This window comes from Amycolatopsis rifamycinica (assembly GCF_000695625.1).
In the GTDB taxonomy this organism is placed as follows: Bacteria; Actinomycetota; Actinomycetes; order Mycobacteriales; family Pseudonocardiaceae; genus Amycolatopsis; species Amycolatopsis rifamycinica.
This window is the reverse complement of record NZ_JMQI01000044.1, coordinates 1-40,827: the sequence shown is the minus strand read 5'-3', so window position 1 is coordinate 40,827 and position 40,827 is coordinate 1. Positions and strand designations below refer to the sequence as shown.

Below are 40,827 nucleotides of genomic sequence, written 5' to 3'. Positions count from 1 at the left end.
GGCTCGCCGCCGTGGCCGGGGACCCGGCCGCGCTCGCGCGGAGCCTGCGGTCCTGGCTCTCCGGCGCGGACGCGGATGTGCTGACCGGCGAGGCGCCCGCCGACCCGCCACCGGCGGTGACCGCGCCGCCCGCCACCGCCCGGGAACTGGCGGCGGCGTTCGTGCGCGGCGACGCCGTGCGGTACGCCGAAGCCTTCCCCGCCGCGGCCCGGCGGATCGTGCCGCTGCCGACCTACCCCTACGAGCGGCAGCGCTATTGGCCGGGGGAGACGGCCAACGGGCACCGCGTCCGGCTCACCGGCGAGGAGTTCTTCCTCGCCGACCACCACGTCAACGGCCGGGCCGTGCTGCCGGCGGTGCTCTCGCTGGAGTTCGCCCGGCGTGCGGTGACGCCCGGCGCGTTCACCCCGGTCGGGCTGCGCGACCTCGTGTGGGCCGCGCCGTTCCCGGTCGGCGCCGAAGGGGCCGAGCTGTCGGTGGAGCGCGACGGGGACGTCTTCCGCGTGCTGCGCGACGGCACCGAAGCCCACGCGCACGGCCGGTACGCCGAACCCGGTCCCGCCGCGACCGTGCCGCTGGGCCGGGTGCGCGAGCGCTGTCGTGTCCGGTCGCTGACCGCCGGGCAGTGCCGGGAGGCCCTCGACGCGGTCGGCATCGGCCACGGCAGCCGCCTGCGCGCGCTCGACGGGCTGGCCGTCGGCGACGGTGAAGTGCTGGCGAAACTCGTCCTGCCCGCCGGAGCCGCGGCCGACGGCCTGGCCGTGCACCCGGCGCTGCTGGACAGCGCGGTGCAGGCGGTCGTCGGGTTGTTCGGCGACGAGACCGGCGCGCTCGCCGAGCACGCGGGCCGGCCCGCCCTGCCGTTCGCCGTCGACGCGGTCGACATCCTCGCGCCCACCACCGCGGCGATGTGGGCGCACGTGCGGCGCGCCACCGGCGAAGCGACCACAGTGGACAGCGGAACTCCACTGGACACAGTGGATATCGACGTGTGCGACGACGAAGGCCGCGTCGCGGTGCGCCTGCGCGGGCTGGCCTTCCGGCGCGTGGCGGCGGAGGCGGGCGTCCGCACCGCCCTGCTCGCCCCGGTCTGGGACGCGCTGCCCGACGACGTCGAGTGTGCCCCCGCGATCGGCACCCGGCTGGTCCTCGCCGGCGGCGGTGCGGCCGACCGGGACGCCTTCCTCGCCCGCTGCCCCGGGGCGACCGTCGTCGGCGCCGAGGACGTCGAGGACCTGCCCGCCGACGCCGACCACGTCGTCTGGCTCGCCCCGGAACGCGAGGGAGCCGACGGCGCGTACACCGTCTTCCGGTGGATCAAGGCCCTGCTGGCCGCCGGGGCGGACGAACGCGAGATCGGGTTCACCGCGGTCACCCGGCAGGCGTGCCGCGTGCCGGGCGACGCGTTCGCCGACGCGACGCACGCGGGCGTGCACGGCCTGCTCGGCTCGGTCGCCAAGGAGTACCCGCACTGGCAGGTGCGGGTGGTCGACGTCGCCGCGGGCGAGCCGGTGCCGTGGGCCGCGGTGCTGAACCCGCCGGCCGCGCTGCGCGGCGCGGTCGCCGCCCGCCGCCGCGGCGAGTGGTTCCGGCAGCGGCTGCTGGAGGTGGCCGACGCCCGGCCGCCCGCCGAGCCCGAGGCCCCCGGCGGCGTCGTCGTCGCCATCGGCGGGGCCGGCGGCATCGGCACCGTGTGGACCGAGCACCTGGTGCGCCGCCACGGCACCCAGGTGGTCTGGATCGGCCGCCGTCCGCTCGACGCCGCGATCGCGGCGAACCAGGAGTGGATCGCCGTCCACGGGCCGAAACCGGACTACGTGCGCGCCGACGCGACCGACCCGGCCGACCTGCGCCGGGCCTGCGCGGAGATCGTGCGGCGCCACGGGCCGGTGCACGGCGTGCTGCACACGGCGATCGTGCTCGGCGACCGGAGCGTGGCGCGGATGGACGAGGAGCGCTTCCGCGCCACCTACGCCGCCAAGGCGGACGTGGCGGTCAACCTCGCCGAGGCCTTCGCCGGCCAGCCGCTGGAGTTCGTCGCGTTCTTCTCGTCGATGCAGGCGTTCTTCACCGCGCCCGGGCAGGCCAACTACGCGGCGGGCTGCGCGTTCGCCGACGCCTACGCCGACGGGCTCGCCGAGCGGCTCGGCTGCCCGGTGAAGGTGATGAACTGGGGCTACTGGGGCGGCGTCGGCGTGGTGGCCGAGGACGGCTACCGGCAGCGGATGGCGCGACTGGGCCTGGGCTCCATCGAACCGGCCGAGGGCATGGCCGCGTTCGACCGGCTGCTGACCTCCCCGCACGACCGGCTGGCCCTGCTGAAGGCGGCCGACGCCCGCAGCATCGCCGGCTGCTACGAGGACAGCGTTCTCACGACCCTGCCCGGCACCGGAACCTCGCCCGTCGCGCAGCTGCGCGCGGCGCGGCCCGACCGCGGCGCCGAGATCGAGCGCGTGCGCGCCGCCGCCGACGGGCACGGCCGGTCCATGGAGGACGCGCTGGTCCGCATCACCTGGGCCCTGCTGCGCCACCTGGGCCTGTTCGCGCCGGGCCACGGCGGTACCGTCGCCGACTGGCTCGCCGCCGGGGGCATCGAGGCCCGCTACGAGCGGTGGCTCGGGCACACCCTGGCCGTGTTCGCCCGCAAGGGCCTGCTGCGGGAAACCGGCGACGGCCGCTACGAAGCCGCCGACGCCGGGCCGGTCGACCTCGACGCCGCCTGGCGCCGCTGGGACCTCGACCGGGCGCCGTGGCTGGACAGCGACGGCAAGCGCCCGCAGGCGGTGCTCGTGGACACGACCCTGCGCGCGCTCACCGACGTGCTCACCGGCCGCCGTCCGGCGACCGACGTCATGTTCCCGAAGTCGTCCTTGGAACTCGTCGAAGCCGTCTACCGCGACAACCCGGTCGCCGACTACTTCAACGACGTGCTCGCCGACACGCTCGTCGAGCACGTGCGCGCCCGGGTGGCCGAGGACCCGGCGGCCCGGCTGCGGATCCTGGAGATCGGCGCGGGTACCGGCGGCACCAGCGCGGTGCTGTTCCGCCGGCTGGCCCCGTGGCGCGAGCACATCGAAACCTATTGCTACACCGACCTTTCCAAAGCCTTCCTGCTGCACGCCCGCCGCGCATACGGCGAGTCCGCGCCCTACCTCGACCCCCGCCTCCTCGACATCGAGAAACCCTTGGCGGAGCAAGGCGTCGAGCTCGGGAGCTTCGACGTCGCCGTCGCCACGAACGTGCTGCACGCGACCCGCAACATCCGCGCCACGCTGACGAACACCAAGGCGGCCCTGCGCGCGAACGGCGTGCTGCTGCTCAACGAGCTCAGCGACAACGTCTTCTTCAGCCACCTCACCTTCGGCCTGCTCGACGGCTGGTGGCGCTACGACGACCCGGCGCCGCGGATCCCCGGCTCACCCGGCCTCACCCCGGGCAACTGGCTGCGCGTCCTCGAGGAGACCGGCTTCCGGACGGCGTTCGTCGCGGCCGAGGGCGCCGACGACCTCGGGCAGCAGGTGTTCGTCGCCGAAAGCGACGGCGTCGTCCGGCAGCCGGTCCCGGCCGGCGGCCCGGCCTTCGCGCCCGTCGCCGCCGAGGAACCGGCCGCACCCGCACCCGCGCCCGTGCCCGCTCCAGCTCCGGTGGGGGCGGGGACCGACCGTGAGACCGAGCTGCTGGAGCGGGCCCGCGACCACTTCCGCGGCCTGGTCGCGGAAGTCCTCCAGCTGCCGGTGTCGTCGGTGCGCGCCGACGTGACGTTCGACCGCTACGGCATCGACTCGATCCTGGTGGTGCAGCTGACCGAAGCGGTGCGCAAGGTGTTCGGCAACGTCGGCAGCACGCTGTTCTTCGAGGTCCGCACGGTCGACGGGCTCGCCCGCCACTTCGCCCGCACCCAGCCGGACGCCCTCGCCGCTTTGGTCGGCCTGACCGAGCCGGAACCCGCGCCGGAACCTGCGCCCGCCCGCGCGGCGGTCGTGGCGGAACCGGTGCCCGAGCCGGTGCCGGCCCGGTCCGGTGAGGACATGCCGATCGCCGTCATCGGCATGTCCGGGCGCTACCCCGGCGCGCGCAACCTCGGGGAGTTCTGGGCCAACCTGCTGGCCGGGGTGGACTGCGTCACCGAGATCCCGGCCGGTCGCTGGGACCACGAGCGCTACTACGACCCGCGTCGCGGTGTCCCGGGCAAAACCTACGCCAAGTGGGGCGGCTTCCTCGACGGCGTCGACGAGTTCGACCCGCTGTTCTTCGGCATCTCCCCGGCCGCGGCGGCCACGATGGACCCGCAGGAGCGGCTGTTCCTGCAGTCGGCCTACGAGACGCTGCAGGACGCGGGCCACACGCGGGACTCGCTGCGGGCCGCGGCGCGGGCCCGGGTCGGCGCGGACGCGGGCGACATCGGCGTGTTCGCCGGGGCGATGTACACCGAGTACCAGCTCTACGGCGCCGAACAGGCCGTGCGGGGCGAGCCGGTCGTCGTGCCGGGCAGCCTCGCGTCGATCGCCAACCGCGTGTCGTACTTCTTCGACGCCGACGGCCCGAGCGTCGCGGTCGACACCATGTGCGCCTCGGCCCTGACCGCCGTCCACCTCGCGTGCGCGGCCCTGCGGCGCGGGGAGTGCGGCGCGGCCATCGCCGGCGGGGTCAACCTGTCGCTGCACCCGAGCAAGTACCTGATGATCGGGCAGACGCAGTTCGCCTCCGGCGACGGCCGCTGCCGCAGCTTCGGCGCGGGCGGCGACGGCTACGTGCCCGGCGAGGGCGTCGGCACGGTGCTGCTGCGCCCGCTGGCCGACGCCGAAGCCGACGGCGACCGCATTCTCGGCGTCATCCGGGGCAGCGCGGTCAACCACGGCGGGCACACCCACGGGTTCACCGTGCCGAACCCGCGGGCGCAGGCGGCGGTGATCCGCCGCGTCCTGCGGACGGCCGGGGTGGACCCGCGGCGCGTCGGCTACGTCGAGGCGCACGGCACCGGCACCCCGCTGGGCGACCCGATCGAGGTGGCCGGGCTGACCGCGGCGTTCGCCGAGTTCACCGCGGACCGCGGCTTCTGCGCGATCGGCTCGGTCAAGTCCGCCATCGGCCACCTCGAAGCGGCGGCCGGGATCGCGGGTCTCGGCAAGGTCCTGCTGCAGATGCGGCACGGCACGTTCGCGCCGTCGCTGCACGCCGAGAGCGTGAACCCGGAGATCGACTTCGGCGAAACGCCGTTCGTGCTGCAGCGCGAGGCCGCCCCGTGGCCGCGGACCGGCGGCGAGCCACGCGTCGGCGTGGTCTCGGCGTTCGGGGCGGGCGGCGCCAACGCCCACCTGCTCGTGGAGGAGTACATCGTGCCCGAAGTTCCGCCGCGCCCGGCCACGCCCCAGGTCGTGGTGCTGTCCGCACTGGACGAAACCCGGCTGCGCGAGTCCGCGCAGCGCCTGCGCGACGAATTGCGCGACGGCTCGTGGAGCGACACCGACCTCGCCGACATCGCCTACACCCTCCAGACCGGCCGGGAGCCGATGCCCGCGCGGTTCGCGATGGTCGCGGCCGACCTGGCCTCCCTCGACGCGGCTCTGGACGCCTACGTCGGCGGAGCACCGCTGCCCCCGGACACGTTCACGGGCAGCGGCGAGCCCACCGGCCCGCTGGCGGCCCTCGCGGAGGACCCGGAATTCCAGGAGACCCTGACCCGCTGGGCGGCCCGCGGCAAGCTGGCTTCGCTCGCGGAGGCCTGGGCGGGTGGCGTCACGGTGGAGTGGTCCCGCCTGCACGCCGACGGCCCGCGCCCGCGCCGGGTCGGGCTGCCGACGTACCCGTTCGCCCGGGACCGCTACTGGTACACGGACGTGCTGTCGAAGCCGGACCAGCCGGTGTTGTCGCGTGATCCGGAGCCCGCGCCCGCTCCGAAGGTGGCCGGGTCCTTTGTGGAGCCGGAAGTGAGCTCCGGCTTGGTGCGGGCCGCCCTGCCTGTTCCGGAGGTGGTTGGCGGGTCCGCTGCCGAGTCGGCGGTGGGCTCCGGCTCGGGGCGGGCCGCCCGGCCCGTTCCGGAGGTGGTTGGCGGGTCCTTTGTGGATCCGGGGGTGGAGTCCGGCTCAGTGTCGGCCGCCCTGCCTGCTCGGGAGGTGGTTGGCGGGTCCATTGCCGAGCCGGCGGCGGATTCCGGCCCGATGCCGGCCACCCTGCCCGCGGGCGAACTCACCGTGTACCCCGTCTGGGAAGCCGAACGGCCCGGAACGGCGGCCCCCGCCGGCAGGTTGCTCGCCGTCGGGCTGGCGGCCGCCGAGGTCGCCGCGCTGCGGGACTGGGGTGCCGATGTCCGCACCGAGGCGGCTCCGGCCGGGCAGCCGCTCGAAAGCGCGGCCGTGCTGGCGTTCCCGGCGCCGGCCGGCGGCTCCGTGGCCACCCGGATCGCCGGGCACCGCGCCGCCGTGGGGCGGATGCACCGGGTCCTCACCGAGCTGCAGGCCCGGCACGGCGACCGGGACTTCGAGCTGACCCTGCTCACCCGCGGCGCCTTCGACCCGGCGGGCGGGGCGGGCGACCCCGCGCAGGCGAGCCTGCACGGCCTGCTCGGCGGCCTGGCGAAGGAGCAGCCGCGGTGGCGGGTCCGGGCCGTCGACCTGCCCGGCGACGAGCCCCTGCGGCCCGCGGAGGTGTTCGGCCTGCCCGCCGACCGCCGCGCGCACCCGGTCGTGCGCGCCGGCGGGCAGTGGCTGCGCCGCCGGCTCCTGCCGGTCGACCTGGCCGCGCCCGCGGCGCCGGTGTTCCGCCGGGGCGGGGTGTACCTGCTCGTCGGCGGGGCCGGTGACCTCGGCGTCGTGCTCACCGAGCACCTCGCCCGCACCTGCGCCGCCCGCGTGGTCTGGGTCGGCCGCCGGGCCGAGGACGACGAGATCCGCGCCCGCCGGACCGGGATCGACGGCCCGGCGCCGGACTACCTGCGCGCCGACGCCGCCGATCCGGCCGCGCTGCGGGCGGTCCGCGACGAGGTGCTGCGGCGGTACGGCCGGATCGACGGCGTCGTGCACCTGGCGATGACCTTCAGCCACACCCCGCTCGCCGAGCTGGCGGAGCCGGACCTGGCCGCGACGCTGGCGTCCAAAGTGGACCCCTGCGTGCACTTCGCGGACGTCTTCGCCGGGCTCGAACTCGACTTCGTCCTGCTGGTGTCGTCGCTGGTGACCTTCATCCGCAACCCCGGCCAGGCGCACTACGCCGCGGCCTGCGCCTACGTGGACGCGGCGGCGGCCGGGCTGCGCGCGGCACTGGGCTGCCCGGTGAAGACGGTGAACTGGGGCTACTGGGGCAACGTCACCGAGGACCTGCTCGAGGACCTGGCGGCGACGGGCCTCGCGCCGATCGAGCCCGGCCCCGCGATGGCCGCGCTGGAAGCGCTGCTCGCCGGGCCGCTCGACCAGATCGGGTACCTGCGGCTCGGCCGGCCGCTGCCGGTGGAGGGCGTGCTGACCGGGCAGACCGCGGTGGTGCACCCCGGCGCGCCGTCCGTGCCCACCGCCCCGGCCGGGGCACCGCTGCCCGCGGCGCTCGCCGCGTACCAGGCGGGTCCGGTGCCCGCCGAGATCGACGCGGCGCTGGCCCGCTGGGTCGCCGCCGAACTGCGCGCGGCCGGGTTCGCCGCGGCGGCGGACCTCCCGGCGGCCGGCCGGCTCGCCCGCTGGCTGCCGCCGACCCTGCGGGTCCTCACCGAGCAGGGCCTGCTCGACGACGCGGGCCGCTGGACCGCGGCGGTGCCGGACGCCGAGGCGTGCCGCGCCGGGTGGCCACGCGCGGCGGAGCGCTGGACGGCGGCCAACCCCGACCTGCGCACGCCGCTCGCGCTGCTCGGCCGGACCGTGCCCGCCCTGCCCGCCGTGCTGCGCGGGGAGGTTCCGGCCACCGGCGTGCTGTTCCCGGACGGCTCCTTCGACCTGGTCGAGGGCGTGTACCGGGACAACCGGGTCGCCGACCACTTCAACACCGTGCTGGCCGACAACGTCGCCGGCTTCCTGCGGGCGCGGCTCGCGGCCGAGCCCGGCGCGCGGCTGCGCGTGCTGGAGGCGGGTGCGGGCACCGGCGGCACCACGCGCGTGGTGCTCGACCGGCTCGCCCGGGCCGGCCTGCCCATCGCCGAATACTGCTTCACCGACGTGTCACGGGCGTTCCTGCACCGCGCCGAAGACACTTTCGGCGCCGGACACGACTTCCTCACCTACCGGGTGTTCGACGTCGCCGAACCGCCACAGGGCCAGGGCCTGGAGCCCGGGGCGTTCGACGTCGTCATCGCGGCCAACGTGCTGCACACGACGGCGGACGTCCGCGCGACGCTGCGCGGGGTCAAGGCCCTGCTGCGCGGCGACGGGCTGCTGGCGCTCAACGAGATCAGCGGGTTCTACCTCGTCAACCACCTGACCTTCGGGCTGCTGGACGGCTGGTGGGCCCACACCGATCCCGAGCTGCGCGTGCCGGACGGCCCGGCGCTGTCCCCGGCCGGCTGGCGGACGGTGCTGGAGCAGGAGGGGTTCACCGCCGTCAGCCACCCCGCGGCCGACGCCGAGCCGCTCGGGCAGCAGGTGCTGCTCGCCCACAGCGACGGCGTGGCCCGACGGCCGCGCGCCCTGCCATCACCGGTGCCTTCACCGTCGCCGGTGCCCGAGGCGCCGATCCCGGTGGCGGCCGAGCCGGCCCCCGGTGCCGAGCCGGCGCCGGTGGCCGCGGTCGCCGCCGTGGTGCTCCGCGCTCTCGCCGACGCGGTGCGGATGCCCGCGGACGCCATCGACCCGGCCCGCGCGTTCGCCGACTACGGCCTCGACTCGATCGTCGGCGCGGGCTTCGTCCGGCAGCTCAACACCGCGCTCGGGCTCGACCTGCTGACCACGGTGATCTTCGACCACCACAGCGTCGAGCAGCTCGCCGCGCACATCGCGGACGAGCACCGGCCCGCCCTGCCCGGCGCGGCCCCGGCGGCGAGCGACGAGCCGGCTCCGGCGCTCGCTGACCCGGCGCCCGCCGCCCCGGTGGCGGGGGAGCCGATCGCCGTCATCGGGATCAGTGGCCGGTTCGCCCAGTCGCCCGACCTCGACGCGCTGTGGGCGCACCTCGCCGACGGCGACGACCTGGTCGGCCCGATCGAGCGCTGGGACACCTCCGGTCCCGAGTGGACGGACGTGGCGTGCCGGTCCGGCAGCTTCCTCGACGGCATCGACGAGTTCGACGCCCGCTTCTTCCGGATGTCCGGGCGCGAGGCCGCCCACACCGATCCGCAGCAGCGGCTGTTCCTCGAACAGGCGTGGACGGCGCTGGAGAACGCCGGGTACGTCGGCGCCGCATTGGAGGGCACCCGCGCGGGCGTCTACGCCGGCTGCACCGGCGGCGACTACACCGCCTGGTTCGACGGGCGGCCGCCGGCGCAGGCGGCCTGGGGCAACGCCCCGTCGATCGTGCCCGCCCGGGTGGCCTACCACCTGAACCTGCGCGGGCCCGCGATCGCCGTCGACACGGCCTGCTCCAGCTCGCTGGTCGCCGTCCACCTCGCCTGCCAGGCGCTGTGGAGCGGGGAGGTCGACCTGGCCATCGCCGGCGGCGTCGCCGTGCTGACCACGCCGCGCACCCACCTGACGGCCGGGCGCGCGGGGATGCTGTCGCCGACCGGCCGCTGCCACACCTTCGACGCGGCGGCCGACGGCTTCGTCCCGGGCGAGGGCGTCGGAGTGGTGGTGCTCAGGCGGCTCGCCGACGCGCTCGCCGACGGCGACCACGTCCACGCCGTGATCCGCGGATCCGGGGTCAACCAGGACGGCGCCACCAACGGGATCACCGCCCCGAGCGCGGCGTCGCAGGAGCGGCTGATCCGGCAGGTGCACGAGCGCTTCGGCGTCGACCCGGCGGACATCGGGTACGTCGAGGCGCACGGCACCGGCACCAAGCTCGGCGACCCGATCGAGACCGAGGCCCTGGTCCGCGCGTTCGGCCCCGCCGAGGGTTCCCGCGGCTGCGCGCTCGGCTCGGTGAAGACGAACATCGGCCACACCATGTCGGCCGCGGGCGTGGCCGGGCTGCTGAAGATCGTGCTCGCGCTGCGCCACCGCATGCTGCCGCCGTCGCTGCACCACGAGGAGGCGAACCCGGCGATCCGGCTCGACGGCAGCCCGTTCCACGTCAACACGCGGCTGCGGCCGTGGGAGCCGAACGCCCGCGGCAAGCTGGTCGCCGCGACCAGCTCGTTCGGGTTCAGCGGCACCAACGCCCACGTCGTCGTCGAGGAACCGCCCGCGCCCGCGCCGCGCGAGGACGACGGCCGCGAGCTGCTGTTCGTGCTGTCGGCGCCCCGGCCCGAACCGCTGCGGCAGCTCGTCGCCGCGCTGGCCGGGCACCTGGCCGCGACGCCGGACGCCGTGCTCCGCGACGTCAGCCACACCCTGGCGACCGGGCGTGTCCACTTCGGACAACGCGTCGCCTTCGCCGCCGCCGACCGCGAAACCCTGCTGGGCAGGCTGGAATCCTGGCTGGCGGACGGGACCGAGCACCCGGCGGCGGACGCCGGGCTGGAGCGGATCCGGGCGGCCTGGTGCGACGGCGGGAACCTGGACACCGCGGCGTTGTTCGCCGGGCGCGACGTGCGGCGCACCCCGCTGCCGACCTACCCGTTCCAGCGCCGCAGTGCCTGGCCGGGCGGGGCGACCCCGGCGAGCCCGCTGCCGGGCGCGTCGCCGGCCACCACCGAGCCCATCGCGGTCGTCGGCATGGCCGCGCGGTTCGCCGGCAGCCCGGACGCCGAGAGCCTGTGGGCGCACCTGGCCGCCGGCGACGACCTCGTCGGCGAAGTGACCCGCTGGGACCTGACCGGGCGCCTGGGCCCGAAGACCGGCCGCCAGTACGGCAGCTTCCTCGAGGACCCGGCCCGCTTCGACGCGCTGTTCTTCGGCGTCTCCGGCACCGAGGCCGTGCACACCGACCCGCAGCAGCGCGTGTTCCTCGAAGAGTGCTGGCACGCGCTGGAGGACGCCGGCTACGCGGGCGAGCGGCTCACCGACCGCGCGTGCGGCGTCTACGTCGGCGCCTACCCGGGCGACTACCACCAGCTGATCGGCGACGAGCGGCCGCCGCAGACCATGTGGGGCAACATGGCCTCGGTCATCGCGTCCCGGATCTCCTACCTGCTCGACCTGTCCGGGCCGGCGGTCGCGGTCGACTCGGCCTGCTCCAGTTCTTTGGTCGCCATCCACCTGGCCTGCGACAGCCTTCGGCTGGGCACGGTGTCGATGGCGCTGGCCGGTGGCGTGTTCGTCCAGGCGACGCCGCGGCTCTACGAGTACTCCGCCACCGCGAAGATGCTCTCGCCGACCGGGCGGTGCCGCACGTTCGACGCGGCCGCGGACGGCATGGTGCCGGGCGAAGGCGCGGGTGTCCTGGTGCTGAAGCGGCTGAGCGACGCCCGGCGCGACGGCGACCACGTCTACGGCGTGATCCGCGGGTCCGGCGTCAACCAGGACGGCACCACCCACGGCATCACCGCGCCGAGCGCCCAAGCTCAGGTGGACCTGGTTCGCCAGGTTCACCGCGCCGCGGGGGTCCGCCCGGGCGGGGTCCAACTGCTCGAGGCCCACGGCACCGGTACGCCGCTCGGCGACCCGATCGAATTCGGTGCCCTCGCCGAGGCGTTCGACGGCGCACCGGACGGCGGCTGCGCGCTCGGGTCGATCAAGACCAACCTCGGGCACACCCAGTTCACCGCCGGGGTCGCCGGCGCCCTCAAGGCGCTGCTCGCGCTGCACCACCGGCAGATACCGCCGTCCCTGCACTTCACCCGGCCCAACCCGGCGATCCCGCTGGCGGGCAGCCCGTTCCACGTGCCGGGGGAGCTGCGGGACTGGCCGCGGCCGGAGTCCGGGCCCCGCCGCGCCGGAGTCAGTTCTTTCGGCGCCAGCGGCACCAACGCGCACGCCGTCTTCGAGGAAGCGCCCGCGCTCGAAGGCCCGGCGCACCCGGCGCGGGACCGGTGGCTCGTCGTGCTCTCCGCGCAGGACGAGCGGGCGCTGCGTACCCACGTCGAGCGGATGCTCGCCCACGTCGAAACCCACCGGGACCTCGACCTCGGCGACGTCGCCTACACCCTGGCGACCGGCCGGCGGCACGAAACCCGGCGGTGGGCCTGCGTCGCGCGGGACGTCGCGGAGTGGGCCGAGGCCATGCGGGCGTGGCTGCGCGACGGCCACGCCGGGCCGGTCGTCACCGGGACGGTGCCCGGCGAGCACCCCGAGCCGGTCGATCCGCGAGGGCTGACCCCGCCGGAGGCCGCGCAGCGGTACGTGCGCGGCGAGCTCACCACCCTGGGCGGCCTGTTCGGCGGCGGGTTCCGGGTGGTGCCGCTGCCGGGCTACCCGTTCGGCGGGGAGCGGTACTGGATCACCGCACCGCCGGACGTCCCGGCCGCTGCCGAGCCGGCTTCGGCTTCGGCTTCGCTGACCGTCCACAAGCGACTCGGTGACCGCACCTACGCCGTGGAGCTGACGGGCCGCGAGTTCTTCCTGGACCACCACCGGGTTTCCGGCGTGCCGGTGCTGCCCGGCGTCGTCTACCTGGAACTGGCCAGGGCCGCCGCCGAAGCCGAAGGCTTCCCGCGGGCCGGGGTGGTGCTGCGCAACGTCGTCTGGACCCGCCCGGCGCGCATCACGGCACCGACGACCGCGGAGATCACCCTCGACCCGCAGGACGGCGGCGCGTTCGGCTACCGGATCGCCACGACCGGCACGGGCGAGCCGGTCACGCACGGCCAGGGCCGGATCGAGCCGTCCGCGCCCGCCGCGCCGCCCCGGCTCGACATCGCGGCGCTGCGGGCGGAGTGCACCCGCCGCACCCTCGACCGCGACGCCTGTTATGCCGTGTACGACGGCACGGAGATGGGCCTCGGGCCGGACATGCGGGGCATCGAGCGGCTCGACCTCGGCGACGGCCTGATCGTCGCGCGCCTGCGCCGCCCGGGCGCGGCCGCCGGCGCCACGGTGCACCCCGCGATGCTCGACTCCGCGCTGCAGGCCACGTTGGGGCTCGCCCTGGCCGAAGGCGCGGACGAGGTCACGGCGGCGTTGCCGTTCGCCCTCACGGAGGTGAGGGTGCACGCCCCGACCCCGGCCACCGGCTGGGCGGTGATCCGCCCCTCGGCGAACGACCGCCCGGGCACGGTCCGCCGCCTGGACATCGACCTCTGCACCGACGACGGCGAGGTGTGCGTGCGGCTGCTCGGGTTCACGTTCCGCGCCCTGCCTGGCGGCGGGACCCCGGCGGGGTCCGGTGGTGTGGACGCGGCCGGGGAGGTCCGTTCCGCCCTGCCGGGTCGCAGGGAACTGGTCGAGGCCGGCGCGGTCGGTACCGAGGTGAACCCGGCCGAGGCGAGCGGCGTGCCACTCCCCGCCGGTCTTGGTGGTGCTCACGCGGCCGAGGTCGGTGAGCCCGGCGGTCCCCGGCGGGGTGGCGGCCAAGAGGCCGGTTCGCTCGTCCTGGCCCGCCCCGGCTGGCACCCCGCCGGCCCGGCCGCCGCGACACCGTCGCCCGTCCGGCACGAGGTGCTGCTCGCCGGCACCGGTGGCCCCGACGCGGCCGAGATCGGCGCGCACCTCGGCGTGCCCTGCACCGCTCTGTCCGGTGGCGGGGACCTGGCTGCCGCGTTCACCGGGCAGGCCGGGCAGCTGCTCGGGCGGCTGCAGGATGCCGTCACCGCGAGCCGGGACGGCCGGGTGCTGCTGCAGGTCGTCCTGCCCGACGACGCCGGAAACCAGCCGTACGCCGGACTGGCCGGGCTCCTGCGCACCGCGCGCCGCGAGCACCCGAAGGTGCTCACCCAGCTCGTCGTCGTGGCGCCCGCCGCCGACGCGGGCGAGGTGGCCGCTCGCCTGCGCCGGGAAGCCGCTGCCGCTGCCGCCGACGATGTGGTGGTCCGGGAAACCGGGGGCCGCCGGGAGGTCGCCCGGTGGAGCGCGCTGCCCGAGACGGCCTCCGTGCGGCCGTGGCGGGCCGGTGGGGTCTACCTGATCACCGGGGGCGCGGGCGGCCTCGGCCGGGTGTTCGCCCGGGAGATCGCCACGAGCGTCACCGCGCCGGTGCTGGTGCTGTGCGGCCGTTCGCCCGAGGAACCGGCCCCGCTGCTCGACGAGCTGCGGGCGGCGGGGGCCCGTGCGAGCTACCGGCAGCTGGACGTCGCGGACCGGGCCGCGGTCGAGCGCTGCGTCGTCGACGTCGTGGCCGGGCACGGCGGCTTGGACGGCGTCCTGCACTGCGCCGGCGTCCTGCGCGACGGCTACCTGGCCAGGAAGACCGCGGCCGACCTGCGGGCCGTCTTCGCCGCCAAGGTCGCGGGGCTGGTCAACCTCGACGAGGCGACCGCGGGTACGCGGCTGGAGTTCTTCATCGCCTTCTCCTCGCTGTCGGTGTCCGGGAACCCGGGCCAGGCCGACTACGCCGCGGCCAACGCGTTCCTCGACGAATTCGCCGCCCGGCGGGCCGCGCAGGTCGCCGCCGGGGAGCGGCACGGGCACACGCTCAGCGTCGGCTGGCCGCTGTGGGCCGACGGCGGCATGCGCGTCGGCGCCGCGACCGAACAGTCCATGCGGGACACCGTGGGCATCGTGCCGATGCCGTCGGCGGCCGGGGTGGCGGCGCTCCACCACGCCTACGGCAGCGGCGCACCGCACGTGCTCGTGATGTACGGCGACCGCGAGCGGATCGAACGGACCCTGCTCGCCCCCGCACCCGTCACCGAAAAGGAGGTGTCCGCCGTGCCCGAACCCGGCGGCCTGGTGGAACTGCTGGCCGAGCGCGTGTCGCGCCTGCTCGACGTGCCGGCCGAGGAAATCGAGGGCGCGGTCGACCTCGCCGAGTACGGGTTCGACTCCATCTCGCTGGTGGACTTCGTCGGCCTGCTCAACGACGAGTTCGGCCTGAACCTGGTGCCCACGCTGCTGATCGAGTACCCGACCCTCGACGGCCTGGCCGCCTACCTGGCGGAGCACCACGGCGCCGTCTTCGCCCCCGAACCGGCCCCCGAACCGGCTCCGGCGCCCGAGCCGGTCGCGGCGCCGCGGACGGCGGTGCTGGCCGAGCTGACGGAGCTGACGGCGGCGGTGCTGCGCCTGCCGGCCGACCGGATCGAGGGCGGCCGGGAGCTGAGCCGGTACGGCGTGGACTCGCTGTCGCTGACCGAGCTGGTGGCGGAGGTCAACGCGCGGTTCGGGCTGACGCTGGACCCGACGCTGCTGTTCGAGTACCCGACGCTCGACGGGCTGGCCGACTACCTGCTGGCGCACCACCCGGACCGGCTCGGCGGCCGCGCCGCCCCGCCGGAACCGGAAGCCGCGGCGGTGGAAGCCGCCGCATCGGAAGCCGCCGCGGTGGAAGCCGCCGTACCGGAAGCGGCGCCGGAAGGACCCGAGCCGATCGCCGTGATCGGGATGAGCGGCCGGTTCCCGATGGCCGGGGACATCGCCGAGTTCTGGCGGAACCTGGCCGAAGGACGCGACTGCATCAGCGAGATCCCGGCCGATCGCTGGGACTGGCGCGAGTGCTACGGCGACCCGGTCACCGAGCCCAACACCAGCAACGTCAAGTGGGGCGGGTTCATCGACGGCGTCGGCGACTTCGACCCGCTGTTCTTCGACATCTCCCCGCGCGAAGCCGAGCTGATGGACCCGCAGCAGCGGCTGATGCTGCTGTACGCGTGGAAGGCACTGGAAGACGCCGGCTACGCGGCCGAGTCCGTGGCGGGCAGCGACATGGCGATCGTGGTCGGCACCGCGAGCACCGGGTACCCCACGATGGTCGCGAAGTACTCGCCGGTCGTGGAGCCCTACGACGCCACCGGGGCCGCGCCGTGCCTCGGGCCGAACCGGATGAGCTACTTCCTCGACGTGCACGGCCCGAGCGAGCCCGTCGACACCGCCTGCTCCAGCGCGCTGATCGCCACCCACCGCGCGGTCTGCGCCCTGCAGGACGGCACGTCCGACATGGCCATCGTCGGCGGCGTCAACACCGTGCTCAGCAAGGACCTGCACATCAGCATGAGCAAGGCCGGGATGCTCGCCGAAGACGGCCGGAGCAAGACCTTCTCGGCCGACGCGGACGGCTACGCGCGGGGCGAGGGCGTCGGGATGCTGGTGCTGAAGAAGCTGTCGGCGGCCGAGCGCGACGGCGACCACATCTACGGCCTGATCCGCGGCACCGCCGAAAACCACGGCGGCCGGGCGAACTCGCTGACCGCGCCGAACCCGAAGGCGCAGTCCGCGGTGATCCGCGCCGCGTACCGGAAGGCCGGGATCGACCCGCGCACGGTCGGCTACGTCGAGGCTCACGGCACCGGCACGAAACTCGGCGACCCGGTGGAGATCAACGGCCTCAAGGAGGCCTTCCGCGACCTCTACGCCGACGCCGGGGCGGCGGTGGCCGCCCCGCACTGCGGCATCGGGTCGGTGAAGACCAACATCGGGCACCTGGAGGTCGCGGCCGGCGTGGCCGGGCTGATCAAGGTGCTGCTGCAGATGAAGCACCGCACGCTCGTCCAGAGCCTGCACTGCGACACGGTCAACCCGTACGTCAAGCTCGACGGCACGCCGTTCTTCCTGGTGCGCGAGAAGCAGCCGTGGCCGGCGCCGGTCGACGCCGCGGGTGCCGAACTGCCGCGCCGCGCCGGGGTGAGCTCCTTCGCCTTCGGCGGCGCGAACGCGCACGTCGTGCTGGAGGAGTACGTGCCGAAGCCGGTCCCCGCCGCACCGCCCGCGGGTCCGCTGCCCGTCGTGGTGTCCGCGAGCCACCCCGAGGTGCTGCGCACCCTGGTGGAGGACTGGGTCGCCGCGCTGCGCGAGGGCCGCTACGACGACTCCGACCTGGCCTCGATCGCCTTCACGTCCCAGCTCGGGCGCACGGCGATGACCGAGCGGCTGGGCTGTGTCGCCGGCAGTGTCGCCGAGCTCGCGGCCGGGCTGGAATCGTGGCTGCGCGGGGAACCGAGCAGCACGGTCGTCACCGGCCGGGTCGCCCGCGACGGCGTTCCGGCGGCACCGGCGGGCCCGGACCCGGCCGCGGCCCTGCGGGCCTGGGTGCGGGGCGCCGACGTCGACTGGAGCCGGTGGCACACCGGCCCGCGGCGGCGCATCCCGTTGCCGACCTACCCGTTCCGGCTGAAGCGCTACTGGCTCGACACCAGCGTTCCGGTGGCGGGGACCGGCGCGGCGAAGCTGCACCCGCTCGTGCACGCGAACACCTCGGACCTGAGCGGGCCGCGCTACACCACCCGCTTCACCGGCCGGGAGTTCTTCCTCGCCGACCACCGGGTCCGCGGGGTGCCGGTGCTGCCCGGGGCGGCCCACCTGGAGATGGCACTGGCCGCGGCCCGGCTGGCGGGCGGCGACCGCGTGTGGTCGTTCGCCGGCGTCGCCTGGGACCGGCCGCTGCCGGTCGAGTCGGCCACGGACGTCCACATCGGACTCTCGGCCGACGGGGACGGCGCACTGGCCTACCGGGTGTGCACCACGGGTCCGGACGGCGGGGACGTCGTGCACGGCCACGGCGTGCTGACCGCCGGGACGGACCCGGGACCGTTGCCGCGCCACGACATCCCGGCCCTGGTCGAGCGGTGCCACGGACGCGTCCTCGACGCGGGGGAGTGCTACGCGCGGTTCGGCGGGCTGGACCTCGGCTACGGTCCCGCGTTGCGGACGATCGAGCGGCTGCACAGCGGGGCCGAGCTCGCGGTGGCGCGGCTGCGGCGGCCGGCCGAGGCCGCGGCCGACCCGGCGTTCGTGCTGCACCCCAGCCTGCTCGACGCCGCGTTCCAGAGCGCACTGGGCCTGTTCGCCGCCGACGGCGACGAAGCGGTGCCCGCCGCGCTGCCGCACTCGGTTGACGAGATCCGCGTGCTGCGCCCGCTGCCGGCCACGGGGTGGGCTGTCGTCCGCTTCGCCGCGGACGGGGCGGCCCCCGGCGAGTACGCGCTCGACATCGACGTGTGCGACGACGAAGGCGAGATCTGCCTGCGGCTGCGCGGGTTCCGCGTCCGGGCCCTCGACGGGCCGCGGCCCGCCGAGGCGGCCGACCCCGCCGAGGCGGCCGACCCCGACGAGGAGTTCCTGGCCCGGCTGATCGAGGCCGCCGGCGAAGGCGCGATCAGCCTGGACGAGTTCGAACGGAGCCTGGCGTGAAAGCGGTGATCTTCCCCGGCCAGGGTGCCCAGGTGAAGGGCATGGGCCGCGAGCTGTTCGACGCCTACCCCGAGCAGACCGAACGGGCCTCGGACCTGCTCGGCTACTCGATCCGCGAACTGTGCCTGGAGGACCCGCGGCGGGAGCTGAACCGCACGGAGTTCACCCAGCCGGCGCTGTTCGTGGTCGGTGCGCTGGCCCACCGCCGGTGGCGTGAGGAGAACGGCGGTGAAGCGGCGTTCTACGCCGGGCACAGCCTCGGCGAGTACTGCGCGCTGCACGCGGCGGGCGCGTTCGGCTTCGAGACCGGGCTGCGCCTGGTCCGGCGCCGGGGCGAGCTGATGGCCCGTGCGGGCGGCGGCGGGATGATCGCGGTGACCGGCCTCGGCCGCGACCAGGTCACCCAGCTGCTGCGCGAGGGCGGGTTCACCACCCTCGCCGTCGCCAACGACAACTCGCCGGAGCAGTGCGTCGTCTCGGGCGACGCCGAGGCGATCGACGAGCTGGGCCGGTACCTGCAGGCCCGTGGGCTGCGCTGGGTCCGGCTGCGCGTGTCCGGCGGGTTCCACTCCGCGCTGATGCGCCCGGCGCAGCAGGAGTTCCGCCGGTGCCTCGACAGCTTCGACCTCGGCACGCCCCGGGTGCCCGTGATCGCGAACAGCACCGCGCGTCCGTACGCCGCCGGGGCGACGGCGGGGATGCTCGCCGACCAGATCGTGCAGTCGGTGCGCTGGACCGAAACCGTGCGGTACCTGCTCGACGTCGGGGTCACCGAGTTCGTCGAGCTGGGCGGCACCGTGCTGACGAAGCTGGTCGAGCAGACCCGCGCCGCGTCCCGCGCGCCGTCGCCCGCGCCGCGGGCGCAGCACCTGGGCAGCGCCGTCTTCCGCGAGCGGCACGGTCTGCGCTACGCCTACGTCGCCGGCGGGATGTACCGCGGGATCGCCTCGCCGGAGCTGGTCGCCCGGCTGGGCCGCGCGGGCATGCTCGGGTTCCTCGGCACCGGCGGTCTCGACCCGGTGGAGATCGAACGCGGGATCAAGGAGGTCCAGGCCGCGCTCGGGCCGGACGGGCCCTACGGCGTCAACTTCATCGCCGACCACGACGACCCCGCCGCCGAGGAGGCCGTGGTGGACGTGCTGCTGCGGCACGGCGTCCGGCTGGTCGAGGCGTCGGCGTTCATCCGGATGACGCCCGCGCTCGTGCGCTACCGGGCCACCGGCCTGCGCCGCGGGCCCGGCGGTGAGCCGGTGTGCGGGCACCGCATCATGGCGAAGGTGTCGCGGCCCGAGGTCGCGGCCGCGTTCATGGCCCCGCCGCCCGACGCGGTGCTGGACCGGCTGCGCGCGGACGGCACGCTCACCGCCGAGCAGGCCGAGCTGGCCCGGCGGGTGCCGATGAGCCACGACATCACCGTCGAGGCCGACTCCGGCGGGCACACCGACGGCGGCATCCCGACCGTGCTGCTGCCCGCGATGCTCGAACTGCGCCGCCGCGTGACGGCCGAGCACCGTTACGCCGAGCCGATCTGTATGGGCCTGGCCGGCGGCATCGGCACACCCGCGGCGGTGGCGGCCGCGTTCGTGCTCGGCGCGGACTACGTGCTCACCGGCTCGGTCAACCAGTGCACGGTCGAGGCGGCGACCAGCGACACGGTCAAGGACATGCTCGCCGGCATCGACGTGCAGGACACCGACTACGCGCCGGCCGGGGACATGTTCGAGCTCGGCAGCAAGGTGCAGGTCCTGCGCAAGGGCGTGTTCTTCCCGTCGCGGGGGAACAAGCTGCACGCGCTCTACACCCACTACGACAGCCTCGACGACCTGCCGGCCAAGACCCGCGCGCAGCTGGAGCGCACCTATTTCCGCAAGCCGCTGGACGAGGTCTGGGCCGAGGTCGCCCGGCACCTGCGGGCGACCGGCCGGGCCGAGCTGCTGGCGCAGGCCGAACGGCAGCCGAAGCAGAAGATGGCGCTGGTGTTCCGGCGCTACTTCGGCTACAGCGCGCGGATTGCGCTCGAAGGCAGCCCCGGCGACAAAGTCAACTACCAGGTGCACACCGGACCCGCACTGGGGTCCTTCAACCAGTGGGTGCGGGGCACCCCGCACGAACCGTGGCGGCGCCGGCACGTGGACGAGATCGGCCTGCTGCTGCTCGACGGCGCGGCCGAGCACCTCGCCGCGTTCTCGCGCCCCTGACCCGCCTCCCGAGTACCGAAAGGACGGACACGCGATGATCACCGAGTTCGACACCTGGGGTGTGCACGAACGCCAGTTCTGGCTGCGCGGCTCGGCTCCGGAAAAGGTCGTCGACTTCGACGCCGGCAGCCGCATGTGGAACGTCTACGGCCACCCCGAGGCGGCGCGGGTGCTGAGCAACCCGAAGCTGTTCTCCTCCAACATGATGCGGCTGATGGCCGCGGAGATCGGCGCGGACGTCGAGGAGGCCCAGGCGGGTGAGCTGCTCTACCTCGACCCGCCCCGGCACACCCGGCTGCGCCGGCTGGTCAACCACGCCTTCACTCCGAAGGTGCTCGCCGACCTCGAGCCGAAGATCGCGCGCCTGACCCACGAGCTGCTCGACGAGGCCGCGGTGACCGACCGGCTGGAGCTGGTGAGCGCGCTGGCCTACCCGCTGCCGGTGATCGTGATCGCCGAACTGCTCGGCGTGCCCGCGAGCGACCGCGACCTGTTCCGCAAATGGGCCGAATCGCTGATCCCGCCGACGTCCGACGAGGACGTTTCGCTGGTCGGCCGGTTCGAGGGCCAGGAGCAGGTCACCGAGACGACCATCCAGCAGCGCAAGGAGTTCGGCGAGTACCTGGCCGAGTACATCGAGGACCGCCGCCGCACCCCGCGCGAAGACCTGCTGAGCGGGCTCGTGCACGCCGAGGTCGAAGGGGAACGGCTCAGCGACAAGGAAATCGCGACGCTGGCCGACGTGCTGCTGCTGGCCGGGCACGTGACCACGACGATGCTGCTGGGCAACACGATCCTGTGCCTCGACGCCCACCGCGACGAGTTCGCCCGGGTCCGCGCCGACCGCTCGCGGCTGCCGGACGTGATCGAGGAGTCGCTGCGGTACCTGCCGCCGTTCGCGGTGACGTCGCGGGTGACCACGGCCGAGGCCGAGGTGGGTGGCGTCACGATCCCGCCCGACCAGCTGGTGATGGTCTGGCTCGGGGCCGCGAACCGGGACCCGCGCGTGTTCGACGACCCGGTGGCGTTCCGGCCCGGGCGCGACCCCAACCCGCACCTGACGTTCTCGCGGGGCATCCACTACTGCATCGGGGCCGGTCTCGCCCGGCTGGAGGGCCGGATCGCGCTGAACATCCTGTTCGACCGCTTCGCCGAGATCGCCACCCTCCCGGACGAGCCGCCGCGGTTCGTCCGCAGCTCGCAGATGCTCAACGCGCACACCGTGCCGCTGGCCGTCTCGGCGTGAGACCCGTGTCCGATTTGCCGGGAATACCGGCCGGGGGTGCACGCCCGGGAACGAGCGGGACCGAACCGGGAACCGGCTGCGCCACCCTGGTTTCCGGCCCTCGAGCAGCCATCAGCGCGACGACCGCGAACGGAGCCTGACATGAGCCACCGCGTCAGTTCGGTGACCCAGCTGTACGAGCTGGTCAGCCGGGGCCGGATCGACAAGGCCGAGGCCGTGCGCCTCGCCAAGCAGCTGAAGGGGGACAAGCAGCCGAAGGGCACCGGGGTCGATCCGGACGTGCTGCGGGACCGGGTCTGCGACGTGCTCGCCGACCAGGTCCGGCGGCTGCTCAAGGTGAGCCCCGAGGACCTCGACGCCGATGTCGAGCTGAGCGAGTACGGGCTCGACTCGGTCGTCATCAGCCACCTGGTGAGCATGGTGAACGACGCGCTGGGGGTGGACCTGAAACCCACCGCGCTGTTCGAGCACCCCACCCTGCGGGCGCTGGCCGCGCACCTCGCCGACGGGCACGGCGCGCGCCTGGCCGACCGCCTCGGCCTGCGCCCGGCGCCGGCCCCGCCGGTGCGCGAGCCCGTCCGCGAGGCTCCCGAGCCCGCCCGCGAAATTCCCGAACCCGCCCGCGAAGTTCCCGAGCGCGGCGCGGTCTCCCGGCAGACCACCACCGACCGGCCACCGGCGGCCGAGCCGATCGCGGTCATCGGCATGAGCGGGCGCTTCCCCCAGGCGGACGACCTCGACGCGTTCTGGCGCAACCTGGCCGAGGGGCGCGACTGCGTCGACGAGGTCCCCGCCGACCGGTGGGACTGGCGCGAGCTGTACGGCGACGCGTTCGACGAGGCCGGCCGCACCACCGTGAAGTGGGGCGGGTTCATGGACGGCGTCGCCGACTTCGACCCGGAGTTCTTCGGCATCGCGCCGCGGGAGGCGCAGCTGATGGACCCGCAGCACCGGCTGTTGATGCTCTACGTCTGGAAAGCGCTGGAGGACGCCGGTTACGCGGCGGACGCGCTGGCCGGTTCGGACCTCGGCATCATCGTGGGTACCGCGGTCACCGGGTACCACCGCCTGATCGACGCGCACGCCCGCGGCGCGGACGGCGTGGCGGCCACGGCGACGGTGCCGTCCATCGGTCCCCACCGGATGAGCTTCTTCCTGGACGTGCACGGCCCCAGCGAGCCGGTCGAAACGGCCTGCTCCAGCTCGCTGGTCGCGCTGCACCGGGCGGTTTCGGCGCTGGAGCGCGGGGAATGCTCGCTCGCCGTGGCGGGCGGGGTCAACACGGTCCCGGTGCCCGACGGCCACATCAGCTTCGGCCGGGCCGGGATGCTCAGCGAGGACGGCCGGAGCAAGACCTTCTCGGCCGACGCGGACGGCTACGCGCGGGGCGAGGGCGTCGGGATGCTGGTGCTGAAGAAGCTGTCGGCGGCCGAGCGCGACGGCGACCACATCCACGGCGTGATCCGCGCGACCGCGGTCAACCACGGCGGCCGGGCGAACTCGCTGACCGCGCCGAACCCGAAGGCACAGGCCGCGGTGGTCCGCGCCGCCTACCGCCGCGCCGGCGTCGATCCCCGCACGGTCGGCTACGTCGAGGCGCACGGCACCGGCACGAAACTCGGCGACCCGGTGGAGGTCGAGGGCCTCAAGGAGGCGTTCCGCGAGCTGTACGCCGACTTCGGGGCCGACGTCACGGCCGCCCACTGCGGGATCGGCTCGGTCAAGACCAACATCGGGCACCTGGAACTGGCGGCCGGGGTGGCCGGCGTGCTGAAGGTGCTGCTGCAGCTGAAACACCGCACGCTGGTCGAAAGCCTGCACTGCGAAACCGTGAACCCGTACGTCGAGCTGGACGGCAGCCCGTTCTTCCTGGTGCGCGAGCAGCGGCCGTGGGCCGCGCCGGTCGGTCCCGACGGCGCCGAGCTGCCCCGCCGGGCCGGGGTCAGCTCGTTCGGCTTCGGCGGGGCGAACGCCCACGTCGTGCTCGAGGAGTACCGCCCGCCCGCCGAAGTACGCCGGGAAGCGGGCCCGTTCGCCATCGTCCTGTCGGCCCGCGAACCCGCCACCCTGGTCGCCCGCGCACGGCAGCTGCTCGCGTGGATCGACGACCGCGGCCTCGGCGACGGCGACCTGCCGAGCCTGGCCTACACCCTGCAGGTCGGCCGGGTCGCGATGCCGGAACGGCTGGCCTTCGCCGTCGAGACGATCGACGAGCTGCGCCGCACGCTCCGGGCGTTCGCCGACGGCGACACCCCGCCCGGCGTCCACCGTGGCCGTCCCGGGCCGGACGCGGTGTGGCGCGTGCTCGCCGGCGACGAGGACATCGCCGCCGCGATGGACACCTGGGTCGCCAAGGGCAAGCTGCCGCGGCTGCTCGAACTGTGGGCCGCCGGGTTCGACTTCGACTGGCGGCGGCTGCACGGCGGCACTCCGCCGCGCCGGATGCCGCTGCCGGCCTACCCGTTCAACCTGCGCCGCTTCTGGATCGCCGACCGCGGCACCCGGGCCGCCGCCGCTCCCGCCGCCGACCGCGGCACCCGGGCCGCCGCCGCACCCGCTGCCGCGCCCGCCGCCGGGGCCGCGGGGCAGCGGGTGCTCGACGGCAGCGAGTACTACCTGCGCGACCACCGCCTGCGCGGCGTCCCGACCCTGCCCGCCGTGGCGTACCTGGAACTGGCCCGCGAAGCGCTGGCCGGCACCGGGACCGGCGTCCGGCTCCACGACGTCCGCTGGCTGCGGCCGATCGAGGTCACCGGGCCGCGGCGCGTCGAGGTCCACCTCGAGCCGGCCGACGCCGCCGGGCGCCGCGCGTTCGAGGTCCGCGTCGACGGCGGCGAGACGGTCTACGCCCAGGGAACCGGGGAGGCCACCGCCGCGGCGGCCGGGGAGACCGTGGCCGTCGAAAAGCTGCGGGACGACTGCGCCCACACCCTGGACGCGGCCGGGTTCTACCGCCGGTACGAAGACCTCGGCATGGACTACGGCCCGGCGCTGCGCGCCGTTCGCTCGCTGCACTACGACGCGGGCATCGCGGTGGCCCGGCTGAGCCTGCCGCGCGAGGCCGGGTCGCCGCTCGTGCTCAACCCCAGCCTGCTCGACGGCGCGCTCCAGGCCGTCCTGGGCGTGTGGCTGGGCGAGAACGACGGCACGGCGGGCCGGCTCGCGCTGCCGTTCGCGGTGCGGGAGGTCGAGGTGCGGGCCGCCACCCCCGCCGACGGCTGGGTCGTCGTCCGCGCCGCCGGCGACGACGGCGGCGAGGTGCGCCGGCTGGACGTCGACGTGTGCGACGCCGACGGGCTCGTCTGCGTGCGCCTGGCCGGCTTCCGCACCCGGGCCCTGCCGCCGGCGGACGCGGACGAAGCCGCCCGGACCTGTCTCCTGACGCCGGTGTGGGACGCGGTGCCCGCGGACCCGGTCCCGCAGTGGCCCGCCGAGCGCGCGCGGGTGGTCCTGGCCGGTGGCACCCCCGAAGACCACGCCGAATTCCGGCGCCGCCGCCCCGACACCACGGTGCTCGGCGCCGACGACCCGTTCCCCGCCGGGGCGGAGCACGTCGTCGTGCTCGCCCCGATGGCGGCGCCGGCCGCCTTCCGGCTGGTCAAGGCGGTCCTGGCGACCGGCGCCGAGGCGCGCGAGCTCGGCTGGACGGTGGTCACCAAACAGGCCCGCCTGCTGCCCGGCGACACCGCGGCCGACCCGGCTTCCGCCGGGCTGCACGGGCTGTTCGGCGCGCTGGCCAAGGAGTACCCGCAGTGGCCCGTGCGGGTGGTGGACGTCCCCGGCGGCGCCCCCGTGCCGTGGGACGACGTCCTGGCGCTGCCGCCCGAGCCGAAGGGCGCACTCGCGGCCTACCGGACCGGGGAGTGGTACCGGCAGCGCCTGCTGGAGGTGACCGGACCCGTCCCGGTCGAGCCGGTGCCCGCGAACCCGCAGCCCGACGACGTCGTCGTGGCCATCGGCGGGGCCGGCGGCATCGGCACCGTGTGGACCGAGCACATGATGCGCCGGCACAAGGTGCGGGTGGTGTGGATCGGACGGCGGCCGCTGGACGCCGGGATCGAAGCCCGCCGCCGCCGGCTCGCCGTCCACGGCCCGCAGCCGGACTACATCCAGGCCGACGCGACGGACCCGGCGGCGCTGCGGCGGGCTCGCGACGAGATCGTGCGCCGCCACGGCCCGGTCCGCGGTGTGCTGCACTCCGCCGTCGTGCTCGGGGACCGGAGCCTGGCCCGGATGGACGAGGCCGGGTTCGCGGACACCTACGCGGCCAAGGCGGACGTGGCGGTGAACATCGCCGACGCCTTCGCCGGCGAGCCGCTGGACTTCGTCGTGTTCTTCTCGTCGCTGCAGTCGTTCCTCGCCTCGCCGGGACAGGCCAACTACGCGGCGGGCTGCACGTTCGCCGACGCCTGGGCCGAGCACCTCGGCACCCGGCTCGGCTGCCCCGTCAAGGTCGTCAACTGGGGTTATTGGGGCGGGGTCGGTGTGGTCGCCGACGACACCCACCGGGCGCGGATGGCCCGGGCCGGGGTGGGCTCGATCGAGCCGGCCGAAGGAATGGCCACCTACGAGACGCTGATGGGGTCCCGTCACCCGCGGCTGGCCCTCGTCAAGGTGACGAGCACGCACGCGATCGGCGAACTCCGTGCCGACGAAGCGATCGAGCAGCTCGACGCCGGGGCACCGGCGTTGGTCACCGCCCTGTGCGACGGCCGGCCCGACCGCGTAGCGGAGATCGCCCGGCTCCGCGAGCAGGTCGGCGGGCACGGCGAAGCACTGGATGCCGCCCTGCTGCGGGCCGGCTGGGCCGTGCTGCGCTCGCTCGGCCTGTTCGAGCCCGGCGACGCGGCCACCGCGGCGGAGTGGCGGGCCCGCGGCGGGATCACCGCGCAGTACGAGCGCTGGCTGCGGCACACCCTCGACGTGCTGGCCGACGCCGGTCACCTGCGCCGCGACGGCGAAGGCCGGTACGCCGCCACGGAGGAGCCCGCCGGGACCGAAGACGCCTGGACCGCCTGGGACCGCGACCGCGATCGCTGGCTGGCCGAGGAGTCCACCCGGGCGCAGGCCGAGCTCGCCGACACCGCGCTGCGGGCACTGGGGGAGGTCCTCACCGGCCGCCGCCCGGCCACCGACGTCCTGTTCCCCGATTCGTCGGTCGAACTCGTCGAAGGCGTCTACAAGGCCAACCCGATCGCCGACTACTTCAACGGCGTGCTGGCCGAAACGCTCGTCGGCTACGTGCGGCGCCGCGTCGCCGAGGACCCCGGGACGCGGCTGCGGATCCTGGAGATCGGCGCGGGCACCGGCGGCACCAGCGAAACCGTGTTCCGCCACCTGCGGCCGTGGCGCGACCACGTCGAAACCTACTGCTACACCGACGTTTCGCAGGCGTTCCTGGTGCACGCCCGGCGCGCGTTCGGCGAGGCGACGCCGTACCTCGACACCCGCCTGTTCGACGTCGAGCACTCGCCCGCCGGGCAGGACATCCCGGTCGGCGGCTTCGACGTCGCCATCGCCACCAACGTGCTGCACGCCACCCGCGACATCCGCGCCACCCTGCGGCACACCAAGGCCGCCCTGCGGGCCAACGGGATCCTGCTGCTCAACGAGCTGAGCCGCGGAAGCCTGTTCAGCCACTTCACCTTCGGCCTCCTGGACGGCTGGTGGCGTCACGACGACCCCGCGCCGCGCGTGCCCGGCACGCCGTTGCTGACCCCGGGCACGTGGCAGCGGCTGCTGGCCGAAGCGGGGTTCCGCGGCGCGTTCCCCGCCGCCGACGGCGCCGGGGACCTCGGCCAGCAGGTGCTCGTCGCCGAAAGCGACGGCGTGGTCCGGCTTCCGCGGCCGGTCGCCCCGCAGCCGGCCGCGCCCGTCCCGGCGGCGTCCACCGGGCTCGCCGACCGGGTGGCGGAACTGCTGGCCGGCGTGCTGGAGATCGATGCCGCCCAGCTGGACCCGGACGTGCCCCTGCGGCGCTACGGCTTCGACTCGATCTTCATGGCGCAGTTCCTGTCCCAGGTGAAGAAACACCTCGACGAGACGGTGTCGCTGGACGTCGTCGCCGAGTGCGAAACGCTGCGCGACCTCGTCGCCCGGCTCGGCGCACCGGCCGCCGCCGAGGAGGAGCCCGCACCGGTGGCCCCGGCGCCGGTGTCCGCCGCATCGCCGGTGGCGGAGGCGGACTTCCCCGAACTGGTCCGGATGAACCGGGGCGGCACGGGCCGCCCGGTGTTCTGGATCCACCACGGGAACGGGGGAGTGGAGTCCTACCAGCCGCTCGCGCAGCGCTGCCGGCGGCCCTTCTACGGGATCCGGCCGAAGGGCTGGACGGAAGCCGGGGAAATCCTCGCCGGGCAGGTGGCGATGGCGAAGCACTACGCGTCGCTCATCCGCACGGTGCAGCCGGAGGGGCCCTACGACATCGGCGGGTTCTCCGTGGGTGGCCTGCTGGCCTACGAGGTCGTCCGGCAGCTGCAGCTGCAGGGCGCCGAAGTGGACACGCTGGTCATGCTCGACACCCTCGACGCGGCGGCGACCAACCGCGTCAACGCCATCATCCGGGGCGGCCGGACCGAGCCGGACGCGGTGGCCAAGGTCAGCGCGTTCCGCGCGGTCAACCTCGTGCTGGGCAACAACCGCCTGGACGCCAAGGACGGCACCCCCATCCTGCACCGGGACGAAGTGGACCCCGGACTGCCCTACGCGGAGTTCCTCGACTCGCTGATCAAGGCCGCGCTGGCGGCCGGGATCACCAAGACCGAAACCCAGTTGCGCACCCAGGTCGCGCAGCTGGCGCGCTTCCTCGAACGGCAGCACACCGACGACCACGTCGTCGAGCCGCTGCCGCGCCGGGACGCCGTGCGCTGCTACTACGTCCGCAACGGCAGCGGCCGGTTCTTCGGCGGCTACGAGGACTACATGGTGCTCTTCCCCAACCCGGACCTGCCCGGGCTGGACGGCGTCGAGTACTGGCGCCAATGGGCCGAGCAGATCGACGACTTCTTCGTGACCGATGTCGACACCACGAGCCACACCGACGTGATGACCGCGCCCCAGGCGCTGGACAGGGTGCTGCGGCTGTGCGACGCGCTTTACGGAAAGGAAGCCTGACATGATCCCCAAGTTCGACGAGTGGGGCGTCGACGAGCGCCAGTTCTGGCTGCGCGGCATCGAGCCCGCCAAGGCCGTCGACTACGACCCGGAAACCCGGATGTGGCACGTCTACGGCCACCCGGAGATCGTGCGCCTGCTCAGCAAGCCGCAGGTGTTCTCCTCGAACCTGCAGCGGCTGATGGCGCCCGAGATCGGGGTCGACAACCCCGAAGAGGCCTACGACGAGCTGCTGTACATGGACCCGCCGGCGCACACCCGGCTGCGGAAGCTGGTCAGCCACGCGTTCACGGCCAAGGTCGTCGCCGACCTCGAGCCGAAGATCGCGGCGCTGACCCACGAACTGCTCGACGAGGCGGGGACCTCGGGCCGGCTGGAACTGGTCAGCGCGCTGGCCTACCCGCTGCCGGTCATCGTGATCTGCGAGCTGCTCGGCATCCCCGCCGAAGACCGCGACCTGTTCCGCAAGCAGGCCGAGTCGCTGATGCCGGCCGCTTCGGACGACGTGCAGCTGGTGGGCCGCTTCGAGGGCCAGGAAGAGCTCACCAAGACGGTCATCAAGCGGCACCGGGAGTTCGCCGAGTACCTGCAGCAGTTCATCGACGACCGGCGGCGGCAGCCGCGGGAGGACCTGCTGAGCAGGCTCGTGCAGGCCGAGGTCGAAGGGGAGCGCCTGAGCGACAAGGAAGTGGCGGGCCTCGTCGACACGCTGCTGCTCGCCGGGCACCTCAACACGACGATGATGCTGAGCAACACGGTCCTCTGCCTCGACGCGCACCCCGAGGAGTTCCGGCGCACCCGGCAGGACCGCTCCCGGCTGCCCGGCGTGATCGAGGAGTCGCTGCGCTACCTGCCGCCGTTCTCGGTGACCTCCCGGGTGACCGTGGCCGAGACGGAGCTGGGCGGCGTCACGATCCCGCCCGACCAGCTGGTGATGGTGTGGCTGGCCCCGGCCAACCGCGACCCCCGCGTGTTCGAGGCGCCGTCCGAGTTCCGGCCGGAACGCAACCCCAACCCCCACCTGACGTTCTCGCGGGGCATCCACTTCTGCATCGGGGCCGGGCTGGGCCGGTTGGAAGGGCGCGTCGCGCTCGACGTCCTCCTCGACCGCTTCCCCGAACTCGCCACCGTGCCCGACGACCCGCCCCGGTTCATCCGCACCGCGCAGATGTTCAACGCCCACACCGTGCCGCTCGCCGTCTCCGCCTGAACGACCCGAGGGAGGAGTGCCGAAGCCCAAGAAACCCGGAGAAGAGAACCCGCGGCCGTTTCCCGAAATCGCGCAATCCCTGTCTAGGAGAACCCATGACCACTGACGTTTCGCTGCCCAAGCCCGAAGAAGTCGGCACGTTCTACGACGCGACCAACGACCTGATGACCCGGTTCCTCGGCGGCAGCACGCACTACGGCTACTGGACCGGGCCGGACGACGACAGCACGTTCGAGCAGGCGGCGGACCGGCTCACCGACATCCTGGCCGACAAGCTGGGGGCCAAGCCGGGCGACCGCGTGCTCGACGTCGGGTGCGGCCAGGGCCGTCCGGGTGTGCGGACGGCGACCCGGACCGGCGCCGACCTGACCGGCATCTCGATCAGCGCCCGCGACGTGGAGGTCTCGAACGACCGCGCCGAGCGGGAGGGCGTCGCCGACCGGGTGCGGTTCCAGCGCGCCGACGCCATGGACCTGCCCTTCGAGGACGGCTCGTTCGACCACGCCTTCGCGCTCGAGTCGATCGTCTGCGTGCCGGACCGCATCCGGGCCCTCAAGGAGATCGCCCGGGTGGTGCGGCCGGGGGCCACGGTCGCGCTCACCGACTTCAGCGACCGGGACCCCGAGGCCAACGCGAAGAAGAAGGAAGCGCTGGCCGAGGTCGGCGAGTCGTGGCACACCGCGCCGCTGGTCACCGAAGGGGACTACGCCGAGTTCGCCGCCGCGGCCGGCCTGGAGGTCGTCGAGGTCACGGACATCACCCTGCACACCCGGTACACCGAGGAGCGGTTCTACGGCCCGCTTCGCGAGTACGCCGCGAACAACGAGGTTCCGCCGGAGATCGAGCAGGTACTGGCGATCGCCCCGAGCCCCGAGGAACTGCGGGCGATGAGCGAGGGCGCGCCCTCGGTGGGCGTGCTCCTCGTCGTCCTGCGCAAGCCGGCCTAGCACCGTGGCGCGCCCGGCCGGAGGCCGATCCCGGCCTCCGGCCGGGCCGCGCCCGACACGGAAAGGAACGCACATGTCCGAGGAGCGCCCCGTCGCCGGCACGGAGCCGTCCCCGCCCGCGCCGGACCCCCGGCGCTGGGTGCTGCTGGCCGTGGTGGTGACCGCCCAGCTGCTGGTGGTGCTGGACGCCACGGTGATCAACATCGCGCTGCCGTCCGCGCAGCAGGCACTGCACATCTCCGACGCGGACCGCCAGTGGGGCATCACCGCGTACACGCTGACTTTCGGCGGGCTGCTGCTGCTCGGCGGCCGCATCGCCGACTACGCGGGCCGCAAACGGGTGTTCCTGATCGGCCTGGCGGGTTTCGCCATCGCCTCCGCGCTGAGCGGAGCGGCCACCACGGCGTGGATGTTGTTCGCCGGCCGCGGGCTGCAGGGCGTGTTCGGCGCGCTGCTCGCCCCCGCCGCGCTGTCGCTGATCACGGTCACCTTCACCGAAGCGGGCGAGCGCGCCAAGGCGTTCGGCGTCTTCGGCGCGGTCAGCGGCGCCGGTGCCGCGGCCGGCGCGCTCGTCGGGGGCCTGCTCACCGAGTACGCCAGCTGGCGCTGGTGCCTGTTCTTCAACGTCCCGGTCGTCCTGGTGGCGTTCGCCGTCGCGGTGCCGAACCTGCGGGAGAGCCGGATCGAGGGCCGCGCGCACTACGACGTCACCGGTGCCCTGCTCGGCACCGCCGGCCTGATCGCACTGGTCTACGGGTTCACCACCGCGGCGGGCCGGGGCTGGGCGTCGGGCTGGACGCTCGGGTCGATCGGGGCCGCCTTGGTGCTGCTGGTCGCCTTCGTCGTCGTCGAGACGCGCGTGCGCACCCCGCTGCTGCCGCTGCGGGTGGTGCTCGACCGCGACCGCGGGGTCGCCTACCTGACGTCGGTCCTGCTCGGCATCGGCAGCATGGGCATGTTCCTGTTCATGATGTACTACGTCCAGCAGACGCTGGGGTACACGGCGCTGCAGGCGGGCATCATCTTCCTGCCGTTCCCGGTCTGCGTGGTGCTGACCGCGACCCAGACGGCGAAACTGCTGCCCCGCTTCGGTGCGCGCGCCCTGATGACGACGGGCGCGGCGCTGTCGGCGGTGGCCGTGCTGGCCCTGACCCTGCTGGAGCCGGACTCGTCGTACTTCGGGCTGATCCTGCCGGTGCTGGTCGTGATGAGCGTGGGGATGGGCCTGGTGTACACGCCGATGAACAACGTCGCGCTGAGCGGCATCGACTTCGCGGACGCGGGTGTGGCGAGCGCGCTGGTGAACACCTCGCAGCAGATCGGCGGCTCCCTCGGCGTCGCCCTGCTCAACACGATCTACACCACATCGGTCGCGACGTACCTGGCCACCACCCCGAACCCGACGGCGGCCACGATGCACGGGTACCACCAGGCGTTCGCGGTCAGCGCGGCCCTCCTCGCGGCGAGCGCGGTGCTGGTCTTCGCGTTCGTGCGTGCGCTGCCGAAGACCGCGGTGAACCCGTCGCGCGGCCACGCCACGAGGACGACCCCGAGTGGCGTGGGATCGGAATCCGGGCACCGCTGAAGCCGACGGGATCCACGAAGGCCCGTTCCTGGCCCATGCCTGCATCCGGCATCGGATGCAGGCATGGGCTCACGCGTTTTCTCCGTCAGCAGGGGCGCATCTGGTTGACGCTGTCCCGCATGGGATCGACGGGCGTGCGGACGTAGACGCTCGAGATCCAGCCGTAGGCGCCGGTGTCATCGGTCTGTGCCCAGTACCAGATGCTGTTCCGGCCGTTGTAGGCGCCCGCGCTCCAGCAGTTGAAGAAGCTGAACGACGAGATGACCCGGCCGACGATCTGCGAGTCGAACGTGGCTCGCGAGTACGCCGGGATGTTCGCGATGTTCTCGCACCACATGCCCCAGTCGCCTTGGGTCACGTAGCAGCTCGCCGCCGCCGTGGTCTGGGCCGCGTCGGCGGTGGCCGGGATCAGTGTCATGGCGCCTGCCGCGATGGCCGCGCCCGCGAGTGCCTTTGCCTTCTTCACTGGAACCCCCAAGGTCGTTGGTGTCCGAAGCGTACGGTTCGCCGGAACTGCCTCACCAGACCTTTCACGCACGCCTGAAAGCCGCTGGTGAGCGGCACCACGGCTGGTCGCCAAGCGGATCGCCGAGCGCGCTGAGACTCGGATCGCTTGATACGGGTACCCCCTAGGGGTACCTTGAGCCGTGAACGGATACAGCCTCGACATTGCGCGCGCCTCGTCAAGTCCTGATCCGCCCGTCTCGGAGGAGAACATCATGAGCCAGAACACTTACACCGTCACCGGCATGACCTGCGCGCACTGCGTCGCCTCGGTCAGCGAGGAGGTCGGCGCGATCGACGGCGTCACCGACGTCGCGGTCGACCTGCCCACCGGGGCCGTCACCGTCACCAGTGCCGAGCCGGTCGACGAAGCGCGGGTCCGCGCCGCCGTCGAGGAGGCCGGTTACACCCTCGCCGGCTGAACCGGCGACCCGACCGAGGGAAGTTGCCATGAACACCACCACACGGCTGGCCGCGTTCGGGGGAGTACTCGCCCTGCTCGCCGTCGGCGGGTTCGCCGCCGGGAAGACGGCAGGCCCGGTCTCGGCCGCGACCGGCGACGCCGGCCACGGCGAGACCCACGCAGGCACCATGCCGGACCACGCCGGGATGGACGCCTTGCCGGGCGGGCTCGCCTCGAGCAAGGACGGCTACACCTTCACCGTCGCCGATCCGGCGCCGGCACCCGGCCGGTTCTCGTTCACCATCACCGGTCCGGACGGCAAGCCCGTCACCGCCTACGACGTCGAGCACGAGAAGAAGCTGCACCTCATCGTCGTCCGCCGGGACACGGCCGGCTTCCGGCACGTCCACCCCGAACTGGCGCCGGACGGGACCTGGAGCGTCCCGCTGACGCTGCCCGCCGCGGGCTCGTACCGGGCGTTCGCGGACTTCGCGCCGACCGGGGCGAAGCCGATGACCCTCGGCGTCGACCTGTCGGTCGCGGGAAACTACCAGCCGGCGACCTACCCGCCCAGCCGCACGGCCCAGGTCGACGGCTACACCGTTCAGCTCACCGGGGACCTGACTGCGGGGAAGACCTCGCCGCTGACCTTGAGCGTGAGCCGCGGCGGTGTTCCGGTCACCGACCTGCAGCCCTACCTCGGCGCGTACGGACACCTGGTCGCGCTGCGCGAAGGCGACCTCGCCTACCTGCACGTCCACCCCCACGGCGAACCCGGCGACGGCAAGACGCCCGCCGGACCACAGGTGAAGTTCGCCGCCGAAGTCCCCAGCGCCGGCACCTACCGGCTGTTCCTCGACTTCAAGCACGGCGACGTCGTCCGGACCGCCGAGTTCACCCTCACGACCGCCGGGACCCCGGCCCCGGCTCCCGCTCCCGTGCCGGAGCCCGCCGACGGCCACGGCCACTGACCGCGAACGGAGACGATCATGACCAGCACCACGGCCGCACCCGGCCCGGTGACCGAGATCGAACTCGCGATCGGTGGCATGACCTGCGCGTCCTGCGCCAACCGCGTCGAACGCAAGCTCAACAAGCTCGACGGCATCACCGCTTCGGTCAACTACGCGACGGAAAAGGCGCGTGTGCACGCGCCCGAGGGCGTCGATCCGGCCACGCTGGTGGCGACGGTCGAGGCCGCCGGGTACCGCGCGACACTGCCTCAGCCCGAAAGGCCGGAGCAGCCCGAAACCGAGGACGATCCCACCAGGCCGTTGCGGCAGCGCCTGATCACCAGCGCGCTGCTCGCGGTCCCGGTGATCCTCCTGGCCATGGTCCCGGCGCTGCAGTTCACGTACTGGCAGTGGATCTCGCTCACGCTCGCGGCCCCGGTCGTCACCTGGGGCGCGTGGCCCTTCCACCGGGCGGCGTGGACGAACCTGCGCCACGGCGCGGCCACCATGGACACGCTGGTGTCGATGGGCGTGCTCGCGGCGTTCGCCTGGTCGCTGTGGGCGTTGCTGTTCGGCACCGCCGGAACGCCCGGCATGGTCCACCCCTTCGAGCTGACGATCGCCCCGTCCGACGGCGCGGGCAACATCTACCTCGAGGTCGCCGCGGGCGTGACCACCTTCATCCTGGCCGGCCGGTACTTCGAGGCGCGCTCGAAGCGCCGGGCGGGCGCCGCGCTGCGGGCGCTGCTGGAGCTGGGGGCGAAGGAGGTCGCCGTGCTGCGCGGGGGCACCGAGGTCCGGATCCCGACGTCGGAACTGGCGGTGGGGGACCGGTTCGTCGTGCGGCCGGGGGAGAAGATCGCCACCGACGGCGTGGTCGAGGACGGCAAGTCCGCCGTGGACGCCTCGATGCTCACCGGCGAGTCGGTGCCCGTCGAGGTCGGCGAAGGCGACGCGGTGACCGGCGCGACGGTCAACGCCGGCGGGCGGCTGGTCGTGCGCGCCACCCGTATCGGCGCCGGCACGCAGCTGGCGCAGATGGCCAAGCTGGTCGAGGACGCCCAGAGCGGCAAGGCCGACGTCCAGCGGCTGGCCGACCGCGTGTCCGGCGTGTTCGTGCCGATCGTGATCGGCCTGGCGGTGGCCACCCTCGGGTTCTGGCTCGGCAGCGGCGCCGGAACCGCGGCGGCGTTCACGGCCGCGGTCGCGGTGCTGATCATCGCCTGCCCGTGCGCGCTCGGCCTGGCCACGCCGACGGCGCTGCTCGTCGGGACCGGCCGCGGCGCCCAGCTCGGCATCCTGATCAAGGGCCCGGAAGTCCTGGAATCCACCCGCCGGGTCGACACGGTGGTGCTGGACAAGACCGGCACGGTCACCGCCGGGCGGATGACGCTCACCGCCGTGCACACCGCCGAGGGGGTCGACGAAGCCGAGCTTTTGCGGCTGGCCGGTGCCCTGGAAGACGCGTCGGAACACCCGATCGCGACGGCGATCGCCCGCGGCGCCCGGGAGCGCGCCGACCTGCCGGCCGTCGAGGACTTCACGAACGTGGAGGGGCTCGGGGTGCGGGGGGTCGTCGACGGTCATGCGGTTCTGGTGGGCCGTTCCGCACTGCTGGAGGACTGGAGCCAGCCGCTGACCGGCGACCTCGCCGAGGCCAAGGCCGCCGCCGAGGAACGCGGGCACACGGCGGTCGCGGTGGCCTGGGACGGCGCGGCCCGAGGCGTGCTGGTGGTCGCCGACACCGTCAAGCCCACCTCGGCCGAGGCGATCGCCCAGTTGCGTGAACTGGGCCTGACTCCGGTGCTCCTGACCGGGGACAACACGGCCGTCGCCCGGGCGGTGGCCGACGAGGTGGGGATCGGCGAGGTGATCGCCGAGGTGCTGCCCGCGGACAAGCTGGACGTCGTCAAGCGGCTGCAGGACGAGGGCAAGGTCGTGGCCATGGTCGGCGACGGCGTGAACGACGCGCCCGCACTCGCCCAGGCCGACCTCGGGCTGGCCATGGGCACCGGCACGGACGTCGCGATCGAGGCGAGCGACCTCACCCTGGTCCGCGGTGACCTGCGCGCGGTGGCCGACGCGATCCGGCTGTCCCGGCGGACGCTGCGGACGATCAAGGGCAACCTGTTCTGGGCGTTCGCCTACAACCTGGCGGCGCTGCCCCTGGCCGCGGCGGGCCTGCTGAACCCGATGATCGCGGGCGCGGCGATGGCCTTCAGCTCGGTGTTCGTCGTGGGCAACAGCCTGCGGCTGCGCGGATTCACGTCCCGCGCCGGGATCGACGCGGCCGGCCGCGCGAACACGGAGGCAGCCTGACCGCGGCGATCGGCTGCCGGCTTCGCGCGCTGTCCGGCCGCGCCGCTCCCGGGATAGTCTCGACGTCGTGAGCGCGGTGACGGGCGCGAAGCGCCGGGTGCACATCCACGCGGTGGGTGACGTGAGCGAACGGTCGAAGTGCGGCGGCTGGGCGGTGGTGCTCACCCATGGAAGTCTCCAGAAGGAGTTCGCCGGTTCGGAGTCCGAAACGACCGGCGATGTCCTGCGGTGGCGAGCCGTGACCGAGGGATTGGCCAAGCTGAAAGGTCCGGTCCAGGTCGAACTGTGTGTCGACGAGGAGCCGCAGGAGACACCGGAAATGACGCGGTTGCTCGACCGGTACGACACGGCGACAACGATGAGAACAGATTGTGCGGACGAGCCCGCCTGCCGCCTGGCCGCCGACCTCGCCCGGCACCAACGACGGGGACTCGAGATCCGGACGAGGCAGGCTTCCGGCACGAAGGACACCGTCGAGGACGCCCTGAACGATTTCCTCGCCGAGCGCTGGCCCGACATGTACGCGTTCGAACAGACCGACGCCGTACTGGCCGCCCTGCGCCACTACATCAGGAAACGCGGCGAAGGAACGTCGTCGTTCAGGCCATGGGCCAGTGACGCGGAGGTACTACGGCGCAGCGACGCTACTCGGAAGCCGGTGGCAGCGCTGCCTGAGCTGATGAAGGGCTTCATCCCTCAGGACTCCCTGCCCACGGCCGGCGTGCGTGTGGATGCGCGGGTCGTCCATGAGCTGCTGACGTGGTTGGTCGGCCGTGGCCTGGTGGACCGCGACGGCGCTGGGAAACAGTTGGCGCGTGCCGCCCGCTTCGCCGACCTGGAGCTGGGCATTCAGCCGTTTCTGGAAGCCTGCGAGGAGTGGTTGCCCGAGTTCCCGGACGATCTCGTCCAGGAACGCCGCCTCGGCGAGCACGTCACCGTGGAGCGGGTGCGGCCACGAATGATCACCTTCTCCGAACTCGGCGAGGTCATGGTGCCCGGGCCGGTCGCGAATCTCGCCGAGACGGGCTGGTACCTGCTGGTGTCGGCGGCGAGTGTCCGGGGCCGGTGGTACCTGACCGACGAGGTCGTCGACCTGCTGTAGGAAGCGGCCTCGAGCCGGGCCGAACCACCCGCGAGAGCCCGGGATCCGCGGCGGACAGCCGGACGGCGGCGACGGAACGCCGGTTCAGTCGCCGGAGCCGTGGTGGCCCAGACGGGAGACGGTGCAGCCGGCCAGCCGGTCGCTCGCGTCCCGCGCGTGGGCCGCGCACAGTCTCGCGGTCACGCCGTCTTGGTCGGTCACCACCGCGGCGACCGGCTCCGCACACGGTGTGTGAAGCCGGTCGTAGTCCCACGCGCCGGCGCAGCCGGGGTCGGTGCACCAGGCGCGTCCTCCGCTCGAGTGCAGCGTGACGCCGTGGGCCGGGCAGACGCCCCACGGAACGTCGCACAGGGCGGGGTCGCGGGCCACCCGGACCCGGGCGAGGTCTTCGGCCGTCCGGGAGATCTCGGCGGTGTAGTCACTCAGGTCGTGGGTCGCCTTCGCGATGGGCCGGGCGAGGCGCTGCAGGTGGCCGTCGGGCGCGGTCTGCAGCCGGGCGGCCACCTCCGCGGTCCGCGCCGCGAGCGCTTCGGCGTCGGCGGCCAGCGCACGCAGCTCGGCCGGCAAGGGCTCGGGCGTGTTCGGCTCGGGCATGCTCGTCCTCGATGGTCTGGGGTGATCAATGAGCGCGGACTGCGCAAATACCCCGAACCCGGTGCCCCAAACCACGGGCACCGGCGTGGTCCCGACGGGGATCCGCCCATGCGGTGTGCCCCTTCGTCGACGAAACGCGACCTCCGGGGCTCGGGCAGCGCCAACGACCGAAACCCGTGCGTCGGTCCCGGGCCGATCGCGTTCAACCTCTCGGGCGACACCCTGAACGCGTGCTCGTGGTCAGGCGCAGCCCCTCGGCTGTGAGGACGGCCACCGTGTCGGGACGTCGCCGCTGTGGGTATGAGCAACGGGACGCGCGAAGGAGGGAGGCGGGTGTCCGACGGATGGGGCCGGCTGGTGTCCGCGGTGGTCGTTGCGGCGTCGGCGTTCGGTGTTTTCCTCATCGCCGAGCACTTCTTCCGGCGGCTGGTCCGGCGGCTGGGACGGCGTTCCGCCGTCTTGACCGAGCTGACGGTGCACGCCCATCGGCCGTTCCTGTGGTTCGCCGGGGTCGTCGCGGTGCGCAGCGCGTGCGCCTTCGGCCTCCCTGACGGACCCTGGCGGGGGCCGGTGAGCCACGGGCTCGGGTTGGCGTTGATCGGGGTCGGCGGGTGGCTCGTCGCCGGGGTCCTCACGTCGGTCGAGCGGGCCGCGGTGTCGAGGCTGCGGGTCGACGTCCCGGACAATCGGCACGCCCGCCGGTTGCAGACGCAGGTCACCCTGGTCCGCCGGATCACCGTGGCCGGCGTTGCGCTGCTCGCGTTCGGCGCGATGCTGATGACCTTCCCGGCGGCGCGAGCAGCGGGTACCAGCCTGCTCGCCTCGGCCGGCGTGGTGGGCGCGGTGGCGGCGCTGGCCGCGCAATCGCTGCTCGGCAACGTGTTCGCCGGGATGCAGATCGCGTTCAGCGATGCGATCCGGCTCGACGACGTGGTGATCGTGGAGAACGAGTGGGGCCGCATCGAGGACATCACGCTGACGTATCTGGTGATCCACCTGTGGGATGACCGCCGGCTCGTGATGCCCACCTCGTACTTCATGTCCCAACCGTTCGAGAACTGGACCCGCCGGGAAGCGCAGCTCCTCGGCACGGTGGAGCTGGATCTGGACTGGTCGGTCCCGGTGGAGGAGATGCGCGAGGAACTGCGCCGGATCCTCGGTGACACCGACCTCTGGGACGGCCGGGTCAGCGTGCTGCAGGTGACCGACGCGGTGAACACCCTGATCCGGGTGCGTGCGCTGGTGAGCGCGGCCGACGCGCCGACGCTGTTCGACCTGCGCTGCCTGGTCCGCGAACAGCTCGTGCAGTGGGTGCGCCGGGCGCATCCGTACGCGTTGCCGCGCCTGCGCACGGAACACCTGCAGGCGAGTCCGGCCCCGAAATCCGCAGATCACCCACCCGGTCAGGATGCCCGCCTCTTCGGCGACACCGTCGACGGCAGGACGCGGGAACGCACGTTCAACGGCCCGTGACGGAGGTCTACCCCTTCGCCTCGGCCTTCCTCGGGGGCCCAGTGGCAAGGCGAGCGCGTGCCGCCGGGTACCTGGTCGGCCAGCGGGGGCCCGGGGGAAGAGATCTCGACCGCGGCTTGGACCGCGCCCGACCGGGTATAAGCCAACGGTACGTCCCCCTGAGGAGGCAGATATGACCCAAGACCAGCACAGCCAGGAGACCGCGGAGCAGCACCCCAGCCCGGAGGAGCAGGAGGGGCAGCAGCAGCCGCACCCGGGCTCGGGCGAGGCCATGGACCCGGCGCCGGATCACGGTGAGGAGTCCTACCGCGGCAGCGGACGGCTGGAAGGGCGCCGCGCGGTGATCACCGGCGGTGACTCCGGGATCGGCCGGGCGGTGGCGATCGCGTTCGCCCGGGAGGGGGCGGACCTCGTGCTGTCCTACTTGGCGGAGGAGCAGGACGACGCCGAGCGCACGGCGGAGCTGGTGCGCGAGGCGGGGCGGCGGGTCGTGCTGGTGCCCGGGGACATCCGCGACGAGCAGCATTGCACGCACGTCATCGACACGGCCGTGGCCGAGCTCGGGGGCATCGACGTGCTGGTGAACAACGCCGCCTACCAGATGGCCCAGGAGGAAGGCCTGCTCGCCATCTCCACCGAACAGTTCGATCGGGTGCTGAAGACCAACTTGTACGCGATGTTCTGGCTGTGCAAGGCGGCCGTGCCGCACATGCCCCGGGGATCGGCGATCATCAACACCTCGTCGATCCAGGCGTTCCAGCCCTCACCGGAACTGCTGGACTACGCCACGACCAAGGCGGGCATCGCGAACTTCACCAAGGGACTCGCGCAGGACCTGGCCGAGAAGGGGATCCGGGTGAACTCGGTCGCGCCCGGTCCGGTGTGGACACCGCTGATCCCGGCCACCATGCCCGAGGAGAAGGTGGACTCCTTCGGCGAGCAGACCCCGATGGGCCGGGCCGGGCAGCCGGCCGAGCTCGCCCCGGCGTTCGTGTTCTTCGCTTCCC

The 40,827-nt window shown here is 73.9% G+C and carries 15 protein-coding genes; 13 read left to right on the top strand and 2 right to left on the bottom strand.

Annotation, left to right across the window (positions count from 1 at the left end; all coding sequences use genetic code 11):
- Positions 1-11: 11 nt before the first annotated feature.
- The 7 genes from DV20_RS44990 (at position 12) to DV20_RS21000 (ending at position 32,472) form a co-directional block, all read left to right on the top strand.
- Complete coding sequence (locus DV20_RS44990; protein ID WP_043782835.1) at positions 12-18,173, top strand: SDR family NAD(P)-dependent oxidoreductase; 18,162 nt, start codon at positions 12-14, stop codon at positions 18,171-18,173.
- Entirely contained in the window at positions 18,170-20,371 is a 2,202-nt protein-coding gene (fabD, locus tag DV20_RS21025) for an ACP S-malonyltransferase (protein WP_043782833.1), read from the top strand. The genes DV20_RS44990 and fabD overlap by 4 nt, the downstream gene beginning before the upstream one ends.
- 34 nt (positions 20,372-20,405) lie before the next feature.
- A complete protein-coding gene (locus DV20_RS21020; RefSeq protein ID WP_051736077.1) occupies positions 20,406-21,617 on the top strand; it encodes a cytochrome P450 in 1,212 nt (403 codons plus the stop codon).
- 141 nt (positions 21,618-21,758) lie between these two features.
- Positions 21,759-28,730, top strand: coding sequence for an SDR family NAD(P)-dependent oxidoreductase (locus DV20_RS21015; RefSeq protein ID WP_043782831.1), 6,972 nt, complete (start codon positions 21,759-21,761; stop codon positions 28,728-28,730).
- A gap of 1 nt (position 28,731) precedes the next feature.
- Positions 28,732-29,940, top strand: a complete 1,209-nt coding sequence (locus DV20_RS21010) for a cytochrome P450 (RefSeq protein ID WP_051736076.1) — start codon at positions 28,732-28,734, stop codon at positions 29,938-29,940.
- A gap of 95 nt (positions 29,941-30,035) precedes the next feature.
- A complete protein-coding gene (locus tag DV20_RS21005; protein ID WP_043782828.1) occupies positions 30,036-30,887 on the top strand; it encodes an SAM-dependent methyltransferase in 852 nt (283 codons plus the stop codon).
- 73 nt (positions 30,888-30,960) lie between these two features.
- A complete protein-coding gene (locus tag DV20_RS21000; RefSeq protein ID WP_063607822.1) occupies positions 30,961-32,472 on the top strand; it encodes an MFS transporter in 1,512 nt (503 codons plus the stop codon).
- Positions 32,473-32,557: 85 nt separating this feature from the next.
- On the opposite strand, the gene DV20_RS20995 is transcribed toward DV20_RS21000, so the two are convergent.
- A complete protein-coding gene (locus DV20_RS20995) occupies positions 32,558-32,890 on the bottom strand; it encodes a hypothetical protein (protein WP_051736075.1) in 333 nt (110 codons plus the stop codon).
- Positions 32,891-33,191: 301 nt separating this feature from the next.
- On the opposite strand from DV20_RS20995, the gene DV20_RS20990 reads away from it, so the two are divergent.
- From DV20_RS20990 to DV20_RS43145, 4 genes are all read left to right on the top strand, one after another.
- Positions 33,192-33,398: a heavy-metal-associated domain-containing protein gene (locus DV20_RS20990; RefSeq protein ID WP_043782826.1), complete on the top strand. Its 207-nt coding sequence runs from the start codon at positions 33,192-33,194 to the stop codon at positions 33,396-33,398.
- Between the two features lie 28 nt (positions 33,399-33,426).
- Positions 33,427-34,350, top strand: coding sequence for a hypothetical protein (locus tag DV20_RS20985; RefSeq protein WP_043782824.1), 924 nt, complete (start codon positions 33,427-33,429; stop codon positions 34,348-34,350).
- A gap of 18 nt (positions 34,351-34,368) precedes the next feature.
- Positions 34,369-36,651 (top strand): heavy metal translocating P-type ATPase, encoded by a 2,283-nt coding sequence (locus tag DV20_RS20980; protein ID WP_043782821.1) that lies wholly within the window; start codon positions 34,369-34,371, stop codon positions 36,649-36,651.
- A gap of 76 nt (positions 36,652-36,727) precedes the next feature.
- Positions 36,728-37,753, top strand: a complete 1,026-nt coding sequence (locus DV20_RS43145) for a ribonuclease H family protein (RefSeq protein WP_160169746.1) — start codon at positions 36,728-36,730, stop codon at positions 37,751-37,753.
- A gap of 84 nt (positions 37,754-37,837) precedes the next feature.
- Here the strand turns inward: DV20_RS43145 and DV20_RS20970 are convergent, their stop codons facing one another.
- Complete coding sequence (locus DV20_RS20970; protein ID WP_043782819.1) at positions 37,838-38,347, bottom strand: hypothetical protein; 510 nt, start codon at positions 38,345-38,347, stop codon at positions 37,838-37,840.
- Between the two features lie 333 nt (positions 38,348-38,680).
- Between DV20_RS20970 and DV20_RS20965 the strand changes: the two genes are divergently transcribed.
- On the top strand, positions 38,681-39,820 hold the full coding sequence (locus DV20_RS20965) for a mechanosensitive ion channel family protein (RefSeq protein ID WP_043782818.1): 1,140 nt from the start codon (positions 38,681-38,683) through the stop codon (positions 39,818-39,820).
- Between the two features lie 172 nt (positions 39,821-39,992).
- A partial coding sequence (locus DV20_RS20960; RefSeq protein WP_043782816.1) for an SDR family oxidoreductase occupies positions 39,993-40,827 on the top strand: 835 nt, incomplete at its 3' end.

Excerpts from the sequence above, each read along its gene's own strand:
- DV20_RS21015 (WP_043782831.1), top strand. The coding sequence starts at position 21,759 with ATGAGCCACCGCGTCAGTTCGGTGACCCAGCTGTACGAGCTGGTCAGC.
- DV20_RS20995 (WP_051736075.1), bottom strand. The coding sequence starts at position 32,890 with ATGACACTGATCCCGGCCACCGCCGACGCGGCCCAGACCACGGCGGCG.
- DV20_RS20985 (WP_043782824.1), top strand. The coding sequence starts at position 33,427 with ATGAACACCACCACACGGCTGGCCGCGTTCGGGGGAGTACTCGCCCTG.
- DV20_RS20990 (WP_043782826.1), top strand. The coding sequence starts at position 33,192 with ATGAGCCAGAACACTTACACCGTCACCGGCATGACCTGCGCGCACTGC.
- DV20_RS20970 (WP_043782819.1), bottom strand. The coding sequence starts at position 38,347 with ATGCCCGAGCCGAACACGCCCGAGCCCTTGCCGGCCGAGCTGCGTGCG.
- DV20_RS21005 (WP_043782828.1), top strand. The coding sequence starts at position 30,036 with ATGACCACTGACGTTTCGCTGCCCAAGCCCGAAGAAGTCGGCACGTTC.
- DV20_RS21000 (WP_063607822.1), top strand. The coding sequence starts at position 30,961 with ATGTCCGAGGAGCGCCCCGTCGCCGGCACGGAGCCGTCCCCGCCCGCG.
- DV20_RS21010 (WP_051736076.1), top strand. The coding sequence starts at position 28,732 with ATGATCCCCAAGTTCGACGAGTGGGGCGTCGACGAGCGCCAGTTCTGG.
- DV20_RS20980 (WP_043782821.1), top strand. The coding sequence starts at position 34,369 with ATGACCAGCACCACGGCCGCACCCGGCCCGGTGACCGAGATCGAACTC.
- DV20_RS21020 (WP_051736077.1), top strand. The coding sequence starts at position 20,406 with ATGATCACCGAGTTCGACACCTGGGGTGTGCACGAACGCCAGTTCTGG.